General features: G+C 71.0%; 47 protein-coding genes and 2 tRNA genes. 32 read left to right on the forward strand and 17 right to left on the reverse strand.

The window, feature by feature from the left end; translation table 11 throughout:
* Nucleotides 1–53: 53 nt before the first annotated feature.
* From ABZ880_RS42220 to ABZ880_RS42230, 3 genes are all read right to left on the reverse strand, one after another.
* Nucleotides 54–127, reverse strand: a tRNA-Pro gene (locus ABZ880_RS42220).
* 42 nt (nucleotides 128–169) lie between these two features.
* The gene (locus tag ABZ880_RS42225; RefSeq protein WP_361274970.1) at nucleotides 170–955 is read right to left on the reverse strand and encodes a Pr6Pr family membrane protein; all 786 of its coding nucleotides are present in this window, start codon (nucleotides 953–955) and stop codon (nucleotides 170–172) included.
* A 119-nt stretch (nucleotides 956–1074) separates the two neighbouring features.
* Nucleotides 1075–2004 (reverse strand): metallophosphoesterase, encoded by a 930-nt coding sequence (locus ABZ880_RS42230; RefSeq protein WP_361274972.1) that lies wholly within the window; start codon nucleotides 2002–2004, stop codon nucleotides 1075–1077.
* Nucleotides 2005–2147: 143 nt separating this feature from the next.
* Between ABZ880_RS42230 and ABZ880_RS42235 the strand changes: the two genes are divergently transcribed.
* Nucleotides 2148–2615: a GatB/YqeY domain-containing protein gene (locus ABZ880_RS42235; RefSeq protein ID WP_361274974.1), complete on the forward strand. Its 468-nt coding sequence runs from the start codon at nucleotides 2148–2150 to the stop codon at nucleotides 2613–2615.
* A 129-nt stretch (nucleotides 2616–2744) separates the two neighbouring features.
* On the opposite strand, the gene ABZ880_RS42240 is transcribed toward ABZ880_RS42235, so the two are convergent.
* Complete coding sequence (locus tag ABZ880_RS42240; RefSeq protein WP_361274976.1) at nucleotides 2745–4991, reverse strand: transglycosylase domain-containing protein; 2247 nt, start codon at nucleotides 4989–4991, stop codon at nucleotides 2745–2747.
* A 408-nt stretch (nucleotides 4992–5399) separates the two neighbouring features.
* On the opposite strand from ABZ880_RS42240, the gene wblA reads away from it, so the two are divergent.
* Nucleotides 5400–5738, forward strand: a complete 339-nt coding sequence (gene wblA, locus ABZ880_RS42245) for a transcriptional regulator WblA (RefSeq protein WP_185124443.1) — start codon at nucleotides 5400–5402, stop codon at nucleotides 5736–5738.
* A gap of 22 nt (nucleotides 5739–5760) precedes the next feature.
* Here the strand turns inward: wblA and ABZ880_RS42250 are convergent, their stop codons facing one another.
* Together ABZ880_RS42250 and ABZ880_RS42255 are read right to left on the reverse strand one after the other, a co-directional pair.
* Complete coding sequence (locus ABZ880_RS42250; protein ID WP_361274979.1) at nucleotides 5761–7125, reverse strand: ArsA family ATPase; 1365 nt, start codon at nucleotides 7123–7125, stop codon at nucleotides 5761–5763.
* A gap of 49 nt (nucleotides 7126–7174) precedes the next feature.
* Nucleotides 7175–8152, reverse strand: coding sequence for an ArsA-related P-loop ATPase (locus tag ABZ880_RS42255; protein WP_361274981.1), 978 nt, complete (start codon nucleotides 8150–8152; stop codon nucleotides 7175–7177).
* Between the two features lie 95 nt (nucleotides 8153–8247).
* Between ABZ880_RS42255 and ABZ880_RS42260 the strand changes: the two genes are divergently transcribed.
* The 4 genes from ABZ880_RS42260 (at nucleotide 8248) to ABZ880_RS42275 (ending at nucleotide 10658) form a co-directional block, all read left to right on the forward strand.
* Nucleotides 8248–8406 carry a DUF4177 domain-containing protein gene (locus tag ABZ880_RS42260; protein WP_003991873.1) on the forward strand — a complete coding sequence of 53 codons (159 nt, stop codon included), beginning with the start codon at nucleotides 8248–8250 and terminating at the stop codon, nucleotides 8404–8406.
* Nucleotides 8406–8870: a RidA family protein gene (locus tag ABZ880_RS42265; RefSeq protein WP_361274984.1), complete on the forward strand. Its 465-nt coding sequence runs from the start codon at nucleotides 8406–8408 to the stop codon at nucleotides 8868–8870. The genes ABZ880_RS42260 and ABZ880_RS42265 overlap by 1 nt, the downstream gene beginning before the upstream one ends.
* A 79-nt stretch (nucleotides 8871–8949) precedes the next feature.
* Entirely contained in the window at nucleotides 8950–9831 is an 882-nt protein-coding gene (locus ABZ880_RS42270) for an NUDIX hydrolase (protein ID WP_361274986.1), read from the forward strand.
* Nucleotides 9828–10658: an MBL fold metallo-hydrolase gene (locus tag ABZ880_RS42275; RefSeq protein WP_361274988.1), complete on the forward strand. Its 831-nt coding sequence runs from the start codon at nucleotides 9828–9830 to the stop codon at nucleotides 10656–10658. The genes ABZ880_RS42270 and ABZ880_RS42275 overlap by 4 nt, the downstream gene beginning before the upstream one ends.
* On the opposite strand, the gene ABZ880_RS42280 is transcribed toward ABZ880_RS42275, so the two are convergent.
* Both ABZ880_RS42280 and ABZ880_RS42285 read right to left on the reverse strand, forming a co-directional pair.
* A complete protein-coding gene (locus ABZ880_RS42280; RefSeq protein ID WP_361274991.1) occupies nucleotides 10631–11473 on the reverse strand; it encodes a nucleotidyltransferase domain-containing protein in 843 nt (280 codons plus the stop codon). The genes ABZ880_RS42275 and ABZ880_RS42280 overlap by 28 nt on opposite strands.
* Nucleotides 11474–11509: 36 nt before the next feature.
* The gene (locus tag ABZ880_RS42285; protein ID WP_361274993.1) at nucleotides 11510–12184 is read right to left on the reverse strand and encodes a Crp/Fnr family transcriptional regulator; all 675 of its coding nucleotides are present in this window, start codon (nucleotides 12182–12184) and stop codon (nucleotides 11510–11512) included.
* Between the two features lie 318 nt (nucleotides 12185–12502).
* On the opposite strand from ABZ880_RS42285, the gene nth reads away from it, so the two are divergent.
* The 3 genes from nth (at nucleotide 12503) to ABZ880_RS42300 (ending at nucleotide 15419) form a co-directional block, all read left to right on the forward strand.
* Nucleotides 12503–13351: an endonuclease III gene (nth, locus tag ABZ880_RS42290; protein WP_361274996.1), complete on the forward strand. Its 849-nt coding sequence runs from the start codon at nucleotides 12503–12505 to the stop codon at nucleotides 13349–13351.
* A 52-nt stretch (nucleotides 13352–13403) separates the two neighbouring features.
* Nucleotides 13404–14099 (forward strand): CoA pyrophosphatase, encoded by a 696-nt coding sequence (locus tag ABZ880_RS42295; RefSeq protein WP_361274998.1) that lies wholly within the window; start codon nucleotides 13404–13406, stop codon nucleotides 14097–14099.
* Between the two features lie 120 nt (nucleotides 14100–14219).
* The gene (locus ABZ880_RS42300; protein ID WP_361275000.1) at nucleotides 14220–15419 is read left to right on the forward strand and encodes a MarP family serine protease; all 1200 of its coding nucleotides are present in this window, start codon (nucleotides 14220–14222) and stop codon (nucleotides 15417–15419) included.
* 35 nt (nucleotides 15420–15454) lie between these two features.
* Here ABZ880_RS42300 and ABZ880_RS42305 read toward each other — a convergent pair whose 3' ends face one another.
* The 6 genes from ABZ880_RS42305 to ABZ880_RS42330 all read right to left on the reverse strand — a co-directional run bounded on the left by ABZ880_RS42305 (nucleotide 15455) and on the right by ABZ880_RS42330 (nucleotide 23487).
* The gene (locus ABZ880_RS42305; RefSeq protein ID WP_078912721.1) at nucleotides 15455–15637 is read right to left on the reverse strand and encodes a hypothetical protein; all 183 of its coding nucleotides are present in this window, start codon (nucleotides 15635–15637) and stop codon (nucleotides 15455–15457) included.
* Between the two features lie 127 nt (nucleotides 15638–15764).
* The gene (locus tag ABZ880_RS42310; RefSeq protein ID WP_361275003.1) at nucleotides 15765–16733 is read right to left on the reverse strand and encodes an alpha/beta hydrolase; all 969 of its coding nucleotides are present in this window, start codon (nucleotides 16731–16733) and stop codon (nucleotides 15765–15767) included.
* Nucleotides 16730–17245, reverse strand: a complete 516-nt coding sequence (locus ABZ880_RS42315; protein WP_361275006.1) for a phage holin family protein — start codon at nucleotides 17243–17245, stop codon at nucleotides 16730–16732. Before ABZ880_RS42315 ends, ABZ880_RS42310 begins: the two co-directional genes overlap by 4 nt.
* 40 nt (nucleotides 17246–17285) lie before the next feature.
* Entirely contained in the window at nucleotides 17286–18722 is a 1437-nt protein-coding gene (gene nhaA, locus ABZ880_RS42320; protein ID WP_361275009.1) for a Na+/H+ antiporter NhaA, read from the reverse strand.
* A gap of 149 nt (nucleotides 18723–18871) precedes the next feature.
* A complete protein-coding gene (acs, locus tag ABZ880_RS42325) occupies nucleotides 18872–20830 on the reverse strand; it encodes an acetate--CoA ligase (RefSeq protein ID WP_361275012.1) in 1959 nt (652 codons plus the stop codon).
* Nucleotides 20831–21090: 260 nt separating this feature from the next.
* Nucleotides 21091–23487 carry a bifunctional SulP family inorganic anion transporter/carbonic anhydrase gene (locus ABZ880_RS42330; RefSeq protein ID WP_361275014.1) on the reverse strand — a complete coding sequence of 799 codons (2397 nt, stop codon included), beginning with the start codon at nucleotides 23485–23487 and terminating at the stop codon, nucleotides 21091–21093.
* Nucleotides 23488–23835: 348 nt separating this feature from the next.
* Between ABZ880_RS42330 and ABZ880_RS42335 the strand changes: the two genes are divergently transcribed.
* Nucleotides 23836–25107: a hypothetical protein gene (locus ABZ880_RS42335; RefSeq protein ID WP_361275017.1), complete on the forward strand. Its 1272-nt coding sequence runs from the start codon at nucleotides 23836–23838 to the stop codon at nucleotides 25105–25107.
* 6 nt (nucleotides 25108–25113) lie between these two features.
* On the opposite strand, the gene ABZ880_RS42340 is transcribed toward ABZ880_RS42335, so the two are convergent.
* Nucleotides 25114–26094, reverse strand: coding sequence for an ATP-binding protein (locus ABZ880_RS42340; protein ID WP_361275019.1), 981 nt, complete (start codon nucleotides 26092–26094; stop codon nucleotides 25114–25116).
* A gap of 101 nt (nucleotides 26095–26195) precedes the next feature.
* On the opposite strand from ABZ880_RS42340, the gene ABZ880_RS42345 reads away from it, so the two are divergent.
* Nucleotides 26196–27020, forward strand: coding sequence for an oxidoreductase (locus ABZ880_RS42345; RefSeq protein WP_361275022.1), 825 nt, complete (start codon nucleotides 26196–26198; stop codon nucleotides 27018–27020).
* Nucleotides 27021–27400: 380 nt separating this feature from the next.
* On the opposite strand, the gene ABZ880_RS42350 is transcribed toward ABZ880_RS42345, so the two are convergent.
* A complete protein-coding gene (locus ABZ880_RS42350; RefSeq protein WP_361275024.1) occupies nucleotides 27401–28246 on the reverse strand; it encodes an HAD family hydrolase in 846 nt (281 codons plus the stop codon).
* A 565-nt stretch (nucleotides 28247–28811) separates the two neighbouring features.
* On the opposite strand from ABZ880_RS42350, the gene ssd reads away from it, so the two are divergent.
* The 7 genes from ssd (at nucleotide 28812) to ABZ880_RS42385 (ending at nucleotide 33873) form a co-directional block, all read left to right on the forward strand.
* On the forward strand, nucleotides 28812–29924 hold the full coding sequence (gene ssd, locus ABZ880_RS42355) for a septum site-determining protein Ssd (RefSeq protein WP_361275243.1): 1113 nt from the start codon (nucleotides 28812–28814) through the stop codon (nucleotides 29922–29924).
* A 23-nt stretch (nucleotides 29925–29947) separates the two neighbouring features.
* On the forward strand, nucleotides 29948–31165 hold the full coding sequence (locus ABZ880_RS42360; protein WP_361275246.1) for a TadA family conjugal transfer-associated ATPase: 1218 nt from the start codon (nucleotides 29948–29950) through the stop codon (nucleotides 31163–31165).
* A complete protein-coding gene (locus ABZ880_RS42365) occupies nucleotides 31158–32018 on the forward strand; it encodes a type II secretion system F family protein (RefSeq protein ID WP_361275027.1) in 861 nt (286 codons plus the stop codon). Before ABZ880_RS42360 ends, ABZ880_RS42365 begins: the two co-directional genes overlap by 8 nt.
* Complete coding sequence (locus ABZ880_RS42370; protein WP_361275030.1) at nucleotides 32015–32803, forward strand: type II secretion system F family protein; 789 nt, start codon at nucleotides 32015–32017, stop codon at nucleotides 32801–32803. The genes ABZ880_RS42365 and ABZ880_RS42370 overlap by 4 nt, the downstream gene beginning before the upstream one ends.
* Before the next feature lie 71 nt (nucleotides 32804–32874).
* Nucleotides 32875–33084, forward strand: coding sequence for a DUF4244 domain-containing protein (locus ABZ880_RS42375; RefSeq protein WP_361275033.1), 210 nt, complete (start codon nucleotides 32875–32877; stop codon nucleotides 33082–33084).
* Nucleotides 33071–33451, forward strand: coding sequence for a TadE family type IV pilus minor pilin (locus tag ABZ880_RS42380; protein ID WP_361275036.1), 381 nt, complete (start codon nucleotides 33071–33073; stop codon nucleotides 33449–33451). The genes ABZ880_RS42375 and ABZ880_RS42380 overlap by 14 nt, the downstream gene beginning before the upstream one ends.
* Nucleotides 33448–33873 carry an Rv3654c family TadE-like protein gene (locus ABZ880_RS42385; protein WP_361275039.1) on the forward strand — a complete coding sequence of 142 codons (426 nt, stop codon included), beginning with the start codon at nucleotides 33448–33450 and terminating at the stop codon, nucleotides 33871–33873. Before ABZ880_RS42380 ends, ABZ880_RS42385 begins: the two co-directional genes overlap by 4 nt.
* Here ABZ880_RS42385 and ABZ880_RS42390 read toward each other — a convergent pair.
* Complete coding sequence (locus ABZ880_RS42390; RefSeq protein WP_361275041.1) at nucleotides 33773–36211, reverse strand: DEAD/DEAH box helicase; 2439 nt, start codon at nucleotides 36209–36211, stop codon at nucleotides 33773–33775. The genes ABZ880_RS42385 and ABZ880_RS42390 overlap by 101 nt on opposite strands.
* A gap of 161 nt (nucleotides 36212–36372) precedes the next feature.
* Here ABZ880_RS42390 and bldG point away from each other — a divergent pair, with 161 nt between their 5' ends.
* From bldG to ABZ880_RS42460, 14 genes are all read left to right on the forward strand, one after another.
* Entirely contained in the window at nucleotides 36373–36714 is a 342-nt protein-coding gene (gene bldG / locus ABZ880_RS42395; RefSeq protein ID WP_003975386.1) for an anti-sigma factor antagonist BldG, read from the forward strand.
* A gap of 117 nt (nucleotides 36715–36831) precedes the next feature.
* Nucleotides 36832–37263, forward strand: coding sequence for an ATP-binding protein (locus ABZ880_RS42400; protein WP_361275043.1), 432 nt, complete (start codon nucleotides 36832–36834; stop codon nucleotides 37261–37263).
* A gap of 299 nt (nucleotides 37264–37562) precedes the next feature.
* Nucleotides 37563–39971, forward strand: a complete 2409-nt coding sequence (locus ABZ880_RS42405; protein ID WP_361275046.1) for a sodium-translocating pyrophosphatase — start codon at nucleotides 37563–37565, stop codon at nucleotides 39969–39971.
* A gap of 193 nt (nucleotides 39972–40164) precedes the next feature.
* Nucleotides 40165–40755 carry a small secreted protein gene (locus ABZ880_RS42410; protein ID WP_361275049.1) on the forward strand — a complete coding sequence of 197 codons (591 nt, stop codon included), beginning with the start codon at nucleotides 40165–40167 and terminating at the stop codon, nucleotides 40753–40755.
* A 43-nt stretch (nucleotides 40756–40798) separates the two neighbouring features.
* On the forward strand, nucleotides 40799–42316 hold the full coding sequence (locus ABZ880_RS42415; protein ID WP_361275052.1) for a class I SAM-dependent methyltransferase: 1518 nt from the start codon (nucleotides 40799–40801) through the stop codon (nucleotides 42314–42316).
* A 205-nt stretch (nucleotides 42317–42521) separates the two neighbouring features.
* The gene (locus ABZ880_RS42420) at nucleotides 42522–45263 is read left to right on the forward strand and encodes a protein kinase (protein ID WP_361275055.1); all 2742 of its coding nucleotides are present in this window, start codon (nucleotides 42522–42524) and stop codon (nucleotides 45261–45263) included.
* A 143-nt stretch (nucleotides 45264–45406) separates the two neighbouring features.
* Nucleotides 45407–45604: a hypothetical protein gene (locus tag ABZ880_RS42425; protein ID WP_361275058.1), complete on the forward strand. Its 198-nt coding sequence runs from the start codon at nucleotides 45407–45409 to the stop codon at nucleotides 45602–45604.
* Between the two features lie 245 nt (nucleotides 45605–45849).
* Nucleotides 45850–48678: a type I DNA topoisomerase gene (gene topA / locus ABZ880_RS42430; RefSeq protein WP_361275061.1), complete on the forward strand. Its 2829-nt coding sequence runs from the start codon at nucleotides 45850–45852 to the stop codon at nucleotides 48676–48678.
* Between the two features lie 172 nt (nucleotides 48679–48850).
* Nucleotides 48851–52069 carry a dTMP kinase gene (gene tmk, locus ABZ880_RS42435; RefSeq protein ID WP_361275063.1) on the forward strand — a complete coding sequence of 1073 codons (3219 nt, stop codon included), beginning with the start codon at nucleotides 48851–48853 and terminating at the stop codon, nucleotides 52067–52069.
* A gap of 82 nt (nucleotides 52070–52151) precedes the next feature.
* Complete coding sequence (locus ABZ880_RS42440; RefSeq protein ID WP_361275065.1) at nucleotides 52152–53357, forward strand: DNA polymerase III subunit delta'; 1206 nt, start codon at nucleotides 52152–52154, stop codon at nucleotides 53355–53357.
* A gap of 123 nt (nucleotides 53358–53480) precedes the next feature.
* Nucleotides 53481–55064 carry an alpha/beta hydrolase gene (locus tag ABZ880_RS42445; protein WP_361275068.1) on the forward strand — a complete coding sequence of 528 codons (1584 nt, stop codon included), beginning with the start codon at nucleotides 53481–53483 and terminating at the stop codon, nucleotides 55062–55064.
* 108 nt (nucleotides 55065–55172) lie between these two features.
* A tRNA-Thr gene (locus ABZ880_RS42450) sits at nucleotides 55173–55249 on the forward strand.
* A gap of 59 nt (nucleotides 55250–55308) precedes the next feature.
* The gene (locus tag ABZ880_RS42455; RefSeq protein ID WP_361275070.1) at nucleotides 55309–55746 is read left to right on the forward strand and encodes a DUF3052 domain-containing protein; all 438 of its coding nucleotides are present in this window, start codon (nucleotides 55309–55311) and stop codon (nucleotides 55744–55746) included.
* 87 nt (nucleotides 55747–55833) lie between these two features.
* Entirely contained in the window at nucleotides 55834–56736 is a 903-nt protein-coding gene (locus ABZ880_RS42460; RefSeq protein WP_361275072.1) for a glycosyltransferase, read from the forward strand.
* Nucleotides 56737–56849: the final 113 nt, after the last annotated feature.

Consider the following 56849-nt stretch of genomic DNA (forward strand, 5'->3'; position numbering starts at 1 on the left):
CAGCGAAGGACCCTCACTGTTTCAGTGAGGGTCCTTCGACTTGTTACATCCTGTCGGGGTGGCGGGATTTGAACCCACGACCTCTTCGTCCCGAACGAAGCGCGCTGCCAAGCTGCGCTACACCCCGATGTCGCTGCTGGTCCTGCTTGTCGCGGCGACGTCGTTTACTTTAGCCCACCGGTGGCTGTAGACGAAATCCGGTTTTGGCGCGGTGGCGCACGGGGTTCGGGCGGGCGTGGTCGAGGGCCACGAGGAGGACGGCGAGGGCGTAGAAAGCGAGGCCGAGGAGGAGGGCGTTGCCGAGGACGTGCTTGTAGCCGTGGAGGTCGACGTCCAGGAACGGGTAGAGATAGCGGCCCGGTGCGCCGGGGAGGATGAGCTCGCCACGGACGAGGGAGAACGTCAGGTACGCCAGGGGGTAGAGCAGCCACGTCGCCGCCTGGCGGAGGTGCAGGCGGCCGGGGGCCGTCAGCACCAGCCAGTTCAGCAGTGCCGCGAAGGGGACTGCCGTATGCAGGATCTGGTTGCTGATCCACTGCCAGCCGGTGAGGGGTGCCGTGTCGCCTGTCATGGAGAACGGCGTCGAGGTGCCGGCCAGGAACACGTGGTACACGAGGCCGGTGATGGTGATGTAGAGCAGCGTCGCACCGGTCAGCGCGGAGGGGAGGGGACGGCGGGCCGTCCAGGCCCGGCGGGCCTCGATCGCGAAGACCAGCGCCAGCAGCAGGTTGCTCTGGATCGCGAAGTAGCTCAGGACTCGGACCGGGCTGCCGAGGACCAGATCGATCGTCACGCCCGCCACCGCCAGCAGGGCGACCAGGAGGCGGTACACGGCGGTGTACGGACGGTGCACACGCGGCAGTACCGCGGTGGCGGGGACCGGAGAGGGCAGCAGCGTGGGCACGCGGGGAACCGCCGGGAGGTCCGGGATGTCCCTGGGTATGGGGGCCGTCATGCCCTCAAGCTAGGCAAAACGGACAGGCGCGGCGATGTGAGTGGGGCGACCGGGTTACGCCCCGCGTCCCCACGGCTCGCTCGGCTCGCAAGCCCGCACCCCGGCCCGCACGCCCGCCACTACGCCTCCCGGCTCACCAGCGTCAGCAACGTCGCCTCCGGTGGGCAGGCGAACCGCACCGGCGTGTAGCGGTTGGTGCCGCACCCCGCCGACACGTGCAGATACGACGTACGGCCCTCCGCCTCATGCGTGGACAAGCCCTTGACCCGGTCCGTGTCCAGGTCGCAGTTGGTGACCAGGGCACCGTAGAAGGGGATGCACAGCTGGCCGCCGTGGGTGTGGCCGGCCAGGATCAGGGAGTACGCGTCCGCCGTGAACGAGTCCAGCACCCGCAGGTACGGCGCGTGGACCACGCCCATCGAGAAGTCCGCGGCGCCCGACGGACCGCCGGCCACATGGGCGTAGCGGTCGCGCTTGATGTGCGGGTCGTCCAGGCCCGTCAGCTCCAGCGACATGCCCTCGATCTTCAGCGTCCCGCGGGTGTTCGTCAGGTTGAGCCAGCCCGCCGCGTCGAAACCGTCCCGCAGGTCCTCCCACGGGTTGTGGATCGCTCCTACGACGGGCGGGTTGCCGTTCAGGCCGTGGCGGCCCTTGACCTTCTCGAACAGGTAGCGGGCGGGGTTGCGGGGCTTGGGCCCGTAGTAGTCGTTCGAGCCGAAGACGTACGCGCCCGGGAACTCCATCAGCGGGCCCAGCGCGTCCAGGACCTCCGGCACGCCCTCCGGGTCGGACAGGTTGTCGCCGGTGTTGATCACGAAGTCGGGGCGCAGCCCGGCCAGCGAGCGCAGCCAGCGCTGCTTCTTGCGCTGCCCGCCGACCATGTGGATGTCGGAGACCTGCAGCACCCGCAGCGGCCGCATCCCGGCAGGCAGCACGGGCACCGTCACCCGTCGGAGCCGGAAGGAGCGGGCCTCGAAACCCGCCGCGTACACCACACCGGCGGCGCCGACCGCCGCGATCCCCAGAGGTACTCCGTATCGAGCGTGCATACGTCCATCGTGTCAGACCCCAGGAGTGCCCCACGCCCGGCGCCCTTGCGCGCCCCCTGCCCGGCGCCCCTTGCGCGCCCTGTGCCCGCCCGCCCCTTAAATGAGCGGGCGTTGGGCCTTGCGCACCTGCGACAATCAAATCCATGACCACCACGCTCAAGTCGAAGCTGCAGGAAGACCTCAACGCCGCGATCAAGGAGCGCGACGAGCTCCGCTCCTCGACGCTCCGGCTGACGCTCACCGCGATCACCAAGGAGGAGGTCGCGGGCAAGGAGAAGCGCGAGCTCTCCGACGACGAGGTGCTGAAGGTGATCACCAAGGAGGCGAAGAAGCGCCGCGAGGCGGCCGACGCCTTCGCGCAGGGTGGTCGGGCCGAGAGCGCCGAGCGGGAGAAGGCGGAGGGCGAGGTGCTCGCCGCGTACCTGCCCAAGCAGCTCAGCGACGAGGAGCTGAACCAGATCGTCGCCCAGGCCGTCGCGGAGGCGAAGGCGGCCGGCGCCGAGGGCCCGCGCGCCATGGGCGCCGTCATGAAGATCGTGAACCCGAAGGTCGCGGGCCTGGCCGAGGGCGGCCGAGTCGCCGCCGCGGTCAAGAAGTCCCTCGCGGGCTGACGGCCGACCGCACCGGCGACGCCGGCCACAGAACGCCGACGGCCCCCTTTCCTCGTACGACGAAAGTCCGTGTACGAAGGAAAGGGGGCCGTCGGCGTTCTCAGACCCTCAGGCTCCGGGACCGTCGCGTCACCCGCGCCGCCCCCCGTTTCCGTTCCCGTTGCTCTGTCCCTGGAACAGGTTGTCCGGGATGGAGAAGGTGGGCGTCGGGAAGGTGGTACCGCCGTCCGTGCCGCCGTCGGTGGTGCCGCCGTTGTCGCCGTTGTTCCCGTCCCCGTCCCCGTCGCCGTTTCCGTTCCCCTTGCCCTTGTCGCCGTCGGGGATGTCGACGTAGTTGAAGTCGGGGGCGGCCTTGCCGTCCAGCGCGCCGTTCATCATGTCGCGCCAGATCGGGCCGGGCACCTCGCCGCCGAAGACCTTCTCGTGCCACACGCCGCCGATGGAGATGTCGATCATCTTCCGCTTGTGCGCCGGGTCGCCGACCCACACCGCGCCCGCCATGTTGGGCGTGTAGCCGACGAACCAGGCGGCGTAACGGAAGTCCGTCGTACCGGTCTTACCGGCGCTCGGGCGGCTGCCGAGGCCCGCCTGCTGACCCGTACCGTCCTCGACGACGCCCCTCAGCAGGGTGTTGATGGTGTCGGCGGTCTTCTCCGACATCGCCCGCGAGCAGGTCGACTTCGGAACCTGGAGCGACTTCGTCCTGTCACCGATCCGCTGGCTGATCGACTCGATGGCGACCGGCGTGCAGTACGTACCGCGCGAGGCGAAGGTCGCGTACGCGTTCGCCATCGTCAGCGGGGACATCTCCTGGGTGCCCAGGGCGATGGACGGGGCCTGCTGCAGCTTCTTGCCGTCTGCCCGCTCGACGCCCATCTTGCCCGCCATCGTCGTGACCGGGCAGATGCCGATGTCGCTGATCAGCTGCACGTAGTAGGTGTTGACCGACTTGGCGGTCGCTTCCTTCATCGAGTACGGGCCGTGCTCCGTCTCGTTCTCGTTGGTGAGCTTGACGCCCTTCTCGTCCCAGGACCTGCCGTCACAGGCCGAGACCGGGGCCGGGTACTCCATCTCGTACGGCGAGGAGTACTGCTGTGTCGCCGGCGTGCCGCCCTCGATGGCGGCGGCCGCCACGATCGGCTTGAACGTCGAACCGGGCTGGTAGCCGGCGCCGCCGCCCATGTCCGAGTTCACCGACAGGTTGATCTGCGTCTCGTGCTTGCCGAAGCCGTACGGACGCGACTGGCCCATGGCGAGGATCTTGCCGGTGCCGGGCTGGACGATGGTGGCGGCGGTCGCCACCGAGTCGCTCTTGTTGACGTGCTCCTTGATCGACGCCTGCGCCGACTCCTGGGCCTGCGGGTCGAGCGTCGTACGGATCGTCAGACCGCCCTGGTTCCAGACCTTCGCCCGGGCTTCCCTGGACTTGCCGAAGATCGGGTCGTTGAGGAACACCTCGCGGACGTAGTCGCAGAAGAAACCGGCGCCCTTGACCGCGGTGATGCAACCGTTCTTGGGCTGGCTGGGCTTGAGGCCGAGCGGCGTCTCCTTGGCCTTGTCGGCCTCCGACTGCGAGATGTCGCCCATGTCGGCCATCCGCTGCAGGACGACGTTACGGCGCTTGGTGGCCTCCGCCTCGTCGTTCACCGGGTCGTAGCGGCTGGGCGACTGGACGATGCCGGCAAGCAGCGCCGCCTGCTGGACGTTGAGGTCCTTGGCGTGCTTGGAGAAGTAGCGCTGGGCGGCGGCCTCGATGCCGTAGGCCTGCTCGCCGAAGAACGTGATGTTCAGGTAGTTCTCGAGGATCTTCTTCTTGCCGAGCTCCTCCTCGACCTGGATCGCGTACTTCAGCTCCTTGATCTTGCGGCCGAGGGTCTGCTGAGTGGCCTGCGCGACCTTGGTCGGGTCGTCGCCGGCCTCCTCGATGGCGACGTTCTTCACGTACTGCTGGGTGAGCGTGGAGGCGCCCTGGGCCACTCCGCCGCTCTGCGCGTTCTTGTTCAGCGCGCGCAGGATGCCCTTCAGGTCGACCGCGCCGTGCTGGTAGTAGCGCGAGTCCTCGATCGCGACGATCGCCTTCTGCATGTACGGCGAGATGTCCTTGAGGGCGACCACCGTGCGGTCGCGCGAGTACACCGTGGCGATCTGGCCGCCGTCGGCGTCGAGGATCGTGGTGCGCTGACTCAGCGGTGGTGTCTTGAGGTTGGCCGGGAGCTCGTCGAAACTCTCCACCGAACCCTTGGCTGCAAGTCCCAGCGCGCCGAAGGCGGGCAGCGCGATGCCGGCCAGTACGGCTCCTGCGAGCACACTGACACCGAGGAACTTGGCGGCCTGCTGCGTTGGCGACAGACCACCGCCCGAGCGCTTCTTTGGCATGAGGGCAGCCTACGTTCTCATTCGCCGGACACACGTCAAGGCCTTGGCCTAAGCTGCTCTCAACTGTCACAGCAGTAGGGCCACGTATCAATACGTCCGGCGACCCCGAATCGTTCCGGAGGTTCCGCAACTTTTTTGTTGGGGGCGTGCCCGAATCCGCCTTGTGTGTCACCTGGCGCCCGTTGTGACCCAACTGAACTGTCCCGGTTTGCCGGGAAGGTCACGCATGTCACCAGCTCACTCCCCCGGGTGATCTGCCGCTTACGCATAGTCCGTTCGGGCCATTCAAGATTGGGCCCGAAGGGGGTGTTGCGCTGTGCCCACCTTCCGTAACGTCCTCAACTGGCGGCGGTGAATATGCCGCTGCCGCCGTGGGGGAGCCTCGATTCGGGAGAGGACGGCGCCGGTATGGGCTGGGTAACCGACTGGAGTGCGCAGGCCGCCTGCCGCACTACCGATCCGGATGAACTGTTCGTTCAGGGAGCAGCGCAGAACAGGGCCAAGGCGGTGTGCACCGGATGCCCGGTGCGCACGGAATGCCTGGCCGATGCGCTCGACAACCGCGTCGAGTTCGGCGTGTGGGGAGGCATGACGGAGCGGGAGCGCCGCGCACTGCTGCGCAGGCGACCCACCGTCACCTCCTGGCGCCGGCTTCTTGAGACGGCTCGTCTGGAATACGAACGCGGCGTGGGGATCCTGCCGCTCGACGACGACGAGGTGTACGAGAACTACGCGGCGGTGAGCTGAGACCACCCCCTCGGGGGCACCCTCAGCCACGCGTCTCGGGCAGCTCCGGCCGGTTGGCCGCGAGCCGGTCTCCGATGTCCCGCAGCCCAGCGAGGTCGTGCACATCGCCGGGCAGCGCGCCCACTTCGGCCACCGCCACCTCGGGGTGGAGCGCGGTGAAGCGGTCGCGCGTGCGCTGCTCGCGGGAGAGCAGTTGCATACGTTCGGCGTGCAGCCTCAACAGGCCTGCGGTGACCCGGTCGACGCCCTGATCCTCGGCGTCCGGACCGGGGGAGTTGGCCGCGGACGTGTCGGACCCGGTGGGCCCGGAGGCATCGGACTCGGCGGGTTCGGATGCGGGAGATTCTGAACTGCCGTACGTGTCGGGAGAGTTACGAAGTCCAGCTTTCCCGCCGTCCTGATCCACAATGCGGGGCTCCACAAGATTTTCCGCGGCGGTGAGCGCACGCTCGGCCGACAGCCGGGCGGCGCCGCTGCCGTGGACCCGGTTGAGCACCAGGCCGGCGAGCGGCATGTCCTCGGCCGCCAGCCGCTCCACGAAGTACGCGGCCTCACGCAGCGCGTCCCGCTCCGGGGCCGCCACCACGAGGAACGCCGTCCCGGGCGCCTGCAGCAGCTTGTACGTGGCGTCCGCGCGCGTGCGGAACCCGCCGAAGGTGGTGTCCATCGCGGCCACGAACGTCTGGACGTCCTTGAGCAGTTGACCGCCCAGCAGCTTGCCGAGCGTGCCGGTCATCATCGACATCCCGACGTTCAGGAACTTCATGCCCGCGCGTCCGCCGAGCTTGGCCGGGGCGGTCAGCAGCCGGATCAGCCGGCCGTCCAGGAACGAGCCGAGCCGCTTGGGCGCGTCCAGGAAGTCGAGCGCGGAGCGGGACGGGGGCGTGTCGACGACGATCAGGTCCCACTCGTCCCGGGCCCGCAGCTGCCCGAGCTTCTCCATCGCCATGTACTCCTGCGTGCCCGCGAAGCCCGCCGAGAGCGACTGGTAGAAGGGGTTGGCCAGGATCGCGGACGCCCGCTCGGGGTCCGCGTGCGCCTCGACGACCTCGTCGAAGGTGCGCTTCATGTCCAGCATCATGGCGTGCAGTTCGCCGTCGCCGTCGACGCCCTTCACCCGGCGCGGGGTGTTGTCCAGGGAGTCGATGCCCATGGACTGGGCGAGCCTGCGCGCCGGGTCGATGGTCAGGACGACCACCTTGCGGCCGCGCTCGGCAGCCCTGAGGCCGAGCGCGGCCGCCGTGGTGGTCTTGCCCACGCCGCCCGAACCGCAGCACACCACGATCCGCGTCTTCGGGTCGTCGAGCAGCGGGTCGACGTCGAGCATGCGCGTGGGGGAGAGGTGGTGGCGGGCGGTCTCCTGTGTGTGGGCCGGCTCCGGACTCATGACATCCCCTGCTTCCGCTGCTTACGACTCGTGCTCCGCTTGCCCCGGCTCATGACAGGCCCTGCTCCCGCAGCTCGGTGGCCAGCTCGTACAGCCCCGCCAGGTCCATGCCCTCGGCCAGCAGCGGCAGTTCGTGCACCGGCAGGCCCAACTCGCCGAGCACCGCCCGCTGCTCGTGCTCCAGCGCATACCGCTCGGCGTACTCCTCGGCCTGCTGGAGCAGGGGGTCCACCAGCTTCTCGGCGTTCCCACCGCGGCGCGCCCCGCCGAGCCCCGCCGCCGAGAGCGACCTGGCAACAGAAGAACGCGGCACGCTCCGTGCGAGTTCCAGGTCCGACGCGTCCAACACCTGCGGCCGGACCATGTTCACGATGATCCGCCCCACCGGCAGCTTCGCCGCCCGCAGTTCGGCGATCCCGTCCGCGGTCTCCTGGACGGGCATCTCCTCCAGCAGAGTCACCAGGTGCACGGCCGTCTCCGACGACTTCAGCACCCGCATCACGGCCTGCGCCTGATTGTGTATCGGCCCGATCTTCGCGAGCCCGGCCACCTCGTCGTTCACGTTCAGGAACCGCGTGATGCGGCCGGTGGGCGGCGCGTCCATGACCACGTAGTCGTACGCGAACCGTCCGGACCTGTCCTTGCGGCGCACCGCCTCGCACGCCTTGCCGGTCAGGAGTACGTCTCTGAGGCCGGGCGCGACGGTGGTGGCGAAGTCGATCGCGCCGAGCTTCTTCAGGGCCCGTCCGGCGCCCCCCAGCTTGTAGAACATCTGGAGGTAGTCCAGAAGGGCCAGTTCGGGGTCGATGGCGAGGGCGAACACCTCCCCGCCCCCCGGAGCGACGGCGATCTTCCGCTCCTCGTAGGGCAGCGCCTCCGTCTCGAAGAGCTGCGCGATGCCCTGGCGCCCCTCGACCTCGACGAGAAGCGTCCGCTTCCCCTCGGTCGCGAGGGCCAGCGCGAGTGCGGCGGCGACCGTCGTCTTTCCGGTCCCGCCCTTGCCGCTGACGACCTGGAGCCTGCTCACACCTTCGAGCCTAACCAGTCTGTGTGCCAACCACGCGACAGCCTGTGGATAACGCGGGAACAGACGGCGGTCGGGCAGCGGCTAAAGTCGGCCGCATGACCAAGTGGGAATACGCAACCGTGCCGCTGCTCGTCCACGCCACGAAGCAGATTCTGGACACCTGGGGCGAGGACGGCTGGGAGCTCGTCCAGGTCGTGCCCGGGCCGAACAACCCCGAGCAGCTGGTGGCCTACCTGAAGCGGGAGAAGCAGTAATGGGCGCCGTCGAGGCGAAGCTCGCCGAGCTCGGTCTGACCCTGCCGGAGGTCGTGCCGCCGCTGGCCGCCTACCAGCCGGCCGTCCAGTCCGGCGTCTACGTGTACACGGCCGGCCAGCTCCCCATGGTGGAGGGCAAGCTGCCCGTCACCGGCAAGGTCGGCGCGGAGGTCACGGCCGAGGAGGCCAAGGAGCTCGCCCGCACCTGCGCGCTGAACGCCCTGGCCGCCGTCAAGTCCGTGACCGGCGACCTGGACCGCATCGCGCGCGTGGTGAAGGTCGTGGGCTTCGTCGCCTCGGCTTCGGACTTCACCGGCCAGCCCGGCGTGGTCAACGGCGCGAGCGAGCTGCTCGGCGAGGTCCTCGGCGACAAGGGCGTGCACGCGCGCAGTGCGGTCGGCGTGGCCGTGCTCCCGCTGGACGCGCCCGTGGAGGTCGAGATCCAGGTCGAGCTCGTCCCGTAGCCGACCGCCCACCCCGGGGACGGCGCTCTGACCTCGGGGGCCTCTCGAACATTCGCGCACCACGGGATAGCCTCCGCCCATGGCGAATGGGCAGTGGTTTCCGCAGGACTGGCCGGAACGCATCCGTGCGCTCGCCGAGGGCACGCTCACCCCGGTCGTCCCGAAGCGCGCGGCCACCGTCATGCTCCTGAAGGACACCGACGGCGGTCCCTTCGTCCACATGCTGCGCAGACGCGCCTCCATGGCCTTCGCCGGAGGCGCGTACGCGTATCCCGGCGGCGGCGTCGACCCCCGCGACGACGAGCACCACATCCGCTGGGCGGGCCCCACGCGCGCGTGGTGGGCGAAACGGCTCGGCGTCGACGAGCGGACGGCCCAGGCGATCGTCTGCGCGGCCGTGCGCGAGACGTACGAGGAGGCGGGCGTCCTGCTCGCCGGGCCCTCCGCCGACTCCGTGGTCGGCGACACCACGGGCGAGGACTGGGAGGCCGACCGCGCGGCCGTGGCCGCCCGTGAGTTCTCCTTCGCCGAGTTCCTGGACCGCCGCGGCCTGGTCCTGCGCTCGGACCTCCTCGGGGCCTGGACCCGCTGGATCACCCCGGAGTTCGAGTCCCGCCGCTACGACACCTTCTTCTTCGTCGCCGCCCTCCCGCACGGCCAGCGCACCCGCAACGCCTCCACGGAGGCCGACCGCACGGTGTGGATCAGGCCCGAGGAGGCGGCAGACGGCTACGACAAGGGCGAGCTGATGATGATGCCGCCCACCATCGCCACCCTGCGCCAGCTGGCCTCGCACGCCACCGCCGACGAGGCGCTCGCCGCGGCCCCCGACCGCGACATGACCGCCGTACTGGCGCAGGCCCGCCTCGAAGGCGACCAGATCGTGCTGACCTGGCCTGGCCACGACGAGTTCACCAAGCGCATCCCGACCGACCTCCCGACCGGTGGAGCCCCCGCATGACGGACGCAGCAGCCCTTCCCGGCCAGCCACGGGGCGGGATCCTCACGGGCCCCGCCACCCCCCGGGCGGTCAACGTCCTGGCGCCCAACGCCTCGGCGATGACCCTCGACGGCACGAACACCTGGATCCTGGCCGAGCCCGACTCCGACCTGGCGGTGGTCGTCGACCCCGGCCCGCTGGACGAGGGCCACCTGCGCACCGTAGTGGACACGGCCGAGAAGGCAGGCAAACGCATCGCGCTCACCCTGCTGACCCACGGCCACCCGGACCACGCCGAGGGCGCCGCACGCTTCGCCGAGCTGACGGCCACGAAGGTGCGGGCCCTGGACCCGGCGCTGCGGCTGGGCGACGAGGGACTGGCCGCCGGGGACGCGGTCACGGTCGGCGGCCTGGAGCTGCGGGTCGTACCGACTCCCGGCCACACCTCGGACTCGCTCTGCTTCCACCTCCCGGCCGACCGGGCGGTCCTGACCGGCGACACTGTCCTCGGCCGCGGCACAACGGTCGTGGCCCACCCCGACGGCCGTCTGGGCGACTACCTCGATTCGCTGCGACGCCTGCGCTCGCTGACGGTCGACGACGGCGTCCACACGGTCCTGCCCGGCCACGGCCCGGTCCTGGACGACGCCCAGGGCGCCGTCGAGTTCTACCTGGCCCACCGCGCCCACCGCCTCGCCCAGGTCGAGACGGCCGTGGAGGACGGCTACCGCACGCCCTCCCAGGTCGTCGAGCACGTGTACGCGGACGTGGACCGATCCCTGTGGCCGGCGGCGGAGCTGTCGGTGCGGGCGCAGCTGGACTACCTGGAGGAGCACGGGCTGATCTGAGCCCTCGGGGCTTTGACGCCGTGCACGCGCGCGTACTCGTCGGCGAGCCACGGCCCGAGGTCGTCGACGTACGAGCGCAGTACGGCGGCGTCGCCGGTCGGCTCGTACCCGAGGACGGCCGCGGCGCGCATCTGCCGGGCACGCTCCGGGTAGTACCCGCCGAACGCCTCGGCCATCTCCGCCAGATCGCTGGTCCAGCCGTTCCAGCGGGGCATGACCAGCGTGAACCCGGTGCGGACGAGATGCCGGGACATGAACCGCACGAGCGGCCGCCGGGCCTCGTCGGCGTTCTCGGCGTCCGCGATCCGCTGCCGCCAGCGGGGCAGCAGCAGGGCGAGGTCCCCGTTGGTCTCGCGGGCCAGCAGGGAGTCGGGCCGGTAGCGCGGCAGATACTCGGCGAGGTCCTCCCCGAGCAGCGGCGTGCACAGACAGGCGACGAACCAGCCCAGGTCGTACGTCTCCTGCTCGCTCAGCAGGCGCGCCCGGCTGTACAGCAGCGTGCCGACCCCGTCGATCTGCGGGAACTCCTTGTCGACGGCCTCACCGAGCGTCCGGACGGCCTCCCGGTCCGTGTCCGACGGCTCCTCCCGCAGCGCGACGAGCAGATCCAGATCACTGCGCCCCACGCGCGCGTTGCCGCGCGGAACCGACCCGTAGAGGTACGCGCTGTGCAACCCAGCCCCGAACACCTCGAGCAGCCGGTCACGGGCGGCGGCGACGACGGGACGGAAGGCGTGCGGCACGCGCGCGAGAGAGCCCTCGCGCTCGATGCAGCCCTGCGCGTCGAGACCCTTGAGGGCCACGTTTTCGGACATGGCCCCACTACATCAGCCGGAGCTCCCGGAACGGCGTCAGCGCGACCGCTTGGCCAGACGCTCGACGTCCAGCAGGATCACGGCCCGGGCCTCCAGGCGGAGCCACCCGCGCTGCGCGAAGTCCGCCAGCGCCTTGTTGACCGTCTCGCGGGACGCGCCGACCAGCTGGGCCAGCTCCTCCTGCGTCAGGTCGTGGACGACGTGGATGCCCTCCTCGGACTGCACGCCGAAGCGGCGGGAGAGGTCCAGCAGGGCGCGGGCCACGCGGCCGGGCACGTCCGAGAAGACCAGATCGGACATCGCGTCGTTGGTCTTGCGCAGCCGGCGGGCGACGGCGCGCAGCAGGGCGCCGGCCACCTCGGGGCGGGCGCTCAGCCAGGGCTGCAGGTCACCGTGGCCGAGGCCGAGCATCTTGACCTCGGTCAGCGCGGTGGCCGTGGCGGTGCGAGGGCCCGGGTCGAACAGCGACAGCTCGCCGATCAGCTCGCCGGGACCGACGACGGCGAGCATGTTCTCGCGGCCGTCCGGGGAGGTGCGGTGAAGCTTCACCTTGCCCTCGGTGACGACGTAGAGCCGGTCACCGGGGTCGCCCTCGTGGAAGAGCGCGTCACCGCGCGCGAGGGTCACCTCACTCATGGAGGCGCGGAGCTCCGCGGCCTGCTCGTCGTCGAGCGCCGCGAAGAGCGGGTTGCGCCGCAGAACGTCGTCCACGAGTACTCTCCTTGTCGACCTGCTCAGGGGATCTTGCTCCCCCTTGGTACCAGGGGACCGTGCTCCCCATCTTGCCGGACGGTCCAAACAGTGTGATCTGTCACAAGGATGCCGCACACATGTCCCGGGGTAAGCGGCAGGGGTCCAATTGGGGGCCGATCTCCTGGGTCCGGGGCGGATGTCAGTGCCGGGCTTTAGGCTGGCCGGGTGTCCAAATCGCCGGTGAGAGCACAGGCCAAGGGGGCTGGGCGGGTGGTTGTACGTCGTGATTCCGCTGTGGGCGAACAGAACCCCGGCGGCGGAAAGAAACCGGCAAAAGTGACGAAAAGCGCTACGGCGAAATCGGCTGCCGCAAAGTCGGCGGCAGTGAAGCCGGTCGCCAAGCCGCCGAAGGACGAGTCCCGCACCGCTCTGGTCCGGCGCGCCCGCCGTATCAACCGCGAGCTCGCCGACGTCTATCCGTACGCCCACCCCGAGCTGGACTTCGAGAACCCCTTCCAGCTCGTGGTGGCGACGGTCCTGTCGGCCCAGACCACCGACCTCAGGGTCAACCAGACGACGCCCGCACTGTTCGCCAAGTACCCGACGCCGGAGGACCTGGCCGCCGCCAACCCCGAGGAGGTCGAGGAGATCCTCCGCCCGACCGGCTTCTTCCGGGCCAAGACCAAGTCGGTCATGGGGCTGTCCAGGGCCCTGGTGGAGCAGTTCGGCGGCGAGGTCCCGGGCCGTCTCGAGGACCTGGTCAAGCTGCCCGGCGTGGGCCGCAAGACGGCCTTCGTGGTGCTGGGGAACGCGTTCGGTCGGCCCGGCATCACCGTGGACACGCACTTCCAGCGGCTTGTGAAGCGCTGGCAGTGGACCACCGCGACCGAGCCCGACAAGATCGAGGCCGCCGTCGGCGCGCTCTTCCCCAAGAGCGACTGGACGATGCTCTCGCACCACGTGATCTTCCACGGCCGCCGCATCTGCCATGCCCGCAAGCCCGCCTGCGGCGCCTGCCCGATCGCCCCGCTCTGCCCGGCGTACGGCGAGGGGGAGACGGACCCGGAGAAGGCGAAGAAGCTCCTCAAGTACGAGAAGGGCGGCTTCCCGGGCCAGCGCCTGAAGCCCCCGCAGGCCTACCTGGACGCGGGCGGAAAGGCGGCACCGCCGCTGGGGGCCGGATGACGGAACGATCAGGAGGTCGTCGGGCGTTGGACTCGGCAGAACGGGGGTGGCGATGACGCGCGCGAGCAATACGCAGGGCGGTCCGGTGACGCTCAGCAAGGAGGGCCTGCCCAAGTGGCTGGAACCGGTGGTGCGGGCGGTGGAGACGGTCCAGCCGCTGCAGCTGAGCCGGTTCCTGCCGCCGGAGAACGGGGCGGGGAGGCAGTCGGCCGTACTGATCCTCTTCGGCGAGGGCGAGCGCGGCCCCGAGCTGCTGCTGATGGAGCGGGCCAGCTCGCTCAGGTCCCACGCGGGGCAGCCGTCCTTCCCCGGCGGTGCCCTCGACCCCGAGGACGGCGACCCGAAGGCCGACGGGCCGCTTCGGGCCGCTCTCCGCGAGGCCGAGGAGGAGACCGGGCTGGACCCGGCCGGCGTCCAGCTCTTCGGCGTCCTGCCCAGGCTGTACATCCCGGTCAGCGGCTTCGTCGTGACCTCGGTGGTCGGCTGGTGGCGCGAGCCGAGCCCGGTCGGGGTCGTCGACCCGAACGAGACGGCGAGGGTCTTCACGGTCCCCGTGGCGGATCTCACGAACCCCGACAACCGCGCCACCACCGTTCACCCCAGCGGCCACCGAGGTCCGGCATTCCTGGTCGAATCGGCCCTGGTCTGGGGCTTCACGGCCGGAATCATCGACCGTCTGCTCCACTACTCGGGCTGGGAGCGCCCCTGGGACAGGGAGAAGCAGGTCCCGCTCGACTGGCGGTCATGACAGGGTGTCTGCCGTGCTGTGTCCATCTGGGGGACGCGGCATCCGAATGCCGCTGCGCGGCGGGCCAGACCCCCGGCCGACCTGTGGTGAGCGCGAAGTGATGAGGCGAGGCTCGAACCGGTGAACGTGCTGGACATCCTGTTGCTGGTCGCTGCCGTGTGGTTCGCGATCGTCGGCTATCGCCAGGGCTTCGTCGTCGGCATCCTGTCGGTGATCGGGTTCCTGGGCGGCGGTCTCGTCGCCGTCTACACACTGCCCGTCATCTGGGACGCGCTGACCGACAACGCCGAGGTGAGCACCACCGCCGCCGTCGTCGCGGTCGTCGTCGTCATCGTCTGCGCCTCGGTCGGCCAGGCCCTGACCACCCACCTCGGCAACAAGCTGCGCCGCTACATCACCTGGTCGCCGGCCCGCGCCCTGGACGCGACGGGCGGCGCCCTCGTCAACGTCGTCGCGATGCTCCTGGTCGCCTGGCTGATCGGCTCGGCCCTCGCGGGTACGACGCTGCCGACCCTCGGCAAGGAGGTCCGCAGCTCCAAGGTGCTCCTCGGCGTCTCCCGGGCCCTGCCCGACCAGGCCGACACCTGGTTCGCGGACTTCTCCTCGGTCCTCGCGCAGAACGGCTTCCCGCAGGTCTTCAGCCCGTTCTCGAACGAGCCCATCACCGACGTCCAGCCCCCGGACCCGGCGCTCGCGAACAGCCCCGTCGCCACCCGCGCGCAGAAGTCCATCGTCAAGGTCATGGGCACCGCCCAGAGCTGCGGCAAGGTCCTGGAGGGCACCGGCTTCGTCTTCGGCGACCGCCGCGTCATGACCAATGCGCACGTGGTCGGCGGCGTCGACGAGCCCACCGTCCAGATAGGCGGCGAGGGCCGGAAGTACGACGCGAAGGTCGTCCTCTACGACTGGCACCGAGACATCGCCGTACTCGACGTACCCGATCTCAAGGCGCCCGCCCTGAAGTTCACGTCCACGGACGCGAAGAGCGGCGACAGCGCGATCATCGCGGGCTTCCCGGAGAACGGCTCGTACGACGTCCGCGCCGCACGCGTGCGTGGCCGCATCCCGGCCAACGGCCCGGACATCTACCACCGCGGCACCGTCCGCCGCGACGTCTACTCGCTCTACGCGACCGTCCGCCAGGGCAACTCCGGCGGCCCGCTGCTCACGCCCGAGGGCAATGTGTACGGCGTGGTCTTCGCGAAGTCCCTGGACGACGCCGACACCGGCTACGCGCTCACCGCGGACGAGATCCAGGAGGACATCGCCAAGGGGCGTACCGCGAACCAGCAGGTGGACAGCGACAGCTGCGCACTGTGAGCCCGGGATCCGGACGCAAGAAGCAAGGGGGCGTGTCAGCCCCTGGGATGACGCAGGCGTACCGAGACCCAGCGGGCCCGGCGGCGCAGAATGCGCGGGATGCCCACCCGGAGATCCGTGCCCGCCATCTGCGGCGCACCGCCTCGTTGGTGGGAGCTCAGGCCACTGGCCGAGCGGCGGTTGCGTGCTGCGTCACTGTAGTCGTGCGTCCAGCCCATACCCCGACGTCTGCCCCTGCCCCAAGGTCGATAACCGCCCCCTGGGCCCCCAATTGGCCTATGCGCCAGGCAATTGGCTGTTCGTAGGACAGTTGTTCAGTTCCGGATACCGGGCGCATCGGCTCGGTCACCGATCGGGTTCGGGATCTTTCAGCCAATTGACCAGTTCTGTGCTGAAAGTGACCGGATCTTCCTCGTGCGGGAAGTGACCGAGTCCGTCGAACAGCCGCCAGCGGTACGGGGCTTCGACGTACTCCCCGGATCCGGCCGCGCTCCGTGTGCGCATCACGGGGTCGAGCGAGCCGTGGAGATGGAGGGTCGGGACCCGCAGCGGGCGCTTCATGCGGCGGTTGAACTGGATGCCGTCCGGGCGGGCGATGGAGCGGACCATCCAGCGGTACGGCTCGATCGAGCAGTGCGCCGTCGACGGGATGCACATCGCGCGGCGGTACGTCTCCAGGGCCTCGCCGTCCGGCAGGTTCGGCCCGGACCAGTCCCGGATCAGCTCCGCGACGAGCTCCCCGTCGTCCGCGGTCAGCTGCCGCTCGGGGATCCAGGGCCGCTGGAACCCCCAGATGTAGGAGCCCGCGCGCGACTGCTTGACGTCGGAGAGCATCGCCGAGCGCCAGCGCCGGGGATGCGGCATCGACGCGACCGCGAGCCGGCGCACCAGCTTGGGGCGCATCACGGCCGCCGTCCACGCCAGATACCCGCCCAGGTCGTGGCCGACCAGAGCGGCGTCCGGCTCGCCGAGGGAGCGGACCACGCCGGTGATGTCGAGGGCGAGGTTGGCCGGGTCGTAGCCGCGCGGGGTGCGGTCGCTGCCGCCGACTCCCCGCAGGTCCATGGCGACGGCCCGGAAGCCCGCGTCGGCGAGTGCGGTCAGCTGGTGCCGCCAGGTCCACCAGAACTGCGGGAAGCCGTGCAGCAGCAGCACCAGCGGCCCGTCGCCGACCTCGGCGATGTGGAAGCGGGCGCCGTTGGCGGCCACGTCCCGGTGGGTCACCTTGGTCCCGTCCGGGAGGACGTCCGGCCGTACGACCGAAGTGGGTTGCGCCGAAGGTGAATGCCCCGCAGGGGTGGACGAGTCCGTCATGAGGACGAGCGTGCCACAGCCTCGATGGCCTCGGGGGCCCGGTCCTCGATCGCCCTGGGCTCGGGCCGCGGGTGCGGCTTGGCCTTCTGCAGGACGCCCGCAGTCTCCTTCATGGACGCGGCCACCTTCTGCGGGCCCTTGCCCTTCTTGGCCTTCTTCGCGAAGACGACGCCGACCAGGGCGAGGAGACCGGCGATGAGGACGTTGGCCGCGAAGGACAGCAGGAAGCACCAGCCGAGGTTCCAGCCGCCCTGGCCGTTGTGGCCGCCCGTCCAGGCGTGGATCCCGTACGCCAGCGCGAAGTTGAGCATCGGCAGGGAGAACACCAGCACCGCACCGGCCACGGTGAACGCGCCGCCGCTCGTCGCGCCGCGCTTCACGTCCTGCTTGAGCTGCGCCTTGGCCAGCGCGATCTCGTCGTGCACCAGCGCCGACATTTCGGTCGTCGCCGAGGCGAACAGCTGGCCGATGCTGCGGTCGGCGCCGACCGGGCTGCCGTCGGGTGCGCTCATCGCGGTCTCCCTCACTCTCTTTTTGTACCGTCCCGTCAGATCATGCCGGACGGCCGTCCTCGTCGCCTGCCCCGCCCGGCACTTCGGCAAGCGCGCGTCGCTCGGCGGCCTTCAGTTCGGCGATCCGGCGGTGCTCGGCGGCCTTGCCCTCGTAGATGGCCGCCATCCGCAGGTGGTACGCCGGATCGTCCTGCTCGTAGATGTCCGGGATCCCGTCGAGGTCCTCGTCCCGCTCCTCGGCCTCCCACAGCCTGCGGTACTTGGCGTTCCGTATCTTCAGCAGCACTGTCGCCAGCACGGCAGCCATCAGGGATCCGGTGAGTACGGCGGCCTTGACCTCGCCGGTCAGTACGGCGTCCCCGTCGAAGGCCAGCTCGCCGATGAGCAGCGACACGGTGAAGCCGATGCCGGCCAGCGTGGCCACGGCGAACACGTCGGCCCAGGCGAGGTCGTCGCTGAGCGAGGCCCGGGTGAAACGGGCCGTCAGCCATGTACCGCCGAAGATCCCGAACGCCTTGCCGACGACGAGCCCCAGGACGACACCGAGGGTCTCCGGCTTGGTGAACACATCGCCCAGCGCCCCGCCCGAGACGGCGACACCGGCGCTGAACAGGGCGAACAGCGGCACCGCCAGGCCCGCCGACAGGGGACGTACGAGATGCTCGATGTGCTCGCCCGGGGAGTGCTGCTCGCCCTCGCGGGGCGTGCAGCGCAGCATCAGGCCCATGGCGACGCCCGCGATGGTCGCGTGGACGCCGCTGTTGTACATCAGCGCCCAGATGACGAGGGCGAGAGGGACGTACACGTACCAGCCGCGTACGCCCTTCCTGAGCAGCAGCCAGAAGACGGCGAGGCCCACGACGGCGCCGCCGAGCGCGGCGAAGTCGATCGTGCTCGTGAAGAACACCGCGATGATCAGGATCGCGAAGAGGTCGTCGACGACGGCGAGGGTGAGCAGGAAGGCGCGCAGGGCGCTCGGCAGGGATGTGCCGATGACGGCGAGCACGGCCAGCGCGAAGGCGATGTCGGTGGCCGTGGGCACCGCCCAGCCCGCGAGCGATCCGCCGCCGGTGGCGTTGGTGAGGGCGTAGACGAGAGCCGGTACGGCCATGCCGCACAAGGCGGCGACGACCGGCAGCGCGGCCGCCCTGGGGTCCCTGAGGTCACCGGCGACCAGCTCGCGCTTGAGCTCGATGCCGGCGACGAAGAAGAAGAGCGCGAGGAGGCCGTCGGCGGCCCAGTGCGCGACCGAGAGGTTCAGGCCGAGGGCCTCGGGGCCGAGGTGGAAGTGGCTGACGCTCTCGTAACTGTCGTGCAGCGCGGGTATGTTCGCCCAGATCAGCGCCGTGATCGCGGCCACCAGCAGCAGCACACCGCCGACGGTCTCGGTGCGCAGCGCGTCCGCGACGAAGTTCCGCTCGGGCAGCGACAGGCGTCCGAAGAGCTTGCGGGCGGGGGTGGTGCGGGGCGCGGCCACGGGGGAGACCTCCGGTCGGTGGGCAGGGCAGAACTACTTGCCGACCAGACTTCCCGGCACACCTTGAGGGTCACGATTGTTTTGCTTAGTTTACCTAAAAGGGGCGTCCGGCGCCTTTCGCGCCGGACGCCCCTTCGGGACGGGGAGGCTCAGTCCTCGCTGGGCGCCGCCGGCAGCTTCGCCTGGATGAGGTCCATGACCGTCGAGTCCGTCAGCGTCGTCACGTCACCCAGTTGGCGGTTCTCGGCGACGTCCCGCAGCAGGCGCCGCATGATCTTGCCGGAGCGGGTCTTCGGCAGCTCGGCCACCGGCAGGATCCGCTTGGGCTTGGCGATCGGGCCGAGGGTGGCGCCGACGTGGTTGCGCAGGTCGTTGACCAGACCCTCGTCCTCGGCGTTCGCCGTACCGCGCAGGATGACGAAGGCGACGATCGCCTGGCCCGTCGTCTCGTCCGTCGCACCGACCACGGCCGCCTCGGCGACCGACGGGTGGGAGACGAGCGCCGACTCCACCTCGGTGGTGGAGATGTTGTGCCCGGAGACGAGCATGACGTCGTCCACCCGGCCCAGCAGCCAGATGTCGCCGTCGTCGTCCTTCTTCGCACCGTCGCCGGCGAAGTACTTGCCCTCGAAGCGCGACCAGTACGTGTCGATGAACCGCTGGTCGTCGCCCCAGATGGTGCGCAGCATCGACGGCCACGGCTCGGTGAGGACCAGATAGCCACCGCCGCCGTTGGCCACCTCGTTCGCCTCGTCGTCGACGACCGTCGCGGAGATGCCGGGCAGCGGAGTCTGCGCGGAACCGGGCTTGGTCTCGGTGACGCCCGGCAGCGGCGAGATCATCATCGCGCCGGTCTCGGTCTGCCACCACGTGTCGACGATCGGCGTCCGGTCGCCACCGATGTTCTTCCGGTACCAGATCCACGCCTCGGGGTTGATCGGCTCACCGACCGAGCCGAGTACGCGGAGGGAGGAGAGGTCGAACTTCGCGGGGATGTCGTCCCCCCACTTCATGAACGTACGAATGGCCGTGGGCGCCGTGTACAGGATCGTCACCCCGTACTTCTGCACGATCTCCCAGAACCGGCCCTGGTGCGGGGTGTCCGGCGTGCCCTCGTACATGACCTGCGTCGCGCCGTTGGCCAGCGGCCCGTAGACGATGTACGAGTGCCCGGTGACCCAGCCGACGTCGGCCGTGCACCAGTACACGTCGGTCTCCGGCTTGAGGTCGAAGACGGCGTGGTGGGTGTACGCGGCCTGGGTGAGGTAGCCGCCGGAGGTGTGCAGGATGCCCTTCGGCTTACCCGTCGTACCGGACGTGTACAGGATGAACAGCGGTTGCTCGGCCTCGAACGCCTCCGGCGTGTGCTCGGCCGACTGCCGCTCGACGATCTCGTGCCACCACACGTCGCGGCTGTCGTCCCAGGCGACCTCCTGGCCGGTGCGGCGGACGACCAGCACGTGCTCCACGTTGTCCACGCGCGCGATGGCGTCGTCCACGGCCGGCTTGAGCGCGGACGGCTTGCCGCGCCGGTAACCGCCGTCGGAGGTGATGACGACCTTGGCGTCGGCGTCCTGGATACGGGTGGCGAGCGCGTCCGCCGAGAAGCCGCCGAAGACGACGGAGTGCGCGGCACCGATCCGGGCGCAGGCCAGCATCGCGACCGCCGTCTCCGGGATCATCGGCATGTAGACGGCGACCCGGTCGCCCTTCTGAACTCCCAGCTCGAGCAGGGCGTTTGCCGCCTTGCTCACCTCGTCCTTGAGCTCGGCGTAGGTGATCGCACGGCCGTCGCCGGGCTCGCCCTCGAAGTGGATGGCGACCCGGTCGCCATGGCCCGCCTCGACATGCCGGTCCACGCAGTTGTACGCGACATTGAGCTCGCCGTCCTTGAACCACTTGGCGAACGGCGGGTTCGACCAGTCCAGTGTCTCGGTCGGTTCCTTGGCCCAGGTCAGCCGGCGGGCCTGCTCGGCCCAGAAACCGAGCCTGTCAGCCTTGGCCTGTTCGTACGCCTCCGCAGTGACGTTGGCGCCTGCGGCCAGGTCGGCGGGGGGCGCGAACCTGCGCTCTTCCTTGAGCAGGTTGGCCAGGCTTTCGTTGCTCACGGCATCTGCCTTTCCCAGGGTGTCCGTTGTGTCCCAGGCCACAGCTCATCAGACCCGGGGGCCCGATGACAAGGGTCGACCGGGAATTGGTTTAGACCTGTTCGCAAGGTAGCTGTGGCCTCCGGAGTCACCCGTACCCACGGACGCCGATCGGCCGGAGTTCAGCCCTTGTAACGCCTCTCACATCACAGTGGGCCCACGCCGCGCGGTGAAGGTCACGTCTTTACCGGCCCGGGCGTGTCGGAACGGCCCGGTGCCGGTCAGGCGGGCAGGTCGGCCGCCTCCACGTGGTCGAACACCTCGGCCCCGCCCGCCGCCGCGAGCAGATACGCCTGCGCCTCTCCTACGTGGAAGTACATGCCCTGCAGTTCCAGCGCACCCTCACGCAGGGCCCGGGACACCGACTCGTGGGTGTGCAGGTGCTCCAACTGCTGGACCACGTTGGTCAGGCAGAGCTGCTCCACCGCGTCGGCAGGCGCCCGGCCGGCGAGCCGTGGCCACGGCCGGTTGCCGTCGGCCATGCGCTCCAGGCTCGGCAGCCCGTGCCGCAGCCACCGCTTCAGCGGCGTCCGGGCGCCGCCGGGCTCGGAGTTGAGCAGCGCCTGCATGGCCCCGCACCCGGAGTGCCCGCACACCGTGATGGACCGCACCTTCAGCACGTCCACCGCGTACTCGATCGCGGCCGCCACCGAGTCGTCGCCGCTGTCCTCGCCGGGCAGCGGAACAAGGTTGCCCACGTTGCGCACCACGAACAGATCGCCGGGACCACTGGAGGTGATCATCGACGTGACGAGCCGCGAGTCCGCGCAGGTGAGGAAGAGCTGCGACGGCCGCTGCCCCTCCCGGGCCAGCCGGGCCAGCTCACCCCGCACGAGCGGTGCGGTGTTGCGCTGGAACACGCTGATACCGCGCGCCAGTTGATGCCCGCTCGCGTCACTCGTGTCGTCCGGTCCGCTCCGACCGCTGGATGTGTCGGCGTACCCCGTGGGCGCCGCGGGCTGCGGATCGCACTGGTGGTTTCGCCAGGGCGTCCACGGGCGGCAGCGGCAGCCGGTGGAGGCGCCGGGCTCGTCGGTGCCGGAGGAGTCGGCGGCAGCCCAGGGCTCGGCGATGCGCACCCCGGCGCGGCGGCCGGTCAGTTCGGCGGTGCCGCCCTGTGCGGTGTGCGTGTTCTGCCAGTCCTGCAGTGACTCGTACGCCGCGTGGTCCATGAACGAACCGTCCAACTCCACGACGGCGTGGGCGCCTTGGGGTACGAGATGCAGGGCCCGGCTGAGCCGTGGCACGGCGAGGAAGGTCAACTGGCCTCGGACGTGTACGTGATGGACTCCTTCCTTCTCCTCGTGCGTGATGCGGGTGCGGGCGAGGCGGTGCATGGCGACGGCGACCGCCACGGCGACCCCCAGCGTCACGCCCTCCAGGACACCGAGGAGGACGACGCCGAGGGTGGTGACGGCGTAGACGAGCACTTCTCGGTGGCGGGTCACCGTGCGGATGTGGTGCAGGGACACCATCTGGATGCCGACGGCCATCACCAGGGCGGCGAGCGAGGCGAGCGGGATGAGCTCCAGGATCGGGACCATCAGCAGCGCGGCGATCACTACGAGAACGCCGTGCAGCATCGTGGAGTTCCGGCTCACGGCGCCCGCGTGCACATTCGCCGAACTTCTCACCGCCACGCCCGCGACCGGCAGTCCGCCGAGCGCGCCGGAGGCGATGTTCGCGGCGCCCTGCCCGAGCAGTTCGCGGTCCAGGTCGGAGCGGCCGACGCGGGCGGTCAGGCCCGGCCGTGCGGCCGCCATCTTGTCGACGGCGACCGCGCCCAGCAGCGACTGCACGCTGCAGACCAGCGTGATGGTGAGCACGGCCGCGGTCAGGCCGAGCACCGGTCCCTCCGGCAGCCCGGCCAGGGCGTGGCTGCTCCAGGACGGCAGGTCGACCTTGGGCAGGGTCAGTCCGGCGAGCGAGGCGGTCACTGTGGCGCCGGCGACGGCGACGAGCGCGGTCGGGATCCTGCGCAGGGCGCGGCCCACCCGGCCGGGAACCCGCGGCCAGAGCACCAGCAGGGTCAGGGTCAGCGCGCTGACGGTCACGGCGGCGGGGTGCAGGTTCGCCAACTGGGCGGGCAGTGCACGGAGGTTGGCGAGGACGGAGCTCTGCGGGGTGCCGCCGAGCACGATGTGCAGCTGGGCGACGGCGATGGTGACGCCGATGCCGGCAAGCATGCCGTGCACAATGGCGGGGCTGACCGCGAGCGCGGTCCGCGCCACGCGCAGGCAGCCCAGGCCGAGTTGGGCGAGGCCCGCGAGGACCGTGATGGCGCAGGTCGTACGCCAGCCGTAGCGGTGGATGAGGTCGGCGGTGACGACCGTGAGCCCGGCGGCCGGGCCGCTGACCTGGAGCGGCGAGCCGCCGAGCCGGCCGGCGACGATCCCGCCGACCGCGGCGGCGACGAGGCCGGCCTGGAGCGGGGCGCCGGTGGCGAGGGCGATGCCCAGGGACAGGGGGAGGGCGATCAGGAAGACCGCGATCGAGGCCGACACATCGGCGCCGGCGACTCGGAATCGGCGGTGCGGGCCGGACGGCGGGCTGTGGGGCTGGTGGGAGCGCTGGTCCCGAGTCGGATCGGTCGTGCGGGTGGGGGTGCAGGCTGACATGTTCCCGTCTCCTCCGGGGCAGCGCGGTCGCGGATCAGGTGGTCCCCGTCCATGTGGCGGGGTCGGGTCGCGGCCGTGGGTCACGGCGTGCAGCGGCGGGATGGATCAACGCAATGAACAACGCTCGGTAAACGAATCGTAATTCAGAGTAAAGGACAGGCATAGACTTTCCTGGCAAATGGGGTAATCACTCACCCCAAAGAGTGGGACGGTCATTTGATCGGCTTGTCGTACTAATTCCTTCTCGGTCCCGTGCGACCTTGGCGGCGCTGTCGGGCCTTCCCGGCACAACACCAGAAAACGCCCTCATCAGCGTTGGCCTGAGAGAAGGAAGAAGGTGGGCGGAATATGGCCGCCACCCAGAAGATCGCCGCGGGCGTCGTGATCGCATCGGCCTGTGCCGCGTCGCTCGCCGGCTGTGCGATCGGCTCCACCGGTTCCAAGGCAGGTGCCCCCGGCCCGCAGAAGGCCAAGCCGGTCCACGCGCCGGGGAGTGCGATCCGGCTGATCGGCGACGGCTCCACGGCGTACACCGGCGCGCAGCCGCATCTGCCGAGACCAGAGCGGCTGAAGCCCGGTCAGAAGCCCCCGCAGTTCGTGGTCTTCTCCTGGGACGGCGCGGGCGAGGACAGCCAGAAGCTGTTCTCCCACTTCCGCAAGGTCGCCAAGGCCAACCACGCGACGATGACGTACTTCCTGAGCGGCGTGTACATGCTGCCGGAGGAGAAGCGCGACCTGTACAAGCCGCCGCAGCACTCGGAGGGCAGCTCCGAGATCGGCTTCAACGACGAGCAGGGCATCGCCGACACCGTCAAGCAGCTGCGCCTCGCCTGGCTGGAGGGCAACGAGATCGGCACCCACTTCAACGGCCACTTCTGCGGCAAGGACGGCGGCGTCGGCGAGTGGTCGGTCGCGGACTGGAAGGACGAGATCGCCCAGGCGAAGAGGTTCGTGAAGTCCTGGAAGACCAACACCGGCACGAGGAAGGCGGCGCCGCTGCCCTTCGACTACGACAAGGAACTGATCGGCGCCCGTACGCCCTGCCTCGAGGGCCAGAAGAACTTCATGAAGGCCGCCCACCAGCTCGGCTTCCGCTACGACACCAGCGGGGTCAACAACCAGGTCTGGCCGAAGAAGAGGCAGGGCCTGTGGGACCTGTCGATGCAGCTGGTGCCCTTCCCCGGGCACTCCTACGAGCAGCTCACCATGGACTACAACTTCATGGTCAACCAGTCCGGCACCAATACCCAGGGCGATCCCGACAAGTACGAGTTCTGGGGCAAGCAGATGCGCGACGGCCTGCTCAGGGGCTTCTACCGGGCCTACAACGGCAACCGCGCGCCCCTGGTCATCGGCAACCACTTCGAGTCCTGGAACGGCGGCACGTACATGCAGGCCGTCGACGAGGTCGTCCAGAACGTCTGCAACAAGCCCGACGTGCGGTGTGTCTCCTTCCATCAGCTGGTCGACTGGCTGGACGCCCAGGATCCGCAGACCCTGGCCAAGCTGCGCTCCCTTGAGGTCGGCGAGGCCCCGAAGCAGGGCTGGGCGACCTTCCTGACGGGCCACCCGGCTCCGGCCCCGAAGGGCGTTCCCGGCGCGCCGGCGGCCAAGCGATAGCCGGCGTCACGCGGGAGTGGTGACGCCCTCCCGGAGCACGAACCCGGGGTCGACCTGCGCCGCCAGGTCGGCCCCGGTGCGCGCATTGCCCCACGAGCCCGCGTTCTTCAGATGGAAGTGCACCATCTGACGTGTGTAGCGCTCCCAGTCACGCAGCTCGTACGTCGCGTCCGCGGCGACCTGAAGTGCGCGCAGGGCGCGGCGGTTGGCGTCCTCCAGGAGCTCGAACCGGGGCGGGCGGCCCTTCTCCATGGCGCGCACCCAGTCCGAGTGCCCGACGTTCACCAACAGGTCGTCCCCGACCTCGGCGCGCAGGAAGTCGAGGTCGTCCTGACCCTGCACCTTGTTGCCGACGACTTTGAGTACGACGCCGAAGTCGCGGGCGTACTCCTTGTACTGGCGATGGACGGAGACTCCCTTCCGGGTCGGCTCGGCGACGAGGAACGTGATGTCGAAGCGGGTGAACATGCCGGAGGCGAAGGAGTCCGAGCCCGCCGTCATGTCCACCACGACGTACTCGCCCTGCCCGTCCACCAGGTGGTTCAGGCACAGCTCCACCGCTCCCGTCCTGGAGTGGTAGCAGGCGACCCCGAGGTCGGCGTCGGTGAAGGGGCCGGTGACCATCAAACGGACGGCGCCGCCGTCGAGTTCCACCGGCCGGGCGCAGGCGTCGTACACCGGATTGGTCTCGCGTACCCGCAGCAGGCGCGATCCCTCGCCGGGAGGGGTCGTCTTGATCATCGTCTCGGCGGACGTGATGCGCGGATTGGAGCCGCGCAGATGGTCCTTGATCAGCGGCAGTCGGTCGCCCATCGCGGGCAGCGCGGCGGCCTCCGCCTCGTCGAGGCCGAGCGCGGGTCCCAGATGCTGGTTGATGTCCGCGTCGACCGCGAGGACCGGGGCGCCGGTTGCGGCGAGGTGGCGGATGAACAGGGAGGACAGGGTCGTCTTGCCGCTGCCGCCCTTCCCGACGAAAGCAATTTTCATGTTCACGAAGGGTAGTCGGGGCGTAGCTGTACGTGTCAGGCGGGCGTGAAGAAGACCACTCATTCGTGGGGCGGGCCCCTGGGGTGGCTAGTGTCGTACTCATGAGTACGACAGGCGCGACCGCCGATCCGCTCGCGGCCCTGGGCTCGCTGCCCGGTGTGGCCGAATCCGTGGAGTCCGTGCGCAAGGCCGTGGACCGGGTCTACGGGCATCGGGTCATGCGGCGCCGCAGCAACGAGATCACCTCCGAGGCGGCGCTGCGCGGCGCCCGCGGCTCGGGGGCGCTGTCCGGCGCCGACTGGGCCCTGGAGGAGGTGCGTCGGCGCACCGACTTCAGCGGCGACGACGACGCGCGCGTGATGGGCGCGGCCCTCAGGCTGACCGCCGAGGCGGGCCAACTGCTGTCCATCTGGCGGCAGTCGCCCCTGCGGGTGCTGGCCCGGCTGCATCTGGTGGCCGCCGCGAGCAACGGCGAGGAGGTCGGGCGGCCGCGGCAGGCGGGCGAGCGGGTCGACGAGCCGCTCGTGGAGCTCCCGCTGCCGAGTGCGGCCGAGGTGCACGGCCGACTGGAGGGCCTGTCGGAGCTGATCATCGCCGGCGGCTCCGCGCCCGCCCTGGTGACGGCCGCCGTCGTCCACGGCGAACTCCTCGCGCTGCGCCCCTTCACCTCCCACAACGGCCTGATCGCGCGCACGGCCGAGCGCATCGTCCTGGTGGGCAGCGGCCTCGACCCGAAGTCCGTCTGCCCGGCCGAGGTCGGCCACGCCGAGCTGGGACGCGCGGCCTATCTGGCGGCGCTGGACGGTTACGCCTCCGGCACTCCCGAGGGGATGGGCGCCTGGATCGCGCACTGCGGCAAGGCGATCGAACTGGGCGCGCGCGAGTCGACGGCCGTGTGCGAGGCGCTGCAGCGCGGGGCGGCATAAGGAGCTCTTCGGGCTCCGGAAAAGGGTTGCGGCGGTACGAGGATTCGTACCGCCGCTGGCATGCTCACCGGGTTACCAAGCGTCCTCGATATGTTGCCCATCAGGTCGGGAACTTGGCCCGTCACCTGGTGCGGCTGGCCCGTAATCGACGGGTCGACGTCGCGTGGGTGCTCGATGTTCATGCGCGGTCCGTGGGGCCAAATGCGTTTATTAAGGTGATCCTCTCGGATGTCCTTGGTCTCGCGGGCCGTTAACCCCTTTGTACTCCAGGTCCGAAGCAAGCGGAACCCCTGGCTGTACTTCTTTACTTTTAGTCTCAAATGGGTTGCAAACGGACGTCAGTATCTCGAACGCGGCGCAATCGTCCGAGAAGTGGCAGGTCAGAGGGGCGTCGCCCGACGGCGGTTCGCGTACCAGACGAGACCCGCCGTGGCGGCCGCAGCGCCTATGGCCGCGGCCGTGACGAGCGCCGGACGGGGCGGTACGGAGAACGTGGGGATCCGCTTCTTGAGCCGCACCGGCCGGTGGAAATCGAGAATCGGCCACCCGCGCGCGAGTGCCTCGCGCCGCAGCGTCCGGTCCGGGTTCACGGCGTGCGGATGGCCCACCTCCTGCAGCATCGGCAGGTCGGTCGCCGAGTCGCTGTAGGCGTAGCAGCGCTCGAGGTCGTACCCCTCGGACCGGGCCAGCTCCTTGATCGCCTCGGCCTTCGTCGGGCCGTACGCGTAGTACTCCACCTCTCCGGTGAAGCAGCCGTCGTCGCCCACGACCATGCGGGTCGCCACCACCCGGTCGGCGCCGAGGAGTTCACCGATCGGCTCGACCACCTCGGCACCCGACGTGGACACGATGACGACGTCGCGGCCGGCGGTGTGGTGCTCCTCGATGAGGGAGGCGGCCTCGTCGTAGATGATCGGGTCGATCAGGTCGTGCAGCGTCTCGGCGACGATCTCCTTGACCTGCTGGACGTTCCAGCCGCGGACGAGTGAGGACAGGTACTCGCGGGTCCGCTCCATCTGGTCGTGGTCCATGCCGCCGACGAGGAAGACGAACTGGGCATATGCGGTACGCAAGGCGGCCCTGCGGTTGATCAGCCCGCCTTGGTAGAACGACTTGCTGAACGTGAGCGTGCTCGACTTCGCAATGACCGTCTTGTCCAGGTCAAAGAAGGCCGCTGTGCGGGGCAAGGAGTGGTTTTCCACGCCCCGAGCATAGGCGCAGCCCATTCGGCGTAAGGTGGGGCGCGTGGGTTTGCCTGAGATGGCTCTCGGGTACACCATGGAAGTCACGGATCGTTCGCGACCGTGCTAACCCGGTCCGGCTCCTCCCCCCCCGAGTCGGCCGTGGAGACGACCCCCACTCTCCCCCCCGGTGGGGGTCGTCGCATGTCCGGGCGGGTTTTCTCTCATCTCCACGCGGCTGTACGGCCGTTGCGAGGCGGCTGCGGCCGCCTCTTCCGCATGCTCATGATCCGTCACTGTGCGTAGCCTTCGGGCTGCTCTGTGGAAGTCGCACAGGGGTCGGTGCAGGGGTCACCGGTATGGGTGACGGCGATATTCACAACCGCTGAGTTGTCCACAGTTATCGACCAAGATCCACACGATTTCCGGGTTCGCTGCACCGTGATTCAAACGCGTCCCGCTCGCGCCGAGTTCATGACCGGTTCCGGTTTGTCGGGTGGGTTTGGCCGGTTCGTATCGGCCGTTCATATGGAGGCCGGTTGCCGGTTCTTCACACGTTTGGGAATCGCGTGGCCGCAGGGGCTGCGCGGGAGATGCAGTGCGAAGGGGGATGGAGACCGTGGCCGGAGCCGTCACACACCAACCGCCGCCCGCCGCCTCGGGGCGGCAGGCCGGACCACTGATCGTCACGGAGGACGTCGAACTGCTCGACGATCTGCTGCGCCTGTGCGCCGCGGCGGGCGCGACACCCGAGGTCCACCACTCAGTGCCGGAGCGCGCGGGCAGTTGGGAGGCCGCACCGCTCGTCCTGGTCGGCGACGACGCGGCGCGGCGCGTGCGAGGTGCCGCGCGCAGACGAGGAGTGGTGCTGGTCGGGCGGGACCAGGACGACTCGGGAGTCTGGCGCCGGGCCGTCGAGATCGGCGCCGACCATGTCCTGATGCTGCCCGACGGGGAGCAGTGGCTGGTCGACCGCATCGCCGACGTGGCCGAGGGCGTCGGCCGGCCCGCTCTCACCGTGGGCGTCATCGGCGGCCGCGGCGGGGCCGGAGCGTCCACGCTCGCGTGTGCCCTCGCCGTCACCTCCGCGCGCGAGGGGCTGCGCACCCTCCTGGTGGACGCCGACCCGCTGGGCGGCGGACTGGACGTATTGCTGGGCGGTGAGGCCGCCGAGGGGCTGCGCTGGCCCGCCTTCGCCGCCTCGCGCGGGCGGGTCGGCGGCGGCGCCCTGGAGGAGTCGCTGCCGGAGCTCCACTCCCTGCGGGTGCTCAGCTGGGACCGCGGCGACCGCATCGCCGTCCCGGCGCAGGCCGTACGGGCGGTGCTCGCCGCGGCCCGGCGGCGGGGCGGCACGGTCGTCGTGGACCTGCCGCGGCGCGTCGACGACGGGGTCGCCGAGGCCCTCGCCCAGCTCGACCTGGGGCTCCTGGTGGTCCCCGGCGAACTGCGTGCCGTCGCGGCGGCAGGACGGGTGGCGTCCGCCGTCGGCATGGTCCTGCGCGACCTGCGGGTCGCGGTACGAGGGCCGTACGCGCCCGGCCTCGACGACCGCGAGGTGGCTCGGCTGCTCGGCCTGCCCCTGGCCGGCGAGCTGCCGGTGGAGTCGGGGCTGCTGCGCCCGGGAGAGGGCAGGGAACCGCCCGGCGCAGGCGGCCGCGGGCCCTTGGCGCGCTTCTGCAGGGAGTTCTGGGAGCGGGCGCTGGTCGAAGCGGGTGGCGCATGAGCACGTATCCCGGGCTTGAGCGGATGGGCGTTTCGGAAGGTGCTGCTGCATCCTCGGGGATCGGTCCGGACTCGTCCGCGGGACTTCTCGACGGCGTACGGCAGTGGCTGGTGGAGAGCGGGGCCGAGCCGACGCCCGCGCGGGTGGCGCAGGCGCTGCGCGAGCAGGGGCGGGTGCTCGGGGACGCCGAAGTCCTCGGGGCGGCCGAGCAGTTGCGGTCCGAACTGGTCGGCAGTGGACCGCTGGAGCCGCTGCTCGCCGATCCGTCGGTGACCGACGTTCTCGTGTCGGCACCGGACCGGGTCTGGGTGGACCGGGGCGGCGGTCTTGAGCTCACGTCGGTCTCCTTCCCGGACGCGGCGGCCGTACGACGTCTCGCGCAGCGCCTGGCCGCGGTGGCCGGACGGCGGCTGGACGACGCGCGGCCGTGGGCCGACGCGCGGCTGCCCGACGGGACGCGGCTGCATGCGGTGCTGCCGCCGGTGGCCGTGGGCTGTACGTACCTGGCGCTGCGGGTCGTACGGCCACGGGCGTTCACGCTCGACGAACTGGTCGCGGCGGGCACCGTGCCGCCCGGCGGGGACCGCGTGCTGCGGGCACTGCTCGAGGGGCGGCTGTCCTTCCTCATTTGTGGCGGCACGGGCAGCGGCAAGACGACTTTGCTGAGCGCGTTGCTGGGGCTGGTCGGGCCCGGCGAGCGGATCGTGCTCGCCGAGGACTCGGCCGAGCTGCGGCCGGACCATCCGCACGTCGTCCGGCTGGAGACCAGACCGGCCAACCAGGAGGGCGCGGGTCTCGTCACGCTCCAGGACCTGGTGCGGCAGGCACTGCGGATGCGGCCGGACCGGCTGGTCGTGGGCGAGGTGCGCGGGCCCGAAGTCGTGCATCTGCTGGCCGCGTTGAACACCGGTCACGAGGGCGGCTGCGGCACCGTGCACGCCAATGCCGCAGCCGACGTGCCGGCCCGGCTGGAGGCGCTCGGCACGGCGGCCGGGCTCGACCGGGCCGCGCTGCACAGCCAGTTGGCGGCGGCGCTGTCGGTGGTGCTGCATCTCGTGCGCGACCGGACCGGGCGGCGGCGGATCGCCGAGGTGCATGTCCTGGAACGGGACCCGTCGGGACTGGTGCGGACGGTGCCGGCGCTGCGGTGGGGCCCGGAGGCGTTCGCGTACGAGCGCGGGTGGAAGCGGCTGCGGGGGCTGCTCGACAGCGAGTCTTTCGAAGGGGGAGGCCATGGGTGAGACGGCGATGGGCGCTGCCGTGCTGTTCGTCGGGGCGGCGGCCCTGCTGATGGGCGGGTGGCACTCCGGGGCGCGGCGGGCGCAGCTGTTGCTCGCGGGCGGCGGGGTGGTGGGGACCGGGCCGCCTTCCTGGCGGGAGGCGGCCGGGGAACTGCGGCGGATCCGCGGGAAGTTGAGGGCCGAGTGGTGGGCGCTGGCCGTGGGGCTGGTGCTGGCGGTGCTGGGCGCCTCGGTGCTGCCGGTCGTCGCGGGGGCGGCCGGGGTGCCGCTGCTGCGGCGGATGCGGCTGGCGGCCGAGGCCCGGCGGGCACGGGAGCGCCGTCAGGATGCGGTGATCGCGCTGTGCGGGGCGCTTGCCGGGGAGGTGCGGGCCGGGCGGCAGCCGGGAGAGGCGCTGCTGCGTGCGGCGCGGGACTCCGGCGGGCTCGGGGAAGCGCAGGCGGCGGTGCTGGCGGCGGCGCGGTTCGGCGGCGATGTCCCCGGAGCGCTCGCGGCGGCGGCGCGGGAACCGGGCGCCGAGGGGTTGCTGGGCCTGGCGGCCTGCTGGCGGGTGGCGGTGGACCAGGGCGCCGGTCTCGCGGCCGGACTGGACCGGCTCGAAGGGGCGTTGCGGGCCGAGCGGGACCAACGCGCGGATCTGCGGGCCCAGTTGGCGGGAGCTCGGTCGACGGCGGTGATGCTCGCGGGACTGCCGGTCCTGGGACTCGCCCTCGGCGCCGCCCTCGGGACCGACCCGCTGCATGTGTTGCTGCACACCGGAGCCGGGCTGGGCTGCCTGCTGGTCGGCGCTGTGCTGGAGGCCCTGGGGATGTGGTGGGCGATGCGGATCGTACGGGGAGCGGAGGCGGCGTGAGTGCGGAAGTTGTCCACAGGCTGGGGGTGGCCGTGGGGGTCTTGCTCGTCCTCGGCTGGCTGCTGCGGTGGCTGGAGGCCGTACGGCGTGAGAGGCGGGTGCTGCGGAGGCTGGCGGAACTCGTGGCCGACGTCGAGACGAAGCGGGACGGGCCGCGCTTCGACGTACGGGATGTCGCGCGACGGTGGCTTCCCGCGGTGGGAGTGGTGTGCGCCGGGTGGGCCCTGGTCGGCGGCCTCGTCGGCGCTGTGGTGGGGCTGGGCGTTGCGGCCGGGCTGTGGTGGTGGCGCAGGCGGCAGAAGGCCGGGGGAGACGCGGAGGCGTACGACCCGGGCGAGGCGGCGCGCCAACTTCCGCTCGCCGCCGATCTGTTGGCCGCCTGTGTCGCGGCCGGTGCCGGGCCCGTGGTCGCCGCGCAGGCCGTGGGCGAGGGGCTCGGCGGCCCTGTGGGGGACGCGCTGGCGCGGGGTGCGGCCGAGGTGCGCCTCGGTGGGGAACCGGCGGAGGCCTGGCGGCGGCTCGCCGCACTGCCGGGCGCCGGAGCCCTGGCGCGGCTCCTGGAACGGGCCGGCATGTCCGGGCTCCCGGCCGCCGGACCGGCCGAGCGCCTCGCGGCGGACGCCCGGGCCGACTGGGCCCGCACCGCCACGGCACGGGCCCGGCGGGCGGCCGTCATGGTCACTGCGCCGGTGGGGCTGTGCTTCCTGCCCGCGTTCATCGCGGTCGGCGTACTGCCCGTGGTGATCGGGCTGGCGGGCGGGGTGCTGGGAGGGGGTGGCGGATGACAGGGACCTCGACGGACGCCGGACAAGCAGAACAGAACTGAGCAACCAGACTGATCCTTACGGGGGTTGAGATGTACAAGGCGGTACGGGCACGGCTGTGTGCCCTGGTGTGCGGGGTACGGGCGGCGCGGAGGGACGCGGGGATGGTCACCTCCGAGTACGCGATGGGGATCGTGGCGGCGGTGGCGTTCGCGGTGGTCCTCTACAAGGTGGTGACGAGCGGGGCGGTCAGCGCCGAGTTGCAGGGCATTGTGAAGCAGGCGCTCGATGCGCGGATGTGAGAAGCGGCCGGGCAGGGCGACGGACCGGGGGTTCGTGACCGCGGAGTCGGCCGTGGTGCTGCCCGTGCTGGTGATGTTCGCGATGGCGCTGGTGTGCGGGCTGCTGGTCGTGGCCGCGCAGATCCAGTGCGTGGACGCGGCGCGGACGGGAGCGCGGGCGGCGGCCCGTCAGGACCCGGCCGACTCGGTCGTCGAAGTGGCCCGTGCAGCGGCTCCGCGCGGAGCGAGGATCACGGTCAGCCGGGAGGGAGGCCAGGTTCGCGTGACCGTCGTGGCGAAGCCGCCGGTGCTGCACGGGTTGCCCTTCGAGGTTCGGGAGGAGGCCGTGGCGGCGGCGGAGGAGACGGTGGGGGTGGCGGTCCCATGAGGGGAGGCACCGTCCGGGACATGCGTTCCGATCGCGGTTCCGCCACCGTCTGGAGTGTCGGTGCGATCGCCGTGTTGTGCGTGGTGTTCGGTGTCGTGCTCGCTCTGGGGCAGACCGTCGTGGTCCGGCACCGGGCGGCCGGCGGCGCGGACCTGGCGGCGTTGGCGGCGGCGGACCACTGGGCGGACGGCGGGACGGCGGCCTGCGCCGGCGCCGACCGGGTGGCCCGGGCACAGGGCACACGGCTCGTACGGTGCGTGGTCGTCGGTGAGATCTCGGACGTGACGGCGGCGTCGGGGCGGGGACCGTTCGCGGCGGAGGTCAGGGCACGGGCGGGGCCTGCGGAGCCGGCGCCGTCGGCGCCTCTTCCACCGATTCCTCCCCGGGCTTCTCCTCCGGCGCCCCCCGCAACAGCACCGTGAGCAACCGCACCGCGCCCCTCTTGTGCAGCGGATCGTTGCCGTTGCCGCACTTGGGTGACTGGATGCAGGACGGGCAGCCGGCCTCGCACTCGCAGGACGCGATGGCCTGGCGGGTGGCGGTGAGCCAGGCACGGGCGGTGTGGAAGGCGCGCTCGGCGAAGCCCGCACCGCCCGGGTGGCCGTCGTAGACGAAGACCGTGGGCAGCAGGGTGTCGGGGTGGAGCGGGATGGAGACGCCGCCGATGTCCCAGCGGTCGCAGGTCGCGAAGAGGGGCAGCATGCCGATCGACGCGTGCTCGGCGGCGTGCAGGGCGCCGCCGAGGATCTCCGGGTTGATCCGGGCCTCGTCCAGCTGGTCCTCGGTGACCGTCCACCACACCGCGCGTGTGCGCAGCGTACGAGGAGGGAGGTCGAGTTTCGTCTCGCCCAGTACTTCGCCGGTGATGAGCCGGCGGCGCAGGAAGGAGACCACTTGGTTGGTGACCTCGACGGAGCCGTAGCACAGGCGGCCGTCGCCCCAGGGGATCTCGGTGTCGGTCTCCAGGACGGCGATGGACGTCGTGTCGCGGGCGACCGTCGAGTACGAGGGGTTCGCCTCGGTGACCAGGGCCACCGAATCCTCCAGGTCCAGGGAACGTACGAGATACGTACGGCCCTGGTGCAGGTGGACCGCGCCCTCGTGGACGGTCGTGTGGGCGGCGCCCGCGTCGACCGTGCCGAGCAGGCGGCCCGTGCCGGACTCGACGATCTGGACGGGGCGGCCGCCCTCGCCGCGGATGTCGGTGAGGTCGGCGGCCCGTTCCCGGCGTGTCCAGTGCCAGGCCTTCGTCCGGCGGCGCAGGAGCTTCGCGGCTTCCAGCTGTGGCAACAGGCTCTCGGTCTCAGGACCGAACAACGCCAAGTCCTCGTCGGTCAGCGGCAGTTCCGCGGCGGCCGCGCACAGGTGCGGGGCCAGGACGTACGGGTTGTCCGGGTCGAGGACCGTCGACTCCACCGGCTGGTCGAACAGGGCCTCGGGGTGGTGGACCAGGAAGGTGTCCAGGGGGTCGTCGCGGGCGACCAGGACCGCCAGGGCCCCTTGCCCGGAGCGGCCGGCGCGGCCCGCCTGCTGCCACAGGGACGCGCGCGTGCCCGGGTAGCCGGCGATGACCACGGCGTCCAACCCGGAGACGTCGATGCCGAGTTCGAGCGCGGTGGTCGCGGCGAGGCCCAGCAACTCTCCTGAATGGAGGGCCTGTTCCAGGGCGCGGCGTTCCTCGGGGAGGTAGCCGCCGCGGTAGGCCGCCACGCGCCGGGCGAGGGAGCGGTCGACCTCGGCCAGGCGCTCCTGGGCGATCACCGAGATCAGCTCGGCGCCGCGCCGGGAGCGTACGAAGGCGACCGACCGGACGCCCTGCACGGTCAGGTCCGTGAGCAGGTCCGCCGTCTCGGCGGTGGCCGTACGGCGGACCGGGGCACCCTTCTCGCCCTGCATCTCGGTGAGCGGGGGCTCCCAGAGCGCGAACACCAGTTCACCGCGCGGCGAGGCGTCGTCGGCGACCTCGACCACCGGGAGGCCGGTCAGGCGGCGGGCGGCGACCGAAGGCTCCGCGGCCGTCGCGGAGGCCAGCAGGAAGACGGGAGAGGCGCCGTAGCGGGCGCAGAGGCGGCGCAGACGGCGCAGCACCTGGGCGACGTGCGAGCCGAACACGCCGCGGTAGGTGTGGCACTCGTCGATGACGACGTACTTCAGCGACTTCAGGAAGGAGGACCAGCGGGAGTGGGACGGGAGTATCCCGCGGTGCAGCATGTCCGGGTTGGTCAGGACGTAGTTGGCGTACTGGCGGACCCACTCGCGTTCCTCGAACGGGGTGTCGCCGTCGTACACCGCTGGTCGTACGGCATTTCCCAGAGATTGTGAAAGTTCCTTCACAGAACGGCACTGGTCGGCCGCAAGCGCCTTCGTGGGAGCCAGGTACAGGGCGGTGGCGCCGCGGCCGTTCGGGGCCTCGGAGCCGTCCAGGAGCGTCGAGAACACCGGGACGAGATACGCGAGGGACTTGCCGGACGCCGTGCCCGTGGCGACGACCACCGAGTCGCCGTCCAGCGCGTGCTCGGCGGCCCGTGCCTGGTGGGCCCAGGGATGCTCGATGCCCGCGGACTGCACCGCGGCGATGACCTCCGAGCGAATCCGGTCAGGCCAGACGGCATGCCGACCCGCTCGCGGGGGCAAGTGCTCCGTATGAGTGATGCGCGAAGCCCGGCTCGGCCCGGAGGCGAGTCGGCCCAGGATCGTGCCCGGTTCGAGCCGGGATACGGGGTCCGTCGGGGATCGATCGGATCGGTGATTCTTGGCCATCGGCACCGAGTGTGTCACTGGCGTGGCGGACAATGGGACCAAGGCGTCGTGCACGCCTGCCGTAAGTGATTGAATGCCATCGCGGCTGGCGAACCGTTCCGGGGGCTCTGCCGAGGTGTCCCGAGGGGCGACCGCTCGATTAGCAAGGTGCTGGAGGATCCGTGGACCTGTCCCTGTCGACCCGTACCGTCGGCGATCGTACGGTCGTCGAGGTCGGTGGCGAAATCGACGTATATACCGCGCCCAAGCTGCGCGAGCAGCTGGTCGAGCTGGTGAACGACGGGAGTTTCCACCTCGTCGTCGACATGGAGGGCGTGGACTTCCTCGACTCCACCGGGCTCGGCGTGCTGGTCGGCGGCCTGAAGCGGGTACGAGCCCATGAGGGCTCGCTGCGCCTGGTCTGCAACCAGGAGCGCATTCTGAAGATCTTCCGCATCACCGGCCTCACCAAGGTGTTCCCGATCCACACCTCGGTCGAGGAAGCGGTGGCGGCCACCGACTGACCATCGGCCCGGCGGCGGGCAAGGACCGCTGCCGGGCCGGCAGAAGTTCAATGAGGGGGTCCGGGCTTTCGGCAGCCCGGTCCCCCGACCGCACGCCCGTAGTTCCGAGGGGGATGCATGGCCACCGTTGAACTCCGCTTCAGCGCGCTGCCCGAGCACGTCAGGACCGCACGACTGGTGGCGGCAGCGGTGGCGCGCAGGGCCGGAGTGGACGAGGCCGTCCTCGACGAGGTCCGACTCGCCGTCGGCGAGGCCTGCACCCGTGCCGTCGGACTGCACCAGAGCGCCGGGATCACGGCGCCGGTGAAGGTGCAGCTGATCGAGGAGGAGAAGCAGTTCTCCATCGAGGTCGGCGACGAGGCGCCGCGCTCGGCCCCCGGAGACGGGGCGCCGGGCTCAGTCGGTGAGGACGTGGACACCGAGGAGGACGAGATGGGCCTCGCGGTCATCAGCGGCCTCGTCGACGACGTGGAGGTCACCGCCGGAGCGCACGGTGGACAGATCCGCATGACCTGGCCGGCCACGCCGCCCACCGCGGCGCTCCCCTGACCCCACCCCCGTTACGACGTCCAAGGGCCCTGCTGAGCAGGGCCCTTGGTGTTTTTCCGGCCGTTCCCGGGAATTCGTGAAGGAATTCACGATCAATCAGGTGATAATTCGATCAAGCGTCAAATGCAGGCGTCAATGCCTTTGAGGCATTACCTCTTTCGGGTTCTATGGCGCGATGTCGATCATTTGCTGAAGAGCATGTGAAGGCTAATTCCGTTTACCGTGCTCTGTTTTGATCAGCTGCGGGTACCTAGAATCCGTCCACATCTTGAGCTCAGCCCAAGCGTCAAGGAGGACGAATGGCGGGGCTTTCTACCCCTCATCAGTTTGATCACCCCACAACCCTCGCAGCCGCGGTACTGACGGACGACAACCGGATCATCGTGACGGTCATCGGGGTCGTCGCGCTGGCCGCGCTCGTGGTCGCAGGCATCCTGGTGCGCCAGGTGCTCGCGGCGGGCGAGGGCACCGACAGCATGAAGGAGATCGCAGGGGCCGTGCAGGAAGGCGCCAACGCCTATCTGGCCCGGCAGCTGCGCACGCTCGGCGTATTCGCCGTCGTCGTGTTCTTCCTGCTCATGCTGCTGCCCGCGGACGACTGGAATCAGCGCGCAGGCCGATCGGTCTTCTTCTTGATCGGCGCCGCGTTCTCGGCGGTCACCGGTTATATCGGCATGTGGCTGGCGGTGCGCAGCAATGTGCGTGTTGCCGCGGCGGCCCGGGAGGCGACCCCGGCAGAAGGTGAGCCGGAAAAGGATCTCACCGCCGTCTCGCACAAAGCCATGAAGATCGCTTTCCGTACGGGCGGCGTCGTCGGCATGTTCACAGTGGGGCTCGGTCTGCTGGGCGCCTCCTGCGTGGTGCTGGTGTACGCGGCCGACGCGCCGAAAGTGCTCGAAGGCTTCGGCCTCGGTGCCGCCCTGATCGCCATGTTCATGCGTGTCGGCGGCGGCATCTTCACCAAGGCCGCCGACGTCGGCGCCGACCTGGTCGGCAAGGTCGAGCAGGGCATTCCGGAGGACGACCCGCGCAATGCCGCGACCATCGCCGACAACGTGGGCGACAACGTCGGCGACTGCGCGGGCATGGCGGCCGACCTCTTCGAGTCGTACGCCGTGACCCTGGTCGCCGCGCTGATCCTCGGCAAGGCGGCCTTCGGCGACTCCGGACTCGCGTTCCCGCTGATCGTGCCCGCGATCGGCGTGATCACGGCGATGATCGGCATCTTCGCCGTGGCCCCGCGCCGCACGGACCGCAGCGGCATGTCCGCGATCAACCGTGGCTTCTTCATCTCCGCGGTGATCTCGCTCGTGCTGGTGGCCGTGGCCGTCTTCATCTATCTCCCGTCCACGTACGCGGACCTGGATGGCGTCACCGATGCCGCCATCAGGGCCAAGGACGGCGATCCGCGGATCCTCGCGGTCGTCGCGGTGGCGATCGGCATTCTGCTGGCGGCCGTCATCCAGCAGCTGACCGGCTACTTCACCGAGACCAACCGCCGCCCTGTCATGGACATCGGCAAGACCTCGCTCACCGGCCCGGCCACCGTCGTCCTCGCCGGTATCTCGGTCGGTCTCGAGTCGGCCGTCTACACCGCCCTGCTGATCGGCCTCGGCGTGTACGGGGCCTTCCTGCTCGGCGGTACGTCGATCATGCTCGCGCTGTTCGCGGTGGCGCTGGCCGGCACCGGCCTGCTCACCACGGTCGGCGTGATCGTCGCCATGGACACCTTCGGTCCGGTCTCCGACAACGCGCAGGGCATTGCCGAGATGTCCGGCGACGTCGAGGGCGCGGGCGCCCAGGTGCTCACCAACCTGGACGCGGTCGGCAACACCACCAAAGCCATCACCAAGGGCATCGCCATCGCCACCGCGGTCCTCGCGGCATCGGCGCTCTTCGGGTCGTACCGTGACGCGATCACGACCGGCGCGCAGGACGTCGGCGAGAAGCTCACCGGGCCGGGTGCGCCGATGAGCCTGATGATGGACATCTCGCAGCCCAACAACCTCGTCGGCCTCATCGCGGGCGCGGCGGTCGTCTTCCTCTTCTCGGGGCTGGCGATCAACGCGGTGTCGCGGTCGGCGGGCGCGGTGGTCTACGAGGTGCGGCGACAGTTCCGTGAGAAGCCCGGGATCATGGACTTCACGGAGAAGCCGGAGTACGGCAAGGTCGTCGACATCTGCACCAAGGACGCGCTGCGGGAGTTGACCACGCCAGGTCTCCTCGCCGTCATGGCGCCCATCGCCATCGGGTTCACGCTCGGTGTCGGCGCGCTCGGCGCGTACCTGGCCGGCGCGATCGGCACGGGCACGCTGATGGCGGTGTTCCTGGCCAACTCCGGCGGCGCCTGGGACAACGCCAAGAAGCTCGTCGAGGACGGCCACCACGGCGGCAAGGGCAGCGAGGCCCATGCCGCGACGGTGATCGGCGACACGGTCGGCGACCCCTTCAAGGACACCGCCGGTCCCGCGATCAACCCGCTGCTCAAGGTGATGAACCTGGTCTCGCTGCTGATCGCGCCCGCGGTGATCAAGTTCAGCTACGGCGAGGACAAGAGCCTCGGCGTACGGATCGCGATCGCGGTCCTCGCCCTGCTCGTCATCGTCGGAGCGGTGTACGTCTCCAAGCGGCGCGGGATCGCCGTGGGCGACGAGGAGGACAAGAAGGAGCGAGTGGCCAACTCGGCCGATCCTGCGGTGGTTTCGTAGGCGGTCTTACGAGGCCCGGCTTCAAGGGACGGGCGGGAGGCGCGTGTTGACGCGTCGCCCGCCCGTCTCGTGTTTTCACACCCTCACCGTGAGCCTTCTCTCGCCTTGTGCAAATCATCACAAAAGCTGTCATAGTCGTCGTTCGATATGCGGCTGTGGGCCTTGTGGCGTGTATGTTCCGGGGCCGAGAGCCATGGAAGGGACCAATCCGGTGAACAAGAAGCTCGCGGTCGCACTGTCCGGCGGTGCGGTACTGGTACTGGCGCTGTCGGGATGCACCAGCGACGACGGCAACGACAAGCTGGATGCCTGGGCCAAGCAGGTCTGCGACGCCGTACAGCCGCAGGCCAAGAAGATCGAGGCCGCCAATGCCGCGATCCAGAAGGAGACCTCGGACAACAGCACGCCGGAAGAGGTCCGGAAGACCGACGCACAGGCCTTCCAGGACATGTCCGACGCCTACAAGGCGATCGGTGCCGCCGTCCAGAAGGCCGGGGCGCCCAACGTCGACGACGGCGAGAAGAAGAAGACCGACGCGGTCAAGGAGCTCAACGACATCGCCGCGTCGTACGCCTCGCTGAAGACGCAGGTCGACAAGCTCAACACCAAGGACCAGGCGAAGTTCGCCGACGGCCTCAAGGACATCGCGACCTCCCTGGACAAGCTGAGCACCAGCGGCAACGACGCCCTGAAGAACCTCGAGGAGGGCGACGTCGGCAAGGCCATGGCCAAGCAGGCCAGCTGCAAGTCGGCGTCCGCGCCGGCTTCGTCGAAGGCGAGCTGAGCCGGAGCTGCGGCGGGCCGCCCGTCCCCGCCACAATGGGGGCGTGAGTACCTCCGGCCTGCCCGCCCTGCCCACCTCCGACCGCTCCGATGTCGCCGCCCGGCTGAGGGACGCCCTGCTCGGGGCGTCCTTCACCGCCGACGGGCTGCTCGAGCTGCTCGGCGCCCCCGCGTACGCGGCGCTGGCGCGCAGCGAGACCGTGCCCGCGCTCCGGGCGACCCGTGGAGACACCCCGCTGGAGGTGCTCGTACGGCTGTTCCTGCTGCAGCAGCCCGTCCTGCACGCGCGCGTGGCGGACGTTCTGCCCGTCGACGCGTGCCTGGAGAGCGGGTGGCTGGTGCGGGTCGGCGGGGACGAGCTCGCCGCGACCGTGGACGTACGGCCGTACGGCGGGCCCGGCGGCGAGGACTGGTTCATCGTGTCCGACCTGGGGTGCGCCGTCGGCGGGGCCGGCGGGATCGGCAGCCGGGAGGAAGGTGTCGTCCTCGGGGTGGGCGGCGCCTCCACGACCCTCGCCGGCATCACCGTGCGCACGCCCGTCTCCGCCGCCCTCGACCTCGGCACCGGCTCCGGCATCCAGGCGCTGCACGCCGCGCAGCACGCCACGCGCGTGACGGCGACCGACCTCAACCCGCGCGCGCTGCACATCACGGCGCTCACGCTGGCGCTGTCCGGAGCCCCTGCTGCCGATCTGCGCGAGGGCTCGCTGTTCGAGCCGATCCGGGACGACGAGACGTACGACCTGATCGTGTCGAACCCGCCGTTCGTGATCTCGCCGGGTGCACGGCTGACCTACCGCGACGGCGGGATGGGCGGGGACGATCTGTGCCGCTTGATCGTTCAGGGAGCGGGGGAGCGGCTGAACGAGGGCGGGTTCGCGCAGTTCCTCGCCAACTGGCAGCACGTGGAAGGGGAGGACTGGCAGGACAGGCTCAGGTCGTGGGTGCCGCGCGGCTGCGACGCGTGGATCGTGCAGCGCGAGGTGCAGGACGTCACGCAGTACGCCGAGTTGTGGCTCAGGGACGCCGGTGATCACCGGGGTGACCCGGCCGAGTACCAGGCGCTGTACGACGCCTGGCTGGACGAGTTCGAGGCGCGCAAGGTGAAGTCCGTCGGGTTCGGCTGGATCACTGTGCGGAAGACCACGGCCGCCGTGCCCTCGATCACCGTGGAGGAGTGGCCGCACCCGGTCGAGCAGCCGCTCGGCGAGACGGTACGGGCGCACTTCGAGCGGCTCGACTACCTGCGGGCGCACGACGACGCGGCCCTGCTCGAAGGGCACTTCAAGCTGGTCGCTGAGGTCGTACAGGAGCAGGTCGGGCTGCCCGGCGCCGAGGACCCGGAGCACGTCGTGCTGCGCCAGCACCGCGGCATGCGCCGGGCCACCAAGGTGGACACGGTCGGCGCGGGCTTCGCGGGCGTCTGCGACGGTTCGCTGAGCGCGGGCCGCATCCTGGACGCGATCGCCCAACTGGTCGGCGAGGACCCGGTCTTGCTGCGCGACCGCACGCCGGCGCAGATCAGGCTGCTGGTGGAGCAGGGGTTCCTCGAGCCGGCGTGACACCGGAGGTACGCCGGGGGCGTCACGCCCCCGGCCGCCGGGCGCGCGTCACGGATGGGGCGTGACCGCACCCCTGATGCCCCTGCGTCCCCTCTGGCGGGATTGATCCCGAAAAGGCCTCCTGTCAGTGGCAGGTGCGAAGCTACCTTCGAGGGACAGGTTCCACGCGTCCTCGGGGGAGGCGCGCTGTCTCGGGGGAGGCACGATGTCGGGGGAGACGCCGGATCAGGGCGAAGGCAGGATCATCAATGGGCGCTACCGCCTGCTGCGGACGCTCGGCGCGGGCGGCATGGGCCGCGTATGGCTCGCGTACGACGAGGAGTTGGCCTGTGAAGTCGCGCTGAAGGAGATCGCGCTTCCGGACGTTCCGATGGACGCGAGCGAGCCCGCGCAGCGCATCGCCCGGGCCCGTAGTGAGGCCCGGCACGCGGCGCGGCTGCGCGGACATCCGCATGTGGCGACGGTGCACGACGTGGTGGTCCACGAGGGGCTGCCCTGGATCGTCATGGAGTACGTGCCGGACGCGGTCGACCTCCAGGCGGTCGTACGGCGTTCCGGACCGCTGCCGCCCGCCGAGGTGGCCCGCATCGGGCTCGCCGTCCTCGACGCGCTCACCGCCGGGCACCGCATCGGCATCCTCCACAGGGATGTGAAACCGGCCAACATCCTTCTGGCGTCGGACGCTTCGGGCGACCCCTACGCGCGCGTGCTGCTCACCGACTACGGCATCGCCCTGCAGCCCGAGTCCCGCGAACCCCGGCTCACGGCCACCGCCGGAATCCTCGGCACACCCGGCTACCTCGCCCCCGAACGCGCGCGTGGCGAGCCGCCGACTCCGGCAGCCGACCTCTTCTCCCTGGGCGCCACGCTGTACGCCGCGGTGGAGGGCCGCGGCCCCTTCGACCGCCACGGCGACTACGCCACCCTGACGGCCCTCCTCGGCGACGAGCCCGCACCACCGGTCCTGGCGGGCCGACTGGGTCCGGTACTGCAGGGGTTGCTGGTCAAGGACCCCGTACGCAGGTCCTCGCCGGAGGCGGTCGCGCGAGGGCTGGAGCGGGTGGTGCAGGGCGCGGCGCCGGCCGGCTGGGGCCCGGGGGCGGGCGTCGGCGGCTACGGCTCGCCACCGGGCGGGTTCGGTCCGGCGCCGGAGGCATTCGGCGGGGTGGCGGCTTCCGCGGACGGCCGCGGTGGGCCACCGGGAGGCGCGAGTACGCCCGCAGGGCATGCCGCGGAGGGTCCGCCGCCCGGGTACGCGGGGAGCGTGCCGCCCGGGCCGGAGGCGGGTGCCTCGCCGGGAGGCGCGGGAACGCCTGGAGGGCCCGCTGCGGAGGGCTCCCCACCAGGGTACGTGGGGAGCGTGCCGCCCGGGTACGTCGGCGGTGCTCCGCCCGGGTATGGGGCAGGCCCGCCGCCGGGGTACGCCGGGAGCCCGCCGCCCGAGGGGTTCGGGGCGGAGCCGCCCGGCGGCTGGGGCGGTGGTCCGGCGCCGGGCACTCCGCAGACACCGGGGGCACCGCCCGCTCCGCACACCCCGCAGACGCCCGGGGCGCCGCCGACTCCGCACACTCCGGGGACTCCGGCGGGCGGCCCGGACACCCCGGGTGGTGCCGGTCCGGCCACGCCCGGAGGGGCGCCGGGCTCGCCGGCGTACGACCTCTGGCGGCCGCCCGCCCCGCAGCATCCCGCCGAGTCGGCCAACCCGTATGCGCAGGGGGCCGGTTCCCCCTACGCGAGCGGTGGCGTGCAGCCGCCGAGGGTGGGAGACGGCACCCCGTCGCCGAATCCGGGGAGCGCACTCCCGCCGCCGTATGCGGGAAGCGGCACTCCGCCGCCGTACGCAGGAGGCACCACCCCACCGTCGTACGGCGAAGGAGGCGCCCCGCCGCCGTACGCGGGAGGCGCCGGTGCACCCCCGCGCGGCGGAGCCGGTGCTCAACCGCCGTACGCGAGCGGTGCCCCCGGTGGTTACTGGAGCGCCCCGACCGCCCCCGTCGGGGGCGGGCCCGGGATGCCGCCCTCGCCACCGCCGTCGGCCTCGCCCGGGAAGAAGCGGCTGGCGATCGTCGCGCTGGTCGTGGGTGCCGTGCTCGTCCTCGTCGGCGGTGCGTGGGGGGTCTTCGCGCTGACCAGCGGGGATGGCGGTGGCGGGAAGAACAGCGCGGCGACCAAGAAGTCGCCGTCGGCGAGCGCGTCACGGCAGTCGCCGTCGCCGACCGGACCGGTGCTGCCGTACGGCGATGTGGTCGGGCTCAGTGAGCCGCTGGAGACCGGGGACTGCGTGAAGGCGGTCTGGTCGGGGACGCCGTTCAAGTCGGCGCCGAACCTGGGCGTGGTCGACTGCGCCGACGACTGGCCGGACGGTCAGGTCGTGGCGGTCGACACGGCCACCGACTACGCCGACGCCCGCGCCCAGGGCGCGAAGCGCTGTGCGAGCCAGAGCAAGGCGGTCGTGGACGCACTGCCGGACGCGGAGGGCTACGCCGTTCTACCGACCAAGCAGGGCTTCGCCGCGGCGGAGAGCGGTACGGCATGTCTCGTACTCGGACGGCATGCCGCCATCGGCGGTGAAGTGGGCCGATTCCGGGACAGCGGCACGGATTTGTGGGTCGGTCAGATGAGCGTCGGTGACTGCTGGGACTACAAGGAAGTCGACGACGGTTACAAGGCGCCACTCACGGACTGCGCCAATCCGCATACCGACCAGGTCATAGGGACCGTTCAGGCCCCCGACAAAATGACCTACAAGAAGGGCACCGACAACGCGACGAAGTTGTGCGGCAACAAATTCGAGTCGACCTGGGCCCCGGGATCCCAGCGCGTGGTGTACGGCTGGGTGGCGGACGAGAACGACTGGGACGCCGGGTTCACCAAGGTGGTGTGCACGGTGAGCCGGACCGACAACCAGAAGACGACCGGAAAGATACCCGTGCCCGGCTCGGTCTGAGCCGGGTACGGGAGCGAGGGCCGGGGCGAGCCCGCAGGTTCGTCGGCTCCGCGTTCACCTCGGGTTCGCCTCTGGGTCTCCCGTGCGTGTCAGTCTGCCCGGGCTGGGCACTCGCGGACGGGAGAAAAGGGGCACGCGAAGCCATGGAGAGCGGACCGGCGATCTTCGCGGGCGTGGTGTTCGCCCTGTTCGGAAGCGGGCTGCTGGTGTGGACCGTGGCCCGCGTGCGGCACGGTGAGCCCGTCGCCCACGGTGTGAACCCCGTCGCATCGGCGACCCTCGCGAGCCTCGCGTCATTGATCGCGCTGGCACTCGGAACCTGGTGCTTCACCCGGGTCTGAAAGCGGCCCCGGAGCTGCGGCTCCGACAATTGAGAGGTGATCCTCCGGACCGGCTCGAAAAGGCCGGTGGGGACTCCGGGCGGCAGGAATGGCGGTAGTCGGGTTACCGTTCCGAGTGGCCGTTGTGGACTTTTCCCGTTTGACACGGGGGCGGGATGTACCGTCACACTCCGCAGCGTCACCATGACCCGACCCCGGGGGAACGCCTGGGGAGGCCCCAGCGTCGACCGGAGAGAAGAGCGAAGTTGTCCCCGACCAGCGAGACCGCAAGCGGCGGCCGCCGACTCGTCATCGTCGAGTCGCCTGCCAAGGCGAAGACGATCAAGGGCTACCTCGGCCCCGGCTACATCGTCGAGGCGAGCGTCGGGCACATCCGCGACCTTCCCAACGGCGCCGCGGAGGTGCCGGAGAAGTACACCGGCGAGGTCCGCCGCCTCGGTGTGGACGTCGAACACGACTTCCAGCCGATCTATGTGGTCAACGCCGACAAGAGGGCGCAGGTCAAGAAGCTCAAGGACCTGCTGCGCGACTCCGACGAGCTCTTCCTCGCCACCGATGAGGACCGCGAGGGCGAGGCCATCGCATGGCACCTCCTGGAGGTGCTCAAGCCCAAGGTCCCGGTCAAGCGCATGGTGTTCCACGAGATCACCAAGGACGCGATCCGTGAGGCCGTCGCCAATCCGCGCGACCTGAACAAGCGCATGGTCGACGCCCAGGAGACCCGCCGCATCCTCGACCGTCTCTACGGCTACGAGGTCTCGCCGGTCCTGTGGAAGAAGGTCATGCCGCGTCTGTCGGCCGGTCGCGTCCAGTCGGTCGCGACCCGACTGGTGGTGGAGCGGGAACGCGAGCGCATCGCGTTTCGTTCTGCCGAGTACTGGGACCTGACGGGCACCTTCGCGACCGGCCGCGCGGGGGATCCGTCGGACCCGTCGTCGCTGGTCGCCCGCCTGCAGACCGTCGACGGCAGGCGAGTCGCGCAGGGCCGCGACTTCGACTCCCTGGGACAGCTCAAGAGCGCGAACACCCTCCACCTCGACGAGGCCAACGCCCGCGCGCTGGCCGCCGCCCTGGAGAACACCCAGTTCTCGGTGCGGTCCGTCGAGTCCAAGCCGTACCGCCGCTCGCCGTACGCCCCGTTCCGTACGACGACGCTGCAGCAGGAGGCGAGCCGCAAGCTCGGCTTCGGCGCGAAGGCCACCATGCAGGTCGCGCAGAAGCTGTACGAGAACGGCTACATCACCTACATGCGTACCGACTCGACGACGCTGAGCGACACCGCCGTGGCCGCCGCCCGTGCGCAGGTCACGCAGCTGTACGGCGCCGACTACCTGCCGGCGCAGCCGCGGACGTACGCCGGGAAGGTCAAGAACGCGCAGGAGGCGCACGAGGCGATCCGCCCCTCGGGTGATCGTTTCCGCACCCCTGCCGAGACCGGCCTGACCGGCGACCAGTTCAAGCTCTACGAGCTGATCTGGAAGCGGACCGTCGCCTCGCAGATGAAGGACGCGACCGGCAACAGCGTGACCGTGAAGATCGGCGGTACCGCGGCCGACGGCCGGGACGTCGAGTTCAGCGCGTCCGGCAAGACGATCACCTTCCACGGCTTCCTGAAGGCCTACGTCGAGGGTGCCGACGACCCGAACGCCGAGCTGGACGACCGCGAGCGCCGGCTGCCGCAGGTCGCCGAGCGCGACCGGCTCAGCGCCGAGGAGATCACGGTCGACGGGCACGCCACCAAGCCCCCGGCCCGCTACACCGAGGCCAGCCTGGTCAAGGAGCTCGAAGAGCGCGAGATCGGCCGCCCGTCGACGTACGCGTCGATCATCGGCACGATCCTCGACCGCGGCTACGTCTTCAAGAAGGGCACGGCACTCGTCCCGTCCTTCCTGTCCTTCGCCGTGGTCAACCTCCTGGAGAAGCACTTCGGGCGGCTCGTCGACTACGACTTCACCGCCAAGATGGAGGACGACCTCGACCGCATCGCCCGCGGTGAGGCGCAGGCCGTGCCGTGGCTGAAGCGGTTCTACTTCGGCGAGGGCGCGACCAACGGCACCGCGGCGGACGCGGGCAACGGCGACGGGGACCACCTCGGCGGCCTCAAGGAGCTGGTGACCGACCTGGGTGCGATCGACGCGCGCGAGGTGTCGTCGTTCCCGGTGGGCAACGGCATCGTGCTCAGGGTCGGGCGCTACGGCCCGTACATCGAGCGCGGTGAGAAGGACTCCGAGGGCCACCAGCGGGCGGACGTGCCCGAGGACCTGGCCCCGGACGAGCTGAGCGTCGAGCTCGCGGAGGAGCTGCTCGCCAAGCCGAGCGGCGACTTCGAGCTCGGTGCCGACCCGCAGACGGGCCACCAGATCATCGCCCGGGACGGCCGCTACGGCCCCTACGTCACCGAGGTGCTCCCCGAGGGCACCCCGAAGACCGGCAAGAACGCCGTCAAGCCGCGTACGGCCTCGCTGTTCAAGTCGATGTCGCTGGACACGGTGACGCTCGCCGACGCGCTCAAGCTGATGTCGCTGCCGCGCGTCGTCGGCGCCGATGCCGAGGGCCAGGAGATCACCGCGCAGAACGGGCGCTACGGGCCGTACCTGAAGAAGGGCACGGACTCGCGCTCGCTGCAGACCGAGGACCAGCTCTTCACGATCACGCTCGAAGAGGCGCTGCAGATCTACTCGCAGCCCAAGCAGCGCGGTCGCGCGGCCGCCAAGCCGCCGCTGAAGGAGCTGGGCACCGACCCGGTCAGCGAGAAGCCGGTGGTGGTCAAGGACGGCCGCTTCGGGCCGTATGTGACCGACGGGGAGACCAACGCGACCCTGCGCTCCGGCGACAGCGTCGAGACGATCACCCCGGAGCGCGGCTTCGAGCTGCTCGCCGAGAAGCGGGCCAAGGGGCCCGCCAAGAAGACGGCGAAGAAGGCGCCCGCGAAGAAGGCCCCGGCCAAGAAGGCGACGGCCGCCAAGAAGACCGCGGCCAAGAAGACGACGACTGCCGCGAAGAAGACGGCGGCCAAGAAGACCACCGCGACCGCCGCGAAGAAGGCGACGGCCTCGAACGGCGCGGAGGACTAGGCGCAGCAGCAAGTCCGCGGACACGTGCGGGTGTTCGGGCCGGGTCGTTCGAAGGCCGGGCCCTTCACCTCCGCTTCGCGAAACGAACGCCCCGGTATCGCTTTGGTGTCGGGGCGTGCGCACGTTCGGACGCGTGCCGTGGGTTGTCAGTCGCTCCCGATAGGCTGAAAGCATGACGCGAGCGGAGCAGCCAACGGCCCACCACCCGGCCCCCGACGACGCCCTTGTCGCGGACTCCCGCGAGCGCGCCGTCCGCGCCCTGCTACGCCGACCGCAGTTGAAGCGGTTGTGGAGTGCACAGTTCGTGGGCGGGGTCGGCGACGCCCTCGCGCTGTTCGTGCTGGTGCTCCTCGCCCTGCAGGCGGCGATCGGCGAGGGCTCGTTCGGCGGCGGCTATCGCGGCGTGGCATTCGCAGTGGCGACCGTTTTCGGGGTGCGCATCCTGGCGACGCTGCTCTTCGGGGCCGTCCTCCTCGGACCGCTCACCTCGCTCACCTCCCAGGAGGGCCCGCTCGACCGCCGCTGGACCATGGTCGGCGCCGACGGCCTGAGGGTCGCGGTGATGATCGTCGCTCCGCTGTGGATCGACTGGACGCCGGACGACGCGCTGGCCGTCCTGCTGGTCAGCGCCTTCGTGACCGGAGTCGCCGAGCGCTTCTGGACGGTGTGCCGTGAGAGCGCGGCGCCCGCGCTGCTGCCCGCCCCGCCCCTGGAGGGCGCGACGGTACGGCCGCTGCCGGACCACATGGACGCCCTGCGCCGCCTGTCGCTGCGTACGAACTTCGTGGCGATCCCCCTGGCCGCCGCCGCGCTCGTCGCCGCGGGGCTGGTCAACAATCTGCTCGGCGCCGGGATCGACTGGTTCGACCAGCACCAGGCCGCCCTCGCCTCGTACGTGGCGGCCGGGCTGTTCGCCGCGTCCCTGTCCGTCGTGACCTTCCTGGAACTGCCCGACACGCGCACCCCGCGCGCGCGTTCGCCGCTCGAGGGACTGCGCCGCCCCAAGACGGGCACGGGCGTCGACAAGGGACGCACGGAAGCCATCCCGCTGCTGGTGCTCGCCGCCGCGGCCGTGGCGGGCGCGATCGCGGCCGCCGTCGCCGTGTGCGTGCTGCACGCCAAGGACCTGGGCGGCGGCCCGGTGACGTACGGGCTGCTGGTGTTCGCGCTGACCGGCGGTGTCGTCGTCGGAATCCGTACGGCGCCCAAGATGCTGGTGTCGCTGTCGCGGCGCCGGCTGCTCGCGCTGGCGATCGCCTTCACCGGCGTCGCGCTGCTGGCCGCCGGGCTCGTCCCGGACGTCACCACCGTGCTGCTGATCCTCGCGCTGGCCGGCGTCGGCGCGGGCGTGGCCGCCAACACCGGGCACACGCTGCTCGACCAGGAGGCCGAGGACTACCGCCGGGCGCGCACGACGGAGCACCTGCACGCGGTCGTACGCGTGTGCGTGGCCCTCGGCGCGGTGATCGCTCCGGTGGTGGCCGCGGGAATCGGGCCGCACCGCCTGGAGAACGGCAAGTTCGTGTTCGCGCACGGCGGCGCCGCCTTCACGCTGATGCTCGTCGGCGCATTGCTCCTGCCGGTGGCCGCGCTGGTCCTGGCCAAGGTCGACGACCGCTCCGGGGTGCCGCTGCGGCACGACCTGCGGGACGCGCTGCTCGGCGGCGACGACCCGGTGACGGCGCCTGCGGAGAGCGGCTTCTTCATCGCCCTGGAGGGCGGCGACGGCGCCGGCAAGTCCACGCAGGCCGAGGCGCTCGCCGAGTGGATCCGGGCCAAGGGCCACGAGGTCGTGCTGACGCGCGAGCCGGGGGCGACGCCGGTGGGCAAGCGGCTGCGGTCGATCCTGCTGGACGTGTCGAGCGCGGGGCTGTCCCACCGCGCGGAGGCGCTGCTGTACGCGGCGGACCGTGCGGAGCACGTGGACACGGTGGTCAGGCCCGCGCTGGAGCGCGGCGCGGTCGTGATCTCCGACCGGTACATCGACTCCTCCGTGGCCTATCAGGGGGCGGGCCGTGACCTCTCCCCGACGGAGATCGCCCGTATCAACCGCTGGGCGACGGACGGCCTCGTCCCGCACCTGACCGTGCTGCTGGACGTCTCGCCGGACATCGCCCGTGAGCGGTTCACCGAGGCGCCGGACCGGCTGGAGTCGGAGCCGGCCGAGTTCCACGCGCGCGTGCGGTCCGGTTTCCTGACGCTGGCCGCGGCCGACCCCGGGCGGTACCTGGTGGTGGACGCGGGCCAGGAGCCCGAGTCCGTGACCACCGTCGTACGCCACCGGCTCGACCAGATGCTGCCGCTGTCCGAGGCCGAGGTGAAGGCCCAGGAGGAGGCGCGGAAGAAGGCCGAGGAGGAGGCCCGCCGCAAGGCCGAGGAAGAGGCCGCGCGGAAGGCCGAGGAGGAGCGGCTGGAGCGCGAGCGCCAGGAGCAGCTCGCCAAGCTGCGCGCCGAGGAGGAGGAGCGCAAGCGGCGCGAGCTGGAGGAGGCTCAGCGCCGCGAGGCCGAGCGGCAGGCGGAGGAGGCCCGGCAGCGGGCCGAGGAAGCGCGCCGGCGGGCCGAGGAGGAGCAGGCACGGCTCCTCGCGGAGGAGAAGGCCCGGGCCGAGGAGGAGGCCCGCCGCAAGGTCGAGGAGGAGCGGCGGCGCAAGCAGGCCGAGGAAGAGGCCCGGCTGCACGCCGAGGCCGAGGCACGGCGTCTGGAGAAGCAGCGCAAGGCCGAGGAGGCCCTGCTGCGCGCCGAGGAGGCCAGGCGGCTCGCCGAGCAGGCCACGGCCGCCGCGGAGGCGGGACCGAAGCAGCCTGCCGCACCCGCGGTACCGCCGGAGGCGACGACCGTGCCGACGCCGGTGGTGACGCCGACGAACGCGTCGGGCGGGCCGGTCGAGGAGACGGCTGTGCTGCGGGCCGTGGGCGAGGAGAAGCGGGACGCCGGCGCGGGGTCCCGTGGGGAGTCCGAGTCCGAGGTGACGACGAAGCTGCCGCAGCCGCCGGCTCCCGCGGGGGCGACGGACGAGACGGCGGTGCTGCCGCCCGTGGTGCCGGGTGCGGCCGACGAGACGGCTGTGCTGCCGCCGGTGACTTCCGGGGCCGAGGACGAGACGGCCGTCCTGCCTCCCGTGCAGGGCGAGGACGCCGCGCATCGGGTGCCGCCGGGGTTCTTCCGGGACGAGCAGGCGGGGGGCGCCCGGCCGGAAGGGGCCGAGGACCGTACGCGGGAGATGCCTCAGGTCGATGCGGAGGGCGCGCCGCGGCGCCGGGCCCGGTCGGACTGGGCCGAGGAGACACCGCTGGACGATCTGCCGTCGCTGGCGGACGAGTTGCTCGGTCCGCATCAGGACGAGTACGACGACGATGCGGGGCGCGGGAGGCGTCGGGGCCGGGGGCGCTGAGCCTCGCAGCCACCCCGCTGTCAGTGCCACCCCTCACAATGGATCCCGCAACACGAACCGTGACGAAAGGGCGGGGTGACGCATGACCGTCTGGGACGACCTCGTCGGCCAGGAGAAGGTGGCCGAGCAGCTCGCCGCGGCTGCCCGGGACGCCGATGCCCTCGTCACCGCGGTCGCCGCCGACGCCCCGCCCCCCGAGGCGTCGAAGATGACGCACGCGTGGCTCTTCACCGGCCCTCCCGGCGCCGGGCGGATCCAGACGGCGCGGGCCTTCGCGGCCGCGCTGCAGTGCGTCAGCCCCGACCGTGCGCTCGGTGGAGCGCCGGGCTGCGGGTTCTGCGACGGATGTCATACGGCCCTGGTCGGTACGCACGCGGACGTCACCACCGTGGCCGCCGTCGGCACGCAGATCCTCGCCGACGACATGCGGGACACCGTACGGAAGTCGTTCACGTCGCCGGCGAACGGCCGCTGGCAGATCATCCTGGTCGAGGACGCCGAGCGGCTGAACGAGAAGTCGGCCAACGCCGTCCTGAAGGCGGTGGAGGAGCCGGCCCCGCGCACGGTCTGGCTGCTGTGCGCCCCCTCCCTCGAGGACGTCCTGCCCACCATCCGCTCCCGCTGCCGTCACCTGAACCTGCTGACGCCCTCGGTGGCGGCCGTCGCCGACATGCTCGTACGGCGGGAGGGCATCGAACCGCCCGTCGCCGAAGCCGCGGCCCGCGCCACGCAGGGGCACGTCGACCGGGCCCGCCGCCTGGCCACCGACCCGGCCGCCCGTGAGCGCCGCGCCGCCGTGCTGAAGCTGCCGCTGCGGGTCGAGGAGATCGGCAGTGCGCTCAAGGCCGCGCAGGAGCTCGTCGACGCGGCCGCGGAGGACGCGAAGCAGCTCGCCGAGGAGATGGACGGCAAGGAGACCGAGGAGCTGAAGGCGGCGCTGGGCGCGGCCCAGGGCGGCCGGATGCCGCGCGGTACGGCGGGCGTGATGAAGGACCTGGAGGACAAGCAGAAGCGGCGCAGAACGCGCACGCAGCGCGACAGCCTGGACCTCGCCCTGACCGACCTCACCGGCTTCTACCGCGACGTCCTCGCCCTCCAGCTCGGCTCCCGCGTGGCCATCGCCAACGGGGACGCCGAGGACGCCCTGGAGCGCCTCGCCCGCGGCACCTCCCCCGAGTCCACCCTGCGCCGCATCGAGGCGATCGCCGCCTGCCGCGAGGCTCTCGACCGCAATGTCGCCCCGCTGCTCGCGGTGGAGGCGATGACGATGGCGCTCAGAGCGGGCTGACCGACCTGCGGTCACCCGTCCGCCCAGCGATCAACGGCAAGTTGACGACATGACTCGTAACTCGTACGAGTCACGGTGTGTACGCATGGCGACCGGACAGCTGCACAGAGTTACTCTCGCCTGATGTACCTCAGGCGCAGCTCTCGTCCCTGCCGTCCCCGAACCGCCGTCACCCTCCTCGCCGCAGCCGTGCTGCTCGTCTCCGCCTGTTCCTCCGGAGGCCCGGCGAGTTCCGCCGACAACCCCGTGGAGGCGGCGCTGGCCGCGCTGCCGCAGGCGACACCGTCCACCCTCGCGCCGTACTACGGGCAGAAGCTGAGCTGGCGCACCTGCGGTGTCGGCGGCTTCCAGTGCGCCACCATGAAGGTGCCGCTCGACTACGCCAGACCGGCCGCCGGGGACGTGCGGCTGGCCGTCGCCCGCAAGAAGGCCACCGGCAAGGGCAAACCGCTCGGCTCGCTGCTGGTGAACCCGGGCGGACCGGGCGGCTCGGCGATCGGCTACCTGCAGCAGTACGCCGCCATCGGCTACCCGGCGGAGGTCCGCGCCCGCTACGACATGGTCGCCGTCGACCCGCGCGGAGTCGCCGGCAGCGAGCCCGTCGAATGCCTCGACGGGCGGCAGATGGACACGTACACGGAGACGGACAGCACACCGGACGACCGGCAGGAGACGGGCCGACTCGTCACCGCGTACAAGAGGTTCGCCGAGGGCTGCGGGGCGCGCTCGCCCCAGCTGCTGCGGCATGTCTCCACCGTCGAGGCCGCCCGGGACATGGACGTCCTGCGGGCGGCGCTGGGGGACGCGAAGCTGACGTATGTGGGGGCGTCGTACGGCACGTTCCTCGGGTCGACGTACGCCGGGCTGTTCCCGGAGCGGGTGGGTCGGCTGGTGCTGGACGGGGCGATGGACCCCTCGCTGTCCGCTCGTCGGCTGAACCTGGATCAGACGGCAGGCTTCGAGACGGCGTTCCAGTCCTTCGCGAAGGACTGCGTGCGGCGGGCGGACTGCCCGCTCGGCGGCAAGGGCACCACGCCCGCCCAGGTCGGCAGGAACCTCAGCGCCTTCTTCAAGAAGGTGGACGCCCACCCCGTCCCCACCGGTGACGCCGACGGCCGCAAGCTCGACGAGTCCCTCGCCACCACCGGTGTGATCGCGGCGATGTACGACGAGGGCGCATGGGAGCAGCTGCGCGAGGCGCTGACCTCGGCGATGAAGGAGCGCGACGGGGCGGGCCTGCTCGTCCTCTCCGACAGCTACTACGAGCGCGGCGCCGACGGCCGCTACTCCAACATGATGTTCGCCAACGCCGCTGTGAACTGCCTGGACCTCCCGCCCGCCTTCTCCGGCCCCGACCAGGTCGAGGAGGCACTCCCCGAGTTCGAGAAGGCGTCCCCCGTCTTCGGCAACGGCCTCGCCTGGGCCTCGCTGAACTGCGCGTACTGGCCGGTGAAGCCCACGGGCGCCCCGCACCGCATCGAGGCGAAGGGCGCGGCCCCGATCGTCGTGGTCGGCACCACCCGCGACCCGGCGACCCCGTACCGCTGGGCCCAGTCCCTGTCCCGCCAGCTCTCCTCGGCCCGCCTCCTCACCTACCAGGGCGACGGCCACACCGCCTACGGCCGCGGCAGCCGATGCATCGACTCCACGATCGACGCCTACCTGCTCCACGGAACCCCTCCGACGAGGGGAAAGCGCTGCTCATAAGTCGTGCGCCGCGCCCCGGAGGTCCTGCCTCCGGGGCGCGGTCAGAGCACCCCCGGAAACTGTGTAGACTTACCGACGTTGCTGATCGCACCATGGTGCTGACGGCGCGCCGCCTTAGCTCAGATGGCCAGAGCAACGCACTCGTAATGCGTAGGTCTCGGGTTCGAATCCCGAAGGCGGCTCCACTGGGACCCCAGGTCAGGGAGATACTGACCTGGGGTTTTGTGTTGAGTGGAGGCGCGACATGAGTGGATCCGCGGCTGCCGGTGCCGGGTATTCCGGTACCCCTCTCGCCAGGAAGATCGGCATCAAGCCGGGGCATCAGGTCGGGCTGCGGCACGCCCCCGAGTCCTTCGAGATCCCCGGTCTTCCCGAAGGGGTTGACCTCACCTCTGGCGGCCCGCGCGGTACCGATGTCACCGTTGCCTTCTACCGGGCCCACGCCGAGCTCGCCGCCGAGGCGCCCGGCCTCGTCACCGACCTCGCCGACGACGCCATGCTCTGGATCGCCTGGCCGCGCAAGGCCGCCGGGCACGTCAGTGACCTCGCCGAGAACGACCTGCGCGAGCTCTTCCTGCCGCTCGGTGTCGTCGATGTGAAGGTCGCCGCGCTGGGGGAGGACTGGTCGGGGCTGAAGTTCGTACGGCGCAAGGAGAACCGTCGTATCAACCGACACGCCTGACCCAAGAATCAGCGTACTTAAGAAGTCCTTACCGTGAACGGCTAGCATCGCGGCCGATGTTGTCCGCGGCCGGGATGAGGTGAGGGCATGGGAGACCAGGGGGCGCCGAGGATCGCCGTCGCCGTGGTGACCATGGGGAACCGGCCCGCCGAGGTCGACGCGCTGCTGGAGTCCGTGGCCAAGCAGGACTTCGCCCCCGCACGGATCGTGATCGTCGGGAACGGCTGCCCGCTGCCCGACTTCGCCGAGCGGCTGTCGCTGCCGGGCGAGGTCACCCTCCTCGAACTCGACGAGAACCTCGGCTGTCCCGGCGGCCGGAACGTCGCGCTCCGCAAGCTGCGGGAGTTCGGGGACGTGGATGTCGTGGTGGAGCTGGACGACGACGGGCTGCTCGTCGACGCCGAAGTCCTCAGCCGTGTACGGGATCTGTTCGCCGCCGACCCGCGGCTCGGCATCGTCGGGTTCCGGATCGCCGACGAGCACGGGGAGACGCAGCAGCGGCACGTGCCCCGGGTCGGCGCCTCCGACCCCATGCGCGGCGGATACGTCACCGGGTTCCTCGGCGGCGGGCACGCCTTCCGCACGGCCATGCTCGACGAGATCGGGGACTGGCCCGCCGAGTTCTTCTTCGCCCACGAGGAGACCGATCTGGCCTGGCGGGCGGCCGACGCGGGCTGGCGGATCCTGTACGCGCCCGAACTGCTGCTCCAGCACCCGAAGACCTCGCCCGCCCGGCACGCCATCTACTACCGGGTGAACGCCCGGAACCGGGTCTGGCTGGTGCGGCGCCGGCTGCCCTTGGTCCTCATCCCCGTACACCTGGGGATCTGGACGCTGCTCACGCTTCTGCGCACCCGGTCGCGGGCCGGGCTGCGCGCCTGGTTCGGCGGATTCGTGGAGGGGCTGAAGGAACCGGCCGGCGAGCGGCGGCCCATGCGCTGGCGGACCGTCTGGCGGCTCTCGCGGCTGGGCCGGCCACCCGTCATCTGAGCAGAAGCACAGCTCACGGAAGAGGGGACGAGGGTCCCGGTCGTTCACCTCCGCCGACCGGGACCCTCTGACGTCCCCCGGATCCGGCCGCGGCGGCGACACTCCCCCGAGTT

This window comes from Streptomyces sp. NPDC047043 (genome assembly GCF_040644055.1).
Lineage (GTDB): Bacteria > Actinomycetota > Actinomycetes > Streptomycetales > Streptomycetaceae > Streptomyces.

Excerpts from the sequence above, each read along its gene's own strand:
- ABZ880_RS42225 (WP_361274970.1), bottom strand. The coding sequence starts at position 955 with ATGACGGCCCCCATACCCAGGGACATCCCGGACCTCCCGGCGGTTCCC.
- ABZ880_RS42230 (WP_361274972.1), bottom strand. The coding sequence starts at position 2,004 with ATGCACGCTCGATACGGAGTACCTCTGGGGATCGCGGCGGTCGGCGCC.
- ABZ880_RS42235 (WP_361274974.1), top strand. The coding sequence starts at position 2,148 with ATGACCACCACGCTCAAGTCGAAGCTGCAGGAAGACCTCAACGCCGCG.
- ABZ880_RS42240 (WP_361274976.1), bottom strand. The coding sequence starts at position 4,991 with ATGCCAAAGAAGCGCTCGGGCGGTGGTCTGTCGCCAACGCAGCAGGCC.
- wblA (WP_185124443.1), top strand. The coding sequence starts at position 5,400 with ATGGGCTGGGTAACCGACTGGAGTGCGCAGGCCGCCTGCCGCACTACC.
- ABZ880_RS42250 (WP_361274979.1), bottom strand. The coding sequence starts at position 7,125 with ATGAGTCCGGAGCCGGCCCACACACAGGAGACCGCCCGCCACCACCTC.
- ABZ880_RS42260 (WP_003991873.1), top strand. The coding sequence starts at position 8,248 with ATGACCAAGTGGGAATACGCAACCGTGCCGCTGCTCGTCCACGCCACG.
- ABZ880_RS42265 (WP_361274984.1), top strand. The coding sequence starts at position 8,406 with ATGGGCGCCGTCGAGGCGAAGCTCGCCGAGCTCGGTCTGACCCTGCCG.
- ABZ880_RS42270 (WP_361274986.1), top strand. The coding sequence starts at position 8,950 with ATGGCGAATGGGCAGTGGTTTCCGCAGGACTGGCCGGAACGCATCCGT.
- ABZ880_RS42275 (WP_361274988.1), top strand. The coding sequence starts at position 9,828 with ATGACGGACGCAGCAGCCCTTCCCGGCCAGCCACGGGGCGGGATCCTC.
- ABZ880_RS42280 (WP_361274991.1), bottom strand. The coding sequence starts at position 11,473 with ATGTCCGAAAACGTGGCCCTCAAGGGTCTCGACGCGCAGGGCTGCATC.
- ABZ880_RS42295 (WP_361274998.1), top strand. The coding sequence starts at position 13,404 with ATGACGCGCGCGAGCAATACGCAGGGCGGTCCGGTGACGCTCAGCAAG.
- ABZ880_RS42305 (WP_078912721.1), bottom strand. The coding sequence starts at position 15,637 with ATGGGCTGGACGCACGACTACAGTGACGCAGCACGCAACCGCCGCTCG.
- ABZ880_RS42310 (WP_361275003.1), bottom strand. The coding sequence starts at position 16,733 with ATGACGGACTCGTCCACCCCTGCGGGGCATTCACCTTCGGCGCAACCC.
- ABZ880_RS42315 (WP_361275006.1), bottom strand. The coding sequence starts at position 17,245 with ATGAGCGCACCCGACGGCAGCCCGGTCGGCGCCGACCGCAGCATCGGC.
- ABZ880_RS42330 (WP_361275014.1), bottom strand. The coding sequence starts at position 23,487 with ATGTCAGCCTGCACCCCCACCCGCACGACCGATCCGACTCGGGACCAG.
- ABZ880_RS42335 (WP_361275017.1), top strand. The coding sequence starts at position 23,836 with ATGGCCGCCACCCAGAAGATCGCCGCGGGCGTCGTGATCGCATCGGCC.
- ABZ880_RS42340 (WP_361275019.1), bottom strand. The coding sequence starts at position 26,094 with ATGAAAATTGCTTTCGTCGGGAAGGGCGGCAGCGGCAAGACGACCCTG.
- ABZ880_RS42345 (WP_361275022.1), top strand. The coding sequence starts at position 26,196 with ATGAGTACGACAGGCGCGACCGCCGATCCGCTCGCGGCCCTGGGCTCG.
- ABZ880_RS42350 (WP_361275024.1), bottom strand. The coding sequence starts at position 28,246 with ATGGGCTGCGCCTATGCTCGGGGCGTGGAAAACCACTCCTTGCCCCGC.
- ssd (WP_361275243.1), top strand. The coding sequence starts at position 28,812 with ATGGAGACCGTGGCCGGAGCCGTCACACACCAACCGCCGCCCGCCGCC.
- ABZ880_RS42360 (WP_361275246.1), top strand. The coding sequence starts at position 29,948 with ATGGGCGTTTCGGAAGGTGCTGCTGCATCCTCGGGGATCGGTCCGGAC.
- ABZ880_RS42365 (WP_361275027.1), top strand. The coding sequence starts at position 31,158 with ATGGGTGAGACGGCGATGGGCGCTGCCGTGCTGTTCGTCGGGGCGGCG.
- ABZ880_RS42375 (WP_361275033.1), top strand. The coding sequence starts at position 32,875 with ATGTACAAGGCGGTACGGGCACGGCTGTGTGCCCTGGTGTGCGGGGTA.
- ABZ880_RS42380 (WP_361275036.1), top strand. The coding sequence starts at position 33,071 with ATGCGCGGATGTGAGAAGCGGCCGGGCAGGGCGACGGACCGGGGGTTC.
- ABZ880_RS42385 (WP_361275039.1), top strand. The coding sequence starts at position 33,448 with ATGAGGGGAGGCACCGTCCGGGACATGCGTTCCGATCGCGGTTCCGCC.
- ABZ880_RS42390 (WP_361275041.1), bottom strand. The coding sequence starts at position 36,211 with ATGGCCAAGAATCACCGATCCGATCGATCCCCGACGGACCCCGTATCC.
- ABZ880_RS42400 (WP_361275043.1), top strand. The coding sequence starts at position 36,832 with ATGGCCACCGTTGAACTCCGCTTCAGCGCGCTGCCCGAGCACGTCAGG.
- ABZ880_RS42405 (WP_361275046.1), top strand. The coding sequence starts at position 37,563 with ATGGCGGGGCTTTCTACCCCTCATCAGTTTGATCACCCCACAACCCTC.
- ABZ880_RS42410 (WP_361275049.1), top strand. The coding sequence starts at position 40,165 with ATGGAAGGGACCAATCCGGTGAACAAGAAGCTCGCGGTCGCACTGTCC.
- ABZ880_RS42420 (WP_361275055.1), top strand. The coding sequence starts at position 42,522 with ATGTCGGGGGAGACGCCGGATCAGGGCGAAGGCAGGATCATCAATGGG.
- ABZ880_RS42425 (WP_361275058.1), top strand. The coding sequence starts at position 45,407 with ATGGAGAGCGGACCGGCGATCTTCGCGGGCGTGGTGTTCGCCCTGTTC.
- tmk (WP_361275063.1), top strand. The coding sequence starts at position 48,851 with ATGACGCGAGCGGAGCAGCCAACGGCCCACCACCCGGCCCCCGACGAC.
- ABZ880_RS42440 (WP_361275065.1), top strand. The coding sequence starts at position 52,152 with ATGACCGTCTGGGACGACCTCGTCGGCCAGGAGAAGGTGGCCGAGCAG.
- ABZ880_RS42445 (WP_361275068.1), top strand. The coding sequence starts at position 53,481 with ATGTACCTCAGGCGCAGCTCTCGTCCCTGCCGTCCCCGAACCGCCGTC.
- ABZ880_RS42455 (WP_361275070.1), top strand. The coding sequence starts at position 55,309 with ATGAGTGGATCCGCGGCTGCCGGTGCCGGGTATTCCGGTACCCCTCTC.
- ABZ880_RS42460 (WP_361275072.1), top strand. The coding sequence starts at position 55,834 with ATGGGAGACCAGGGGGCGCCGAGGATCGCCGTCGCCGTGGTGACCATG.